Genomic DNA, 57671 nt, shown 5'->3' with positions numbered 1-57671 from the left:
GATACTTTCATGCAAGAGATCGCACAAATGACTCAGCGTATCGTCAAGCGCGCCAAAGAATACGATAGCGATACCATTCCAGGCGACTATGCCACCATGACTACGCCGTGCCCACACTGTAAGGGTCCGGTAAAAGAAAACTATCGTCGTTTTGCCTGTGAAAAGTGTGGCTTTACGATCAGCAAAACGCCTGGTGGACGCGCATTTGAATATCCAGAAGTTGAAGAGTTGTTGCGTGAAAAAACCATTGGACCGCTGCAAGGCTTCCGCAGCAAAATGGGGCGCCCATTTGCAGCCATTATTAAATTAAGCGAAATTCCGGAGGATGACAAAGATTATCCAAATGCGGGTTTCAAACTTGAGTTTGATTTTGGCAACACTCAAGATGATGAGACTGAAGCTGTCGATTTCACGGGCCGTCTGGCGCTAGGCGTTTGTCCAAAATGTTCAGGCGCAGTATATGAAGATGGCATGCGTTACGTTTGCGAAAACAATACTGGCCCCAATAAATCATGTGATTTCAAAACCGGAAAAGTAGTGCTGCAACAAGAGGTCTCACCAGAACAGGTTCAGAAATTGCTGAAAGAGGGCAAAACAGATCTTCTAACCAACTTTAAGTCGAACCGCACTGGGCGTGGCTTTAAGGCCTATTTAGCGCTAGATTCTGCTGGCAAAATTGGTTTTGAATTTGAGGCCAAAGCACCTAAGGCTGAAGGCGCCGCTCCTGCAAAGAAACGAGCGGGCGCAAGTGCAGCGACTAAGTCTGAAGCAAAACCTAAGCGCGCAAGCAAAGCAAAATCATCCTCTAGCAGTTGAGCTGTAATCAGCTTAGCCGCTAGAGCGGACCACAAAATTCCTCTCGACCCCAAGGCAGTAGCTAAAAATATTCCTGGGCGCTGAGGAAGTGCGCCAATGATAGGCAAACGATCGCCGGCAACACAACGAATGCCCACAAACTCTCCAGATTTCATTAACGAAGCAAGATTGCCTTCTTCATAATCTACTAAACGCTTGGCTTGCTCACGATTGAAGTCATCACTCGTTTCTGTTGGTGAGAGATCATCCTCACCCTCATCAAAACTAGACCCCACAATCCATTGATAGCTGCCATCTTCAAATTGCTTAGCGGGCAAGCAATAGCCATCTCCAGAAATGCCAACCCGAGGTAATTTTTTGACCCAAGGGTCGCCTTCCTGCACCTTGAAAATACTGAGTTGGCCGCGCACGGGCCTTAAAGGCAAACGAATACCGACACTATTCATGAGGGCCTTGGCCTCCATAGCGCAGGCTACTACAATCTGGTCTGCAGTCACAATCAATTTGTTTGAGGCATCAAATAAATGCCACTGATTGCCAAGCTTTTCTAAACGCGCGATGCGCGTATTCCAAATACAAGTTAATCGCTGATGTTCTTGTAATAACTCTTTGCTTGTTTCGTGTAAATTTAAGCCGGCGCCGCGCGGCAACCAAACACCGCTTTGCTCAATTCCACAAAGTTTTTTAGCTTCTTGGGCATCCATAGCAATCGCCATATCTTCATCAAGATCCAATGCGCGAAGATGTTCTATTGTTTCGGCGCGATCAAAAACCCTATCTTTTTTGGTCGGCTGAAATATCCCGTGCTGTCGCCAGACATGTTTCCAGCGAGCCTCTGCAAGCAAAAATGCAATACGCGTAAGTCGCAATAAACGAGGGGCGCCTTTGCCAATATGCGGATGTGCAATGGCATAAGCATGGCTTGAACAGGCGGCGGCCGGGGAGGGAGCGGTGTCAATAATACAAACAGCTTTGCCACGCTCAAGCAACTCATTTGCAATGGTTGCCCCACAAATGCCTGCCCCAATCACCACTATTTCATGGTGTTGGGGTTTGGTCATTGATTAAGTATTGATAAAACGATTGATGCTTCTATGAGCTTATGAAGCTTAAGCATTCAGGCGTTGTTCGATCTTGGAGCGAGTTTCTTTCATCTCTTTTGGCAAGCGATCGCCAAGATGCTCGAACAATTCTGTGTGCAGCTTAAGCTCATTCTTCCAATCATCAATTCCAACGGTGATCGCTTTAGTGAACTTTTCTGCGGAATAGTCGAGACCACCCCAATGCATATCGGCGTACTCTGGGGTAATACCAAACGGAGTTTCTTTACCGCTTGCCTTGCCTTCTGCGCGACCCAAAATCCAAGAAAGAACGCGCATGTTTTCACCGAAGCCTGGCCATACAAACTTGCCATTCTCATCTTTGCGGAACCAGTTCACGCAATAAATCTTCGGCAATACTGCGCCTTCAGCTTCGAGCTTCTTACCAATATTGAGCCAATGTTGGAAGTAGTCGCTCATGTTGTAACCAGCAAATGCAATCATTGCAAATGGGTCGCGACGTACAACGCCAATTTGACCTGTAATTGCTGCGGTGGTTTCAGAGCCCAATGTTGCAGCCATGTAAACGCCCTCAACCCAATCACGCGCCTCACTAACCAAAGGAACCGTATTTGAACGACGACCACCAAACAAGAAGGCATCAATAGGAACTCCAGCTGGATCATCCCAATTTGGATCAACCGCTGGGTTGTTCGTTGCAGCAACAGTAAAGCGTGAGTTTGGATGCGCAGCTTTGCGGCCAGCAGCGCCGTCAGCCGGGGTCCAATCCTTGCCTTGCCAGTCGATCAAATGTGCTGGTGGAGTTTCTGTCAAACCTTCCCACCAAACATCGCCGTCATCTGTCAAACCAACGTTTGTAAAGATCACATCCTGATTGAGAGAGTCGATACAATTTTGGTTTGTTTGACGGTTTGTTCCAGGAGCAACGCCGAAGTACCCAGACTCTGGGTTAATCGCAAACAAACGGGTTTTGCCAGTAACAGCATCTTTGCGTGGCTTAATCCAAGCAATGTCATCACCAATAGTGGTAACTTTCCAACCCTCGAATCCCTTTGGAGGAATCATCATGGAGAAGTTGGTTTTGCCACATGCAGAAGGGAATGCAGCCGCGATGTGATATTTCTTACCTTCGGGTGAGGTTACGCCCAAGATCAACATATGCTCAGCCAACCAACCTTGATCGCGACCCATATTGGAGGCAATGCGTAATGCAAAACATTTTTTACCTAACAATGCATTGCCGCCGTAGCCTGAACCGAAAGACCAAATCTCACGTGTTTCTGGGTAGTGAACAATGTATTTGTTTTTGTTGTTTGGCCATGCAACATCTTTTTCGCCAGCAGCCAAAGGCTTGCCAACCGTATGAACACAAGGAACAAACTCGCCGTCAGCACCAAGCTGATCGATTACCGCTTTACCCATGCGAGTCATCAACTTCATGTTGATCGCTACATAAGGGCTATCGGATAGCTCAACACCAATGTGTGCGATTGGTGAACCAATTGGGCCCATAGAGAAGGGCACCACATACATGGTTCTACCGCGCATACAACCATCAAATAATGGATTCAATGTTGCTCGCATTTCGCTTGGCTCTACCCAATTATTGGTTGGGCCGGCATCTTCTTTCTTTGCTGAGCAGATAAAGGTGCGGTCTTCGACACGCGCCACATCTTCAGGATCAGACAAAGCTAAAAATGAGTTTTTACGCTTAGCAGGGTTAAGGCGCTTAAATACACCAGCACTCACCAACAACTCGCACAATTCGTCGTATTCAGCTTGTGAGCCATCACACCAACGAATGGCGTCAGGCTTGGTAAGAGCTGCCACTTCGCCAACCCATTCAATTAAACGCTTGTTTTTTACGTAAGCCGGCGCATTCACATTAATCTGGCCGCTGGTAGTTGAAGTCATATGGTTTCCTGTGAAGATTAAATTTTTTAATCCGATGATTTTAACATTTTGGTTACATTTGCTGTGTGGGCCAGACACAGCACAAACCCTTTACTTGCCAATACAGAACTGGCTGAAGATTTTTCCCAAAAGGTCGTCTGGAAGCAGTTTTCCAGTAACTTCACCCAAATGTCTTTGGGCCAAAGAGAGCTCTTCTGCAAATAATTCGAGAGAATTGTTGCCATTTGCAGCGAATTCTTCTGATTTTTCAATATGTTCGGCTGCACGCTCTATGCAGTCCAAATGTCTTCTACGAGCCAAAATGGCACCCTCCTGGGGTCCAGCCCAGCCCACAAGCTCCAAAATCTTCTGTTTTAGCGCCTCTATTCCCTCTCCGGTTTTGGCGGAAATCAGCAAAGATTCTCTGGACGCAGTTTTTGATGATTCTTGGAGCAAATCAGCCTTATTCACAAGCTCAAGCACAGCGCATTTGGGTGGTAATTCCCTCAAAATCTGGGTTTTTAGGTCGTCCTGTTGGGGGGGCGACTGAGCATCAGTCAAAAAAATCACTACGTCTGCCAAACGAATGGCATCCCAGGATCTTTCAATACCTTTTGCCTCTACAACATCCGTTGTTTCGCGCAGACCGGCTGTATCAATAATATGCATGGGCACACCGTCAATGGTGATGCTTTCTTTAACCCGGTCTCGGGTTGTCCCAGCAATGGGGGTAACAATAGCCACCTCTTCACCGGCCAATCGATTCAGCAAAGAGCTTTTTCCCACATTCGGCGCACCAGCCAATACCAGCTGAATTCCGTCGCGCAAGATTTTTCCCTGCTTTGCGCCGGCACGTAAAGCCTGTAACTTTTCTTTAACGGCGGTTAAGCGCTGACGCGCCTGAGCGTTTTCTAGAAACTCAATTTCTTCTTCTGGGAAATCTAAGGTTGACTCAACCAAAATTCTGAGTTGGGTAATTTCTTCAATGAGATTGTTAATGTCGTCAGAAAAAGCACCCTGCAAAGAGCGAGCTGCGCCGCGAACAGCCGCCTCGCTTTGCGCATCAATTAAATCTGCAATAGCCTCAGCCTGGGTTAAATCAATCTTGTTGTTGAGATAGGCGCGCAGGGTAAATTCGCCTGGCTCTGCAATGACAAGCCCCTCGTTTTTGCCGAGCTCAAGACAGCGCTTCATCACCAGCTCAAGAAGTTGTGGTCCACCATGACACTGAAGCTCTAAAACATCTTCACCCGTAAAGGAGGCTGGCCCAACAAAATAAATTGCAATGAGCTGATCAATGGCTTGGCCATTCTCATCGCAGAGCGTTAATAAGTTTGCTTGTCTTGGGGAAAGATTTTTTTGAAAAAGGGTGCGCGTCAGGGTGCTTAAATGTTTTCCGCTAATGCGAATAACCCCAACGCCCGCCTTGCCTGGCGCGGTTGCAACAGCAATGATGGGCAATTTTCTTGTCATCATTGCTGTCTATTTATTACAGGCGAGTTGTGCCGCGCTTAAATTACTTAGCGGGCTTTTTTCCAAATATCCGATTAATCTGCCATTGTTGAGTAATGGACAGAATATTGTTGGTGACCCAATACAACACCAGGCCCGCAGGGAAGAAAAAGAACATGATTGAAAAGGCGATTGGCATGTACATCATCACCTTCGCCTGAATTGGATCTGGAGGCGTTGGGTTCAACTTCGTTTGCACAAACATCGAGACAGCCATGATGACTGGCAGAATGTAATACGGATCAGGCACTGAGAGGTCGTGAATCCACAACACCCATGGTGCGCCGCGCATCTCAACTGATGACAATAGAACCCAATACAAAGAAATAAACACGGGGATCTGAATCACAACTGGTAAACATCCACCCAGTGGGTTAATCTTTTCTTTGCGATACATCTCCATCATGGCTTGATTAAGCTTTTGAGGTTCGCCCTTGTACTGCTCCTTCATGGCCGCCAAGCGTGGCTGCACTTCCTTCATGCGAGCCATCGACTTATAACTTGCAGCAGATAGGGGGAAGAAGACCAACTTAATTAAGATGGTCAACAGGATGATGGACCAACCCCAGTTGCCAGCAATATTGTGAATATGCTCTAGCAACCAAAAAATAGGTTTGGCCAGAATAGTTAGATAACCATAGTCTTTAAGAAGCTCAAGTCCAGGGGCTATGGTTTCAAGCATGCGCTCTTCTTGGGGGCCAACAAATAACTGCGCATTGGCGATTAATGTGGTTCCAGTTGGAATTGCGCCTAATTGTGTCTGCATTCCAACTCGGTACAAATCGCTATCGATTCTTCCTGAATAAATGTCTCGCGGCAATTTGTCATCTGGAATCCATGCACTAGCAAAGTAATGTTGAACCATAGCAACCCAGCCGGGCTGTCCGGCCGATATCTGTGCGGGTGCAGTAAATTTATTTTTCTCTATATCTGTAAATGGGACTTTTTTAAACTTATTCCCATCGGTATAAATTGCTGGCCCAGTAAAAGTGCTTGCAGAAAAAGCGCCTCCAAAAGGTCCTATTTTTTGCTCCTGGGAGCCATCTCGCACAATCTCTGTATACAAACTCAGTGGGGCACCATTTGCTGCCACCTGTGTAACCCGATGTCCAACATAAACATCGTAACTCTGAGGATTAAGGAGAAATGTTTTTTCTAGTTTCACACCGTTACGCTCGGCGGAAAGAACCAAGAATGGTCTGCCAGACCCATCTTTGCCTGAGCGATCAAGCTTAAATGTGCTTGTATGGTTTGGCAAATCCACATTACCAACAGCCACCAAACCTGAGCGAGCTACATAGGTGTGGGTAGGCGTATGTTGGAAAATTTCTACTGGTTTTTGATCTGCGGTTAGTTCTTTTAATAATTTCGCACCAACGACGTTTGCGCCCGCAGAACTTATCTCCAATGAAAGAAGTTCGTTAGACAAAACAAATTTTTCAGCACTCTCGCCCGTTATTGCTTTGGAGTTGGGCGCCTGGGTAATGGGTGTGCCTGCTATTGCCGCCGGGGTATCAACCTTGGGCGGTGTCGACTTATCGTTTGACGAAGCAACAACGGCTGGGGATCCACCAAACAAGGATGGTTTGCCCTCATGAACCTGCCAATTGTTGTAGAGCATGAGACCCGACATCGAGAATACTGCCCAAAGAATTGTTTTTTTAAAGTCCATTTACATTCACTTAAGTTGGTGTTTTGTATCTTTTACAGCAGGATCATAACCGCCGTGTGACAAAGGGTTGCAGCGCAAAATACGCCACACCGTAAGACCAAAGCTTTTAATAAATCCGTAGTGACTAAAGCAGTCACATGCATATTGCGAACAGCTGGGCACATACTTGCAGTGCATTCCTAAATACGGGCTTAAAGCGAGTTGATATATTTTTACCAACTTAATTGCCGCACTATTTAAAGCTCGCACCTAAAGCAGCCCTGAAATTTGAGAGCGCAAAATTTCTTTTTCTTTGTTTCTGAGTCTGCCTCGAGTTTCGCGACCAATTGGTTTTTTGAGCTTAACCACAACATCTTTGCTTAATGTACTGTCTTGAGCCGTCCAAACCAATTCGCGAATCATCCGCTTTAGGCGGTTTCGATCAACCGCTCTTTTGGCTAGCTTCTTTGCTACCGCAACCCCCAAGTCGGGTTTAACGCCCTCTTGAGTGGATGCAACATACACGCCCCAATACAAACTTGTCTTGGGGCGTGTTTTTAGTAATTCAGAAATCTTTGCGCTATTCAATGGCTAAATTACACAGCCAAACGCTTGCGGCCTTTTGCACGACGAGCATTTAAAACTGCGCGTCCGCTTTTGGTTTTCATGCGAATACGGAAACCGTGTGTACGCTTGCGACGGGTTACTGAGGGTTGGTAAGTTCTTTTCATGTTCGATCCCTGGAAAACCAAGTATTTTCCTTGTTGCAGAGCAAAAGGTCAATCCATCTTGATGAATATGTAGGTGTTTTTCTCTATTTTTATTTAAATTTCTCTTAAATCTTTAATTTAAATAGAGATTTTTCTATTATTCACAAGTTATCCACAGCTTTTCCACGTTTTTGTTACTTGTGGATAACTTTGCAGCATCGCTACAATGGATCCTCCAAAAATATGAGCAACTTACACAATCCTCCCGCCTTGAATTCAATTAGCCCACTGGGGTTCTGGGATGATGCTATCGGCATTTTATCCCGCGAACTGTCGCCCCAACAGTTTAAAACATGGATTCAACCCCTTACTTTATTATCTTTTATTGAAAGTGATGACTCACTAACAATTGGAGCCCCCAATCGATTTAAGTTGGACTGGACCAAAAAGACATTTGCCGACCGATTCCAAGAGCTGGCCTCCCAGTATTTTGGGCGCCCCATTAATGTCGGTTTTACACTCTCTGTCGAGGGTGGCACAACCAATACCGCACCCCCTGTATCACTGGAAGAGCCCATAGAAAAAAATGTTTCTGTGGAGACACCGGAACCAAACATATTGGTAGAAGAGAGTGCTTTTGAGATTGAAGATCACTCAAAACTCAACCCGAACCTTACTTTTGAAACGTTTGTTACTGGCAAAGCCAATCAACTTGCTAGGGCAGCGTCGATTCAGGTGGCGCATAACCCTGGAACCTCTTACAACCCCATGTTCTTATATGGTGGGGTAGGTCTGGGTAAGACCCATTTAATTCATGCGATTGGCAACCACCTCTTAAAAGAGAAGCCAAACGCCCGTATTCGCTATATCCACGCCGAACAGTATGTTTCAGATGTGGTCCGCGCATACCAACAAAAGGCGTTTGACCGCTTTAAGCGCTACTACCACTCCTTAGACCTCTTACTTATTGATGATATTCAGTTTTTTAGCGGCAAATCCAGGACTCAGGAAGAGTTTTTCTACGCTTTTGAGGCTTTATTAAGCAACAAAGCCCAAGTCATTATTACTAGCGATACCTACCCCAAGGAAATGGCGGGTATTGATGATCGCCTTATTTCCCGCTTTGATTCTGGGCTAACGGTTGCCATTGAGCCGCCAGAACTAGAAATGCGTGTCGCTATTTTGATGAAAAAGGCAATTAGTGAAGGCATCCCCATGAGTGAGGACGTTGCATTTTTTGTGGCCAAACACTTACGCTCAAACGTTCGGGAGCTAGAGGGGGCTTTGAGAAAGATTTTGGCGTTTGTTCGATTCCATGGTCGCGAAGTCACGATTGAGGTGGCCAGAACAGCCCTAAAAGACCTGCTTTCTATTCAAAATCGTCAAATTTCTGTCGAAAACATTCAAAAAGCGGTTGCTGATTTCTATAGCATTAAGGTTGCAGACATGTACTCCAAAAGGCGCCCGGCTAATATTGCTCGGCCCCGTCAAATTGCAATGTTTATGGCTAAAGAATTGACACAAAAAAGCTTGCCGGAGATTGGTGAATTATTTGGCGGTAGGGACCACACAACCGTCCTGCACGCTGTTCGCAAGATTGCAGATGAGCGGGCACATGATGGGCAGCTAAACCATGAGATTCACGTTATTGAGCAAACCTTAAAGGCGTAGTTTTTTGCTTGTGGATAAGGTTGTGGACAACCCTAGGGATAAGTTTGGGGATTGGATGTGGATAAATTGTGGAAAGGTTCAGCTTCATGCAAAAATAGGGTGTTGATAAAAAGTTATCCCCTTTTTATGCAGTGCTTATACAAGAGTTTTCCACAGGTTTTTTAGTCTTCAATGTGTTGTTTTATAAGGGGTTTTTGACTTATCCACGGAATTTCGAACCCTTATTACTATTACTACTAAGATATATACAAGGATTTAAAAGCAATGCAACTCGTTAACACTTCTCGCGATAGCCTACTAAAACCACTTCAGGTTGTTAGTGGAATTGTTGAACGCAGACACACGCTGCCAATTTTGGCAAATCTCTTATTTAAAAAAGTTGGAGAAAAAGTTTCATTCATCTCCACTGATATTGAAATTCAAATTACAACAAACGCCAATTTTGGTGTTGGTACAGAAGATGTAACAACAACTGTTGCCGCTAGAAAACTTTTGGATATTTTGCGTGCATTGCCAGAGGGTCCGGTATCTTTAAATCTTAAAGATAACAAGATGGTTGTTCAAAGTGGCAAAAGCCGCTTCTCTTTGCAAACACTTTCTGCAACTGAGTTTCCAGTGATGCAAAGTGTGGGTGAGGTAACCGCTGCTTGGAAGATGTCACAAAAGAGTTTTCGTCAACTCATTAGCCAAGTACATTTTTCAATGGCACAACAAGATATTCGTTATTACTTAAATGGGATGTTGTTGGTAATTGAGGGTAAAGAGGTGGTTGCGGTGGCAACAGATGGCCACCGCCTTGCTTACTCTCAGGTTGAGCTTGCAGAAGCCCCATCAGGCTCTGGTCAAAAACAAGAAATCATTATTCCTCGTAAAACAATTTTGGAGTGTCAACATTTACTCGAGGACTCTGATGAATCCTTAGAAATTAGCTTGACAGCTAATCAAGTGAAGTTTGCGTTTGGTGATATTGAGTTAATTTCGAAATTAGTTGAGGGTAAGTTCCCAGATTTCCAAAGGGTGATTCCGAAGGGGCATAAAAACTCACTCGTAGTTGGTCGTGATGCCCTTCAATCAGCACTCCAGCGTGCTGCTATTTTGACAACAGACAAATTTAAGGGCGTCCGTTTCTCTCTTTCTCCAAACCGCATAACAATCCAATCAACCAATGCTGAGCAAGAAGAGGCTCAAGAGGAGATTGAGACTGAGTATGCTGGTGATGCGGTAGAAATTGGATTTAACGTTAGCTATTTGTTGGATGTTTTATCAAACCTAAAGAGCGAAAAGATTCAAATTAGCTTAGGTGATGCAAATAGCAGTGCTGTGATTACTCTGCCTGGCTCAGAGAGCTTTAAGTATGTTGTGATGCCAATGCGTATTTAACTTAGAAAAAAATGACTGAAGAAAAAAAAGTAGTAGAGCAGTACGGCGCTGCATCGATTCAAATCCTAGAGGGTCTTGAGGCTGTTCGTAAACGTCCTGGTATGTATATCGGAGACACATCCGATGGCACAGGGCTGCACCACCTTGTATTTGAAGTTTTAGATAACTCTATTGACGAAGCCTTGGCTGGCTATTGTTCTGAAATCACAGTCGTTATCCAAACTGATAACTCTATTTCTATTGTCGATAATGGTCGTGGTGTCCCAACAGGGATTAAATACGACGATAAGCATGAGCCGAAACGCAGTGCCGCTGAAATTGTTATGACCGAGCTACATGCAGGCGGTAAGTTCGATCAAAATAGTTACAAAGTTTCTGGCGGTCTACATGGTGTGGGTGTTAGCTGTGTAAATGCGCTATCTAAATGGTTAAAGCTAACCATTCGTCGTGATGGCAAAGCTCATTACATGGAGTTTGCACGCGGCGTTATTCAAAATCGCAATATTGTTAATGAGAATGGCGTTTTAGTTTCTCCAATCACTGTTACCGGCGACACTGAGCTATCGGGAACTGAAGTTCACTTTTTGGCCGACGAGACAATTTTTGGAAATGTTGAGTTTCATTATGAAATTTTAGTTAAGCGTATTCGCGAGCTCTCATTCTTAAACAACGGCGTTCACATTAAACTGATTGATCAACGTACCGGTCAAGAAGAGGATTTTGCTTTCTCTGGCGGTGTAAAGGGGTTTGTTGAATACATCAATCAAACTAAAAATGTACTGCACCCCAACATTTTTTATGCTGAAGGTAATCGCCCTTCAGACCTAGGCGGTCAAATCACTGCTGAAGTATCTATGCAATGGAATGACAGTTTTAGTGAGCAAGTACTTTGTTTTACTAACAATATTCCGCAGCGGGATGGTGGAACACACTTGACCGGCTTGCGTGCTGCAATGACGCGTGTCATTAATAAATACATTGATGAGCATGAAGTTGCCAAGAAAGCAAAAGTAGAAATTTCTGGTGATGATATGCGCGAGGGCTTGGCCTGCGTTTTGTCGGTGAAGGTCCCAGAACCAAAATTCTCTAGCCAAACAAAAGACAAGTTAGTTTCCAGCGAGGTACGTGGGCCAGTTGAAGAAATTGTTGCCGAAGCTTTGAGCGCATATCTTCAAGAGCGTCCTGCGGATGCCAAGATCCTGTGCGGCAAGATTGTTGACGCCGCCCGTGCTCGCGAAGCCGCACGCAAAGCGCGCGATATGACCAGACGTAAGGGTGTGTTGGATGGACTTGGACTGCCCGGCAAGTTAGCTGACTGCCAAGAAAAAGACCCAACAAAATCTGAACTCTTTATTGTCGAGGGAGACTCTGCAGGAGGCTCTGCGAAACAGGGGCGTGATCGTCGCTTCCAAGCAATTCTTCCTTTAAAAGGAAAAATCCTCAACGTTGAAAAGGCTCGCTTTGACAAAATGCTTGCTAGCCAAGAGGTGGTTACTTTAATTACCGTTCTGGGCACCGGTATCGGGATCGAAGAATATAAGGCAGATAAATTACGCTATCACCGCATCATTATCATGACCGACGCAGACGTTGACGGTAGTCACATCCGCACGCTGTTGTTAACTTTCTTCTATAGGCAGATGCCTGAGTTGATCGAGCGCGGTCATATCTATATTGCTCAACCACCGCTTTACAAAGTAAAGTTTGGTAAGAATGAGCGGTACATTAAAGACGACAACGAGCTAAATCAGTTGTTATTAAAAATCGCACTAGAAACCGCCTCTCTACAAACACCAGCAGGTGAAATTGTTGAGGGCGAAGCACTTAATGAGTTGGCTAAACACTACCAAGTGATTCAGTCGATTGTTGACCGCTTGTCTCGCACCATTGATGAAGATGCTCTGCGAGCAATTGCTTCAGGAACACCATTAAATCTGGATACAGAAAAATCAGCAAATGAGTCTGCTGATCGTTTAAGGCAAGCACTTGCGGACTCTTTGAATCCTTTAGCTTTGCCACCAGAAATTATTGTTCAAAAAGAAGACCGTACTGAGCGCTTCCGCTTGTTGTTATCGCGCCGTATTCATGGAAACTTGAAACTCTCCTCCATTAACTCTGACTTTGTTCATGGCGATGATTACCAAAGCCTCGCAAATGCTGCCGCTGTTTTGTCGGGTAAGGTTGTGGCGGGCTCCAAGGTTCGTCGTGGCGACCCTGATAAAAACCAAAAAGAGCAAACGATTGGCGACTTTAGGGCCGCCTTTGCTTGGTTGTTGTCTGAGGCAGAGCGCGTATTGAGTCGTCAGCGCTATAAGGGTCTTGGTGAGATGAACCCTTCACAGCTGTGGGAAACCACTATGGATGCTAGCTCTAGAACACTCTTGCAGGTAAAGATTGAAGATGCGATTGCCGCAGACCAGGTCTTTACTACACTTATGGGAGATGAGGTTGAACCTCGTCGCGCATTTATTGAAAAAAATGCCCTTATTGCCCGCAACCTAGACGTTTAATTTATGACATCCAAAAAATTAAAACCACCTAAGGTGGACCGATCTTCTATTGTTGTGAAGTCTTCGCCTATCCATGGAAAAGGGGTCTTTGTTGCTAAGCCCATTAAAAAGGGTCAAGCAATCATTGAATATAAGGGCGAGCGCATTAGTTGGAAGCTTGCTGAGAAGCGCCACCCACACGACCCTAAAGATCCTAATCACACCTTTTACTTTTCATTGGAAGATGGTCGTGTGATTGATGCGAAATACGGCGGCAATGCTGCACGTTGGATCAATCACTCGTGTAAACCCATTTGCGAAACCCGCGAAGATAGTTTTGGTGGTGAGCCGCGAGTATTTATTTATGCAAAGCGCGCCCTTAAAGTTGGTGAAGAGTTGTTTTACGACTACTCACTCGATATTGAGGGGAAAATTACGAAGCAAATGAAAAAAGATTACGAGTGCCGTTGTGGTGCAAAAAAATGCCGTGGCACTATGCTTGCAACTAAAGATAAGTAAAAATAATTTTCATGTTGTTTGTAACAATCCAAGAGCTAGAGGCTGCCATCAACTACTGGCGCAGTCAGTCCCCATCAGAGGGTGATGAGTTGCGGCTCTGCCCTGAAGCTTCGGCCCTCGCTAAACCATATGCGTTAATGATTGTGCAGGGCGCCCAAAGGGTTCCGGTTGACGTCTTAGACGAATTAGCTCGTTCAGCAATTCAGCAATTTCAAAAACTTTCCTAAAAAATTTTTAGCGCTACCGCTTTAATTGTTTAGGGTAATTGCTATATAAACCCATGCCATCTTCGGGTATCCTCGTATTCTTGCTCCCAAGTAGGGGGTAGAGGGTATGACATTGCAAGAAACAATATTAAAAACAATCGGACTGGGAAAATCCTTTAAGGGATTTTCTGCGGTCACTGATGTGAACCTAGATGTCGCTCGGGGAACCATCCACGCTTTGATTGGGCCTAATGGAGCCGGCAAGACGACTTGCTTCAATTTGCTGACTAAGTTTTTAGAGCCCAGCAGCGGTCAAATCTTATTTAACGGTTTTGATATCACCAAAGAGGCCCCCGCACAAATTGCAAGACGGGGCATTATTCGCTCCTTTCAGATTTCCGCTGTTTTTCCACATTTAACGGTTATTGAAAATGTTCGTGTTGCACTGCAGCGAGGATTGGGTACGGAGTTTCACTTCTGGAAGTCTGGAAACTCTTTAAATGTGCTTAATGAGCGCGCACTAGAGCTTCTACATGAGGTTGGTTTGGAAGGTTTTGCCGACGAGGAAACTCTCAATCTAGCTTATGGCCGTAAAAGGGCGCTTGAAATTGCAACAACTTTAGCTATGGAGCCAGAGTTAATGCTTTTGGATGAACCCACCCAGGGAATGGGCCACGAAGATGTTGAGCGCGTAACAGAGTTGATTGATCGTGTGGCCAAGGGCCGCACTATTCTGATGGTTGAGCACAATATGAAGGTGGTTTCTTCAATTGCAGATCGTATTACCGTTTTACAGCGTGGCTCCGTGCTGGCTGAGGGTTCTTATCATGAGGTTTCAAACAACCCACTGGTTGTTGAGGCTTATATGGGTAGCCATGGGGGAGACAACCTATGAGCACCATGGCGCTAGAGGTTAAAAATTTAGAGTCTTGGTATGGCGAATCTCACATTTTGCATGGCGTGAATTTTGCTGTGCGTGATGGCGAGGTTGTTACTTTACTTGGAAGAAATGGCGCCGGTAGAAGCACCATTCTGAAGACCATCTTAGGATTAACTAGTAAAAGAACTGGTTCTGTAGAGGTCTATGGGGCGGAAACTATCTCCATGCCCACTTATAAGATTGCTCGTTTGGGGGTTGGTTTTTGCCCAGAGGAAAGAGGAATTTTTGCTAGCTTGAGTACAGAGGAAAACCTTTTACTTTTGCCAGAGATTGCGCCCGGCGGCATGGGTTTGGATGAGATTTATGAAATGTTTCCAAACCTTTATGAAAGAAGAAACAGCCCTGGTACCCGCCTATCTGGTGGTGAGCAGCAAATGCTAGCGATGGCGCGAATTCTGAGAACCGGCGCAAAGCTATTGTTATTGGATGAGATTACTGAGGGGTTGGCGCCCGTGATTGTGCAAAAGCTTGGAGAGGTTGTTACCAGTTTGCGCAACAAAGGCTTCACGATTGTGTTGGTTGAGCAAAACTTCCACTTTGCTGCGCCCTTAGCTGATCGTCATTATGTAGTTGAGCATGGAAACGTGGTTGAGGTGGTGCAACAAAGCGAGCTTGCCGAAAAAGCAACTTTATTAAATGAGTATCTTGGTGTTTAGTGGATTTCTATAGGAGACGGTAATGAAGTTAAAGCAAATAACCGCGTGTCTGGTTGCGGCGACCATGTTTGGTTCAAACCCAGTGTTTGCACAAAGCGGATCAAAAGTAAGTGGCGATGTTGTAAAGATTGGCGTCTTAACTGACCTTTCCGGAGTCTATTCCGACTTGGCGGGCCCGGGCGCAGTGATTGCGGCAAAAATGGCGATTGCTGATTTCTCAAAAGACGGCACCGTTATTGGAAAGAAGATTGAGCTCGTAAGCGCTGACCACCAGAACAAAGCTGACATTGCCGCCAACAAAGCGCGTGAATGGTATGACAAAGACGGCGTTGATGTAATTGTTGAATTAGTTTCCACCAACGTTGCCTTGGCTGTAATGGAGGTTGCCGAGCAAAAGAACAAGATTACTTTGGTTTCCGGCGCTGGATCAGTTGCAATTACTAATGAAAAATGTACTGCCAACAACGTGCATTGGACTTATGACACTTACGCCCTTTCAAATGGCACGGGTAAGGCAGTAGTAAAGCAGGGCAAAAAGAACTGGTACTTCATTACCGCTGACTATGCTTTCGGTGCAGCCCTTGAAAAAGATGCCACTGCTGTTGTGACCGCTAACGGCGGTAAAGTTTTAGGCACCAGCAAACACCCATTCCCCAATAGCGATTTCTCTTCCTATCTTTTAAAAGCGCAGGCTAGTGGCGCAGATGTGGTTGCTTTGGCAAATGCAGGCCAAGATACCATTAACACCGTTAAGCAAGCCTCTGAGTTTGGTATCAACAAAAAACAAACCGTTGTTCCTTTATTGATGTTTATCTCCGACGTGCATTCTTTGGGTCTACCCACTGCACAAGGCATGTACCTCACAGAAGGTTTCTATTGGGATAAAGATGACAAGACCCGCGCATTTTCAAAGCGCTTCATCTTGCAGCATAAGCGTATGCCAACAATGGTTCAGGCTGGCGTTTACTCATCTGTTCTTGCTTATTTAAATGCAGTACAAAAAGCAGGTACCGATGACACTCAAGCTGTGATGAAGGCATTAAAGTCTACAAACATCGATGATGGTCTTTTCAAAGGCAAGATTCGTGCCGATGGTAAGTTTGAGCATGACATGTATTTGTTAGAAGTGAAGAAGCCGGCTGACTCTAAGAGCCCATGGGATTACTACTATGTTCGTGCAACCATTCCTGCTGCAGAAGCTACTTTGCCGCTTTCACAATCGAAGTGCAAGTTAGTTAACAAGTAATAAATAGAAATCAAGAATGTTTGAACTTCTCGGAATTACCCCTCAAGGGCTGGTAGCCCAGCTCTTGGTGGGGCTTATTAATGGCTCGTTCTACGCCATATTGAGTTTGGGATTGGCCATTATTTTTGGCCTTCTCAACATCATTAATTTTGCGCATGGTGCTCAGTACACTATGGGCGCTTTTATTGCCTGGATTGGTTTAACCCAGATTAGCCAATGGCTTGGGTTCCCTGACCTAACCATTAATTATTGGTTTGCTCTGATTGTTGTGCCATTGGTTTTGGCGGGATTTGGCTTAATTCTGGAGCGCACGATGTTGCGCCGCCTGTACCACCTTGATCACCTATATGGCTTGTTGCTGACTTTTGGTTTGGCTCTCATTATTGAGGGCATGTTCCGTCATTGGTATGGAATTTCTGGTGAGAGCTACCCGGCCCCGGAGTTATTGCAGGGAGCGATTCCATTAGAGTCGCTTGGCATCATCTTGCCAAAGTATCGCATATGGGTTGTGGTGATTTCTATGGCGGTATGTTTCTCAACCTGGTATGTGATTGAGAGAACAAAGTTGGGTGCCTATTTGCGCGCTGGAACCGAAAACCCCAAATTACTACAAGCTTTTGGTATCAATGTTCCGCTGATGATTTCTTTGGCCTACGCCTATGGCGTTGGCCTAGCAGGTTTTGCTGGAGTATTAGCAGCCCCCATTTTCCAGGTGAACCCGTTGATGGGTTCCAACCTCATCATTGTTGTGTTTGCGGTGGTGGTGATTGGTGGCATGGGCTCGATCATGGGTGCCATCCTTACTGGTTTGGGCTTGGGTCTGGTTGAGGGCCTGACTAAGGTCTTTTATCCAGAGGCCTCCGGCGTTGTGATTTTTGTGATCATGGCAATTGTTCTTTTGATTCGTCCTGCTGGACTGTTTGGGCGGGAGAAGTAAGCATGAATCCAAAAACAAAATTGCTTTACGGCATCTTGGTTTTAATTGCCCTGTTATTGCCGTTCCAAGATTTTATTTATCTCGTGTTTGCAATGAAGGTGTTGTGCTTCGCCCTTTTTGCGTGCGCATTCAATTTGCTTTTGGGTTTTACCGGGCTTCTATCTTTTGGTCATGCAGCATTTTTTGGAACTGCTGCCTACATCACCGCCTACTTCTGCAAAGAAGCGGGCCTCTCCCCTGAGTTAGGAATTGTGTTGGGCGTTGTTGGCTCTGGTGTTTTGGGATTCTTAATTGGATCGTTGGCCATTCGCAGACAAGGCATTTACTTTGCGATGGTGACTTTGGCTCTTTCGCAAATGGTTTACTTTTTAGCTGTTCAGCTTCCATTTACAGGTGGCGAAGATGGAATACAGGGCGTCCCCCGCGGCATGTTATTTGGCTTGATTGACCTAAAGGATGACGTCGCGATGTACTACTTTGTTTTGGCAGTTTTCTTATTTGGTTTTGCCGTCATTATGCGCGCTGTGCACTCTCCGTTTGGTCAGGTTCTTAAGGCAATTCGTGAGAATGAGCCTCGTGCAATTTCCCTGGGTTATGACGTTGATCGTTTTAAGTTGATGTCTTTTGTGCTTTCGGCCGCATTATCTGGCTTGGCTGGCTCCATGAAATCTTTGGTGTTCCAATTGGCAACGCTGACCGATGTTCACTGGCATATGTCCGGCGAGGTTGTGTTGATGACTTTGCTTGGAGGCATGGGAACCATTCTGGGCCCAGTGGTTGGCGCAGGAATTGTTGTTGGTTTGCAAAACTATCTTGCCAACATTGGATCATGGAGCACAATTGCAACCGGCTTCATTTTTGTCATTTGTGTTTTAGCATTCCGCCGTGGCGTTGTTGGTGAAATTGCTGCGTACTATAAAAACAAAAACTGAGCTTTTGTTTTTCCTTTTATTATTTGATTTTTAGTGCGGCGCTTTCGCCGCACTCATTTAATTAAAAGAGACTCTCATCGAATTTTCAATTTTCATATGGCCACTGCTTTTAGCAATGGCTTTCTTTGCTGGGCTGGTTGATGCTGTAGCCGGAGGCGGCGGCCTGATTCAGGTGCCGGCCCTGTTTGCTGCTTATCCCAATGTTCCACCTGCAACTTTGCTGGCGACGAATAAGGTTGCCGCGGTTGGTGGGACCTTTAATGCTGCGCGTAAATTTTTGGGTCATGTTTCTTTGCCTTGGGCAATTGTTTTGCCAGCAATCGTCGCAGGTTTTGTTGGCTCTCTTTTGGGCGCAAATGCAGTGAGCAATTTCCCGGCTGAGCCTTTGCGCAAAGCGTTGCCATTCGTTTTGTTGTTCCTGCTTCTGTACACCTGGTTTCAGCCTTCGCTTGGAGAGGCGCATGCGCCGAAAATTCTTGGGCGTTTTCAACAACTCAAGGGTGTAATTCTTGGCTTAACAATTGGTTTTTATGACGGCTTCTTTGGTCCCGGTACCGGTAGCTTTTTATTGTTTGGTTTTGTGCGCTTTTTTGGTTTTGATTTTCTCCATGCCTCTGCGGCAACAAAATTGGTAAACGTAGCAACCAACCTAGCAGCTATTTTGATGTTGGCTAGCCTGGGTCAAATTAATTGGACGCTTGGTTTTGTCATGATGATTGCCAACATTGCCGGCAGTCAGTTCGGCAGCCGGCTTGCAATTAAACACGGTAGTGCTTTCGTCAGAAAGGCCTTTTTGGTCATTGTTAGCGTGCTGATATTGAAGTCAGCCTGGAATGCTTATTTCATCAATTAAATCAATTACTTAGAAATCAAACCTTTGTTTTTCTAGGAATTGTTGATCTTTTGTTTCACGTGAAACAAACAAAATGCTATGATCATCGCCCTATCTGAGGCAAATCATGCGTTATTCCAAAAGTTTCGATGTCATTGTGGTTGGAGGCGGTCACGCTGGGACTGAGGCCGCGCTTGCGTCGGCGCGTATGGGATGCGATACCCTATTAATCACCCATAGTATTGAAAACTTGGGCGCCATGAGCTGCAATCCTTCCATTGGCGGGATTGGTAAGGGTCATTTGGTAAAAGAAATCGATGCCATGGGCGGCGCAATGGCTGCGGCTACGGATGAGGCTGGCATTCAGTTTCGCATCCTGAATTCTAGTAAGGGCCCCGCTGTTCGAGCCACTCGTGCTCAGGGTGACCGAGTTCTATATAAGGCCGCCATTCGCCGCCGTCTAGAAAATCAACCTAATTTAAGTATCTTCCAGGCTGCAGTGGATGACTTATTGGTCAAGGGTGATCAGGTCCAGGGCGTTGTTACCCAAATGGGGCTGGAGTTCGAGGCAAAAAAAGTGGTCCTCACGGCAGGTACCTTCTTGGATGGAAAAATCCACGTTGGCTTAAATAATTATGCTGGTGGGCGTGCAGGCGATCCTGCCGCAGTTTCTTTATCGGCTAGATTAAAAGAGTTGAAGCTTCCGCAGGGAAGACTGAAGACTGGTACCCCACCTCGCATTGATGGTCGAACAATCGACTTTTCAGTCATGCTTGAGCAGCCTGGGGACTTGGATCCAGTGCCGGTATTTTCTTATTTGGGGCGTCCAGAGCAGCACCCCAAGCAGGTTCCTTGCTGGATTTCTCATACAAACGAAAAGACTCACGATATTATTCGAGGCGGTTTAGATCGTTCACCTATGTATACCGGTGTGATTGAGGGAGTTGGCCCCCGTTACTGCCCTTCTATTGAGGACAAGATTCATCGTTTTGCCTCCAGAAACAGTCACCAGATCTTCTTGGAGCCAGAGGGCCTAACAACTAACGAGTTTTACCCCAATGGGATTTCTACCAGCTTACCTTTTGATGTTCAGTGGGACTTAGTCCGCAGCATTCGGGGTATGGAGTCTGCGGTGATTGTCCGCCCTGGGTACGCAATTGAGTACGACTTCTTTGATCCACGCCAATTACGTCATAGCCTTGAGACAAGGGCAATTGGCGGGCTTTACTTCGCTGGCCAGATCAATGGCACCACAGGCTATGAAGAGGCTGCAGCGCAAGGTATGCTGGCCGGAATCAATGCCGGCTTGGCAGCGAAGGGCAAAGAGCCTTGGCTGCCTAAGCGCAGCGAGTCCTATATTGGTGTTTTGGTTGATGATTTGATTACCCGTGGTGTCCAGGAGCCTTATCGCATGTTTACAAGCCGGGCAGAGTATCGCCTGAGTTTGCGGGAAGACAATGCAGATATGCGTCTAACCACGATTGGGCGCGAACTTGGCTTGGTGGATGACTATCGTTGGGAAGTATTTTGCAGAAAACAGGAGGCTGTTTCACGTGAAACATCTCGCTTGCAAGACATTTGGGTTGGGCCAAAACATGAGGCTGCCCCCCTAGTTTCTCAGTTGCTGGGTCAAGACCTGTCCCATGAATGCAACTTAACCGAGTTATTGAGGCGCCCAGGGGTTACTTATGAAGCAATTACCGCTTTGGGTAATGGAATGTGGGCCCCAGCAACTCTAGACGAAGATCTTGGCTTGGCTGCTCAAATTAGCGATCAGGTAGAAATCTCAGTTAAATACCAGGGCTATATTGATCGTCAGGCGACAGAAATCGCTCGTCAAGAACACAATGAATCATTTCCCTTATCGGAATCATTGGATTATTCCCAGGTTATTGGCTTATCTAAAGAGGTTCAGCAAAAGCTGAATTTGCATAAACCCGAAACATTAGGTCAGGCTGGCCGCATTTCAGGGGTCACGCCTGCAGCACTTTCGCTTCTATTGGTGCACCTTAAAAAAGGCTTGGGCCGCACTCAAGAGACCCATGAGTGAGGGTTTGCTTGCTTTAGGGATTGGTGATCTTGGGTTGGAATTAAGCCCAAGCAATATCGCCGATTTAGAGCTATTTTTGCAAGAAATGGGGCGCTGGAACCAGGTTCATAATCTCACGGCAATCGAGGGTGAGAAAGATTCTATTCGACTGCATCTTATTGATTCTATTGCAGTTTTGCCAGTATTGAAACGCTTCTTAAGGGGCCCGTCTCCTAAGATTGCTGACCTTGGTTCAGGAGGCGGGTTACCGGCCATCCCTATTGCCATTGTTCAGCCGGAGTGGCAGCTTTCGCTGATTGAGGCCATCCGCAAGAAGACGGCATTTCTGCAGCATGTGCGCGGAAAACTGAAATTGAAAAACATTGAGGTGCTGTGCGAGAGAGTGGAAGATGCTGCAATGCAACATCCAGCACAATTTGATGCAGTCATTTCTCGGGCATTTACAAATCTCGCACGTTTTTTGGATCTGTCATTGCCCTTCTTAAAGCCCGATGGCCTGGTATTTGCAATGAAGGCCAAGCGCGCTGACGACGAAATGAAAGATGTTTCCATGGACGATTGGCGCTTAGTTGCCGATGAGCCCCTTCACATCCCTAATTTAGCGGTGGAGCGACGCCTTTTGGTGTTGGCCCCCGTGAGAAAATCCACTCTCACCTCTTAAGTAAACCCAAAAGTAGCCATGGCAAAAATTTTCTGTATTGCAAATCAAAAGGGTGGTGTTGGTAAGACCACTACCGCCGTTAATTTGGCGGCAGGCTTAGCAGGACTACAGCAGCGCGTTTTGTTGGTGGACCTTGATCCTCAAGGTAATGCCACCATGGGCTCAGGGATAGAGAAAGCAGATTTAAACGCGAGCGTATATCAGGTGTTAATTGGCATGACATCAGTTAAAGAATGTGTGCAGCGTTGTGAAAGCTCTGGCTATGATGTGTTGCCAGCTAATCGTGATTTAGCGGGCGCTGAAATTGAATTGGTAGATTTGGATTTACGCGAAGCACGTTTGAAAGATGCGCTTGCTCAAGTGGCAAACGATTACGACTTTATTTTGATTGATTGTCCGCCCGCTTTGTCTTTACTTACGCTCAATGGATTGTGCGCAGCAAATGGCGTGATTGTGCCAATGCAATGTGAATACTTTGCATTAGAGGGTTTGTCCGATTTGGTAAACACCATCAAACAAGTGCATGCAAATTTGAATCCAGACTTAGTCATCATTGGTTTATTGCGCGTCATGTTTGATGCGCGCATGACTTTGCAACAGCAAGTTTCCGATCAGCTACTGGAGCACTTCGGCGACAAAGTATTTAAGACCATAATTCCGCGCAATGTTCGTCTTGCAGAGGCCCCGTCTTACGGGCTTCCTGGGGTGGCTTTCGATAAATCATCACGTGGTGCAAAAGCCTATTTAGAGTTTGGTGCCGAGATGGTTGAGCGTATCAAGCACATGTAATTTTTAGAAAGAACAATAAAGATCATGGTTGCCATTAAGAAAAAAGGTTTAGGTAGAGGTCTTGAGGCGTTGCTTGGAGAAAAGACGCAGCAAGAAAATTCTTCTACTGAAATCAATCGTTTGCCATTAACTGCTTTGCAGGCAGGCAAATATCAGCCGCGTCAAAAAATGGAAGCCGGTGCATTGCAAGAGTTGGCAGAAAGTATTCGCGAGCAAGGTGTTATGCAGCCCTTATTAGTTCGCCTGGTGGCTCCTGGTAAGTACGAAATTATTGCGGGTGAAAGACGCTTTCGTGCGGCAACTATTGCGGGCTTAAAAGAGGTTCCGGTTTTAGTTTCTGGCGCCGATGATCAGGCTGCGGCGGCAATGGCCCTGGTAGAAAATATGCAGCGAGAGGATTTAAATCCTCTCGAAGAATCACAGGGTTTAGCTAGGTTGATTGAGGAGTTTGGATTTACGCACGAGCAGGCAGCAAAGGCTGTAGGTAAGTCTCGCAGTGCAATTACCAACTTATTGCGTCTTGCCCAGCTCGCAAAGCCGGTCCAAGCCATGCTGTTGGCCGGCGATATCGATATGGGACATGCGCGTGCGCTATTGCCCCTTCCCGGGTCGAGCCAGGTGGCTTTGGCCCAGAGAATCTCGGCACAGGGTCTGTCTGTCCGTGAGGCGGAGAGAATGACTGCTGCTTTGGTGATTGCGGGCGGTCAAATTGGAGACAAAAAGGCTAAAAGTAAGCCAAGTACTTCTTCACCCAGCAGCGATCCAGATATGCAGCGTTTGACGCAAGAAATTGCAGATTTGATTGGTCTAAGCACGGAATTCAAGCTCAAAGGCAAAGGTGGAGAGCTCAGGCTTCGGTTCAGCCAATTCGATGAATTAGATTCCCTATTAAAAAAACTGGGTATTGAGTCTTAAATTAGGTCGAAAAATGTCCCCAAATCCTTTGACATATTGCACTGCACACACTAAAATTTCGGGGCTAAATTGATTCCTCAAAAAAATCAATTTTCCGAGGTGGATGAGTGGGATGAGCCCGAAGAAGTTATCCGGGTTTACAGCAAAGAGGAAATTGTTGCGCTGCGGCAAAGTGATGCGACAAAGTACCGAGCCCTTTCACCGTGGAAAATTATTTTGGCCCAAGTGTTGATTACAGCTATCAGCATGGTGTTTTGGTCAATTTTTGGGGAGCCGGTAGGGGTAAGTCTTTATACTCAGTCGGCCTTTTTAGGTGGTTTAATTAGCGTCTTGCCTACAGCCCTGTTTTTAGTCAGGTTGGAGTTGGCAACAAAATCGCAAAGATTGAATCCAGGAAGATTTTTGGCGGCATTGGTTTCGGGTGAATTTATCAAAATCGCCATGACGTTGATGCTGTTTATAGGGATTGCGTATTACGTCCCTGGCGTGCTTTGGGTCCCCTTGTTGGTGACTTACCTGCTTGCCTTGAAATGTGTATGGCTGGCGTGGTTGTGGCGCTAAGTAGTGACAATTGAGATTGAAACAAAGGACTAGTTAAGAGATGTCTAGCGAAGTACACCAAGCCCACGAGGCAGCCGAGCAAATGACGCCAACCGCGTACATTTCTGAGCATTTACAAAATCTCACCAGCACTGGTGAGCATCAATCCTCCATCGTTGATTTCAGCGTCATCAATTTAGATACCATTTTTTGGGCTTCATTGATGGGCTTTATAGCGGTATTTATTTTGTTGATTGCGGCGCGTCGTGCAACCCCTGGCGTTCCTGGTCGGTTTCAGTCTTTGATTGAAATGATTGTGGAGATGGTCGATACCCAAGCCAAGAGTATTGTTCATGGTGATCGCACTTTCATTGCGCCTCTCGCGCTCTTCGTATTTTTCTGGATCATCCTCTTAAACACCCTTGACTTAATTCCTGTGGATTGGGTGTTGGGCGTAAATCATTTCATCGGTAACTTTGGCGGACATGTACCGCACAACCGTATGGTTCCCACAACCGATTTAAATGCAACTATGGGCATGTCCCTATCAGTGTTGGTTTTAGTATTCTTTTACAGCTTCAAAGTAAAAGGATTTGGCGGCTTTTTGCATGAACTCATTTCTGCCCCTTTTGGTGCGAAATGGTATTTAGCCCCATTCAACCTTGCATTGAACATCATTGAGTATTTGGCGAAAGGCGTTTCTTTAGGAATGCGACTTTTCGGCAATATGTACGCTGGCGAATTGGTCTTTTTATTGATTGCCTTGCTTGGTAGCGTATGGACCTTTAATTTAGATTTATCCCTGTTCGGATTGGTGGGCCACGTTATTGCTGGATCAGCTTGGGCCATCTTCCACATTTTGGTTATTTTGTTGCAAGCCTTTATTTTCATGATGTTGACTTTGGTTTACATCGGGCAAGCGCATAGCCATCACTAAGATTTTATTTTTAACTTACCTCTTTTAACTTCAGGAGTCAGCAACATGCAAGCATTTTTAGCAACTATTCAAGGTTCAACAGCTATCTGTATCGGCATCATCATCGGCCTCGGCGCGATCGGTGCATGTTTGGGCATCGCATTGATGGGCGGTAAATATATCGAAGCTTGTGCACGTCAACCAGAATTGATGGAGCCACTCCAAACTAAGATGTTCCTTTTGGCTGGTTTGATCGATGCTGCGTTCTTGATCGGCGTTGGTGTTGCAATGTTGTTTGCTTTCGCAAACCCACTGCTCGCAGTTATTAAGTAATTGTTTTGGCGTGGATGACCAAAGGGTCATCCAACTGTTCTCAACAATACTGAAAGGAATATCGTGAATCTGAACGCGACCCTATTCGCGCAAATGATCGTTTTCTTCGTCTTATGGTGGGTTGTTGCACGCTTTGTGTGGCCGCCGCTAGTTAAGGCGTTAGATGAGCGTTCAAGCAAAATTGCTGATGGTTTAGCTGCTGCCGAGCGTGGTAAAGAAGCTCTCGCATTAGCCAGCAATGAAGCTGAGCAAGAATTAACTAAAGCACGTCAAGAAGGTGTTCAACGCGTTGCTGAAGCTGAAAAACGTGCACAAATGTCAGCCGAAGAAATTCGCGCTAACGCACAAGCTGAAGCCGCTCGAATCATTTCGCAGGCGCAACAAGACGCAGCCCAGCAAGTTACTCGTGCCCGCGAAGTTCTGCGCGCTGAAGTGGCTGTTCTCGCTGTTAAAGGCGCCGAGCAAATTTTGCGTCGCGAAGTTGATGCAAAAGCGCATGGCCAATTACTTGACCAACTAAAGGCAGAACTTTGATATGGCTGAATTAGCCACCATTGCACGTCCTTACGCGGAAGCACTTTTTCAAAGTGCTAAGCCGGCTGAGCTTGCAGGCTGTTTGGAGCAATTAAATGAATTGGCTCAGCTTGCTGCTTTGCCAGAAGTTGCTGCATTGTCAAATAACCCAAAAGTCTCGGCTGATGATTTAAGCAAGTTACTTTCTGGCATGGTGAAGACCAAGTTAGATGGCAAGGTTGCCAGCTTTTTGAATCTTGTGAATCAAAACCACCGCTTAGCAGCCGTTCCTGAAATTGCCCATCAATTTGAAGCAATGAAGAACAAAAGCGAGGGCGCTGCAGAAGTAAATATTACTAGCGCATTCCCTTTAGAGGGTTCTGCGTTAAATGATTTGTTGTCAAGTTTGAAGAAGCGCTTTGGGGGTAAAGAATTGCGCCCAACTATCCAAATTGATCCAACATTGATTGGCGGAGTTCGCATTCAGGTTGGCGATGAAGTAATGGATAGTTCAGTTAAGGCCCAGTTAGCTCAAATGCAAGCAAGTCTTGGCGCATAAGTGATCCCTATTAAGAACATACGAAATAAGACCCAGGAGTAAGTAATGCAACTCAACCCTTCCGAGATCAGCGAGCTGATCAAAAGCCGAATTAGCGAATTGGGCGTTGACTCCCAAGTTCGCAACGAAGGCACTGTAATTTCAGTGACCGACGGTATTTGCCGCGTACATGGCTTGTCAGGCGTTATGCAGGGCGAAATGTTGGAATTTCCTAACAACACTATCGGCCTTGCATTAAACCTTGAGCGTGATTCTGTTGGTGCCGTAGTGTTGGGTGAATACACTCACATTAAAGAAGGCGACCCAGTGAAATGTACGGGCCGTATTTTGGAAGTTCCAGTTGGCCCAGAGTTGCTCGGTCGCGTTGTAAACGCACTCGGTCAGCCTATTGATGGCAAAGGCCCAATCAATACGAAGTTAACTGACTTTATCGAAAAAGTTGCTCCAGGAGTTATCGCACGTCAATCCGTTAGCCAGCCAGTTCAAACTGGTTTGAAGGCGATTGATGCGATGGTTCCAATTGGCCGTGGTCAGCGTGAGTTGATCATTGGCGACCGTCAAACTGGTAAGACTGCAGTTGCGGTTGACGCGATCATTAACCAAAAAGGTAAAGGCGTTTATTGCGTTTACGTGGCGATCGGTCAAAAAGCTTCCACTATTGCTAACGTTGTTCGCAAGCTCACAGAATTGGGCGCGATGGAGTACACAGTTGTTGTTGCAGCGAGCGCTTCTGAGTCTGCAGCGATGCAGTACCTCTCTGCTTACGCAGGCTGCACCATGGGTGAATACTTCCGAGATCGCGGCGAAGACGCTTTGATTGTTTACGATGACTTAACTAAGCAAGCGGTTGCTTATCGTCAAATCTCCTTGTTGCTCCGTCGCCCACCAGGCCGCGAAGCTTATCCTGGCGATGTGTTCTACCTCCACTCACGCTTACTCGAGCGCGCTGCACGTGTAAATGCTGAGTATGTTGAGAAGTTCACCAATGGCGCCGTAAAAGGTAAGACTGGTTCATTGACTGCATTGCCAATCATTGAAACCCAAGCTGGTGACGTTTCTGCATTCGTTCCAACCAACGTAATTTCAATTACTGACGGTCAGATCTTCTTGGAAACTGACTTGTTCAACGCTGGTGTGCGTCCTGCGATTAACGCCGGTATTTCTGTTTCCCGCGTTGGTGGTGCTGCACAAACTAAAGTGATTAAGAAATTGTCTGGCGGTATTCGTACCGACTTAGCGCAATATCGTGAATTAGCAGCATTTGCTCAGTTCGCATCTGATCTTGACGAAGCAACCCGCAAGCAGCTCGAACGTGGACGTCGCGTTACTGAATTGTGTAAGCAAGCTCAATACAAGCCACTCCAAGTTTGGGAAATGGCCGCTTCACTTTATGCTGTTAATAACGGCTATTTCGATGATCTCGAAGTGAAGAATGTATTGCCATTCGAAAAAGGTTTGCAAGATCATTTGAAATCTAAATTCGCTGACTTAGTTGCGCGTATTGAAGAAACCAAAGATTTGAGCAAAGATGACGAAGCTGCATTGCGCGCTGCCATTGAGGATTACAAGCGTTCTGCCTCTTTCTAAGAGGGCTCGCATAAATCATGGCAAGCACAAAAGAGATACGATCTAAGATCAAGAGCGTGCAAAACACGCGCAAGATCACGAAGGCAATGGAAATGGTCGCCGCATCCAAGATGCGGCGCGCCCAGGAGCGTATGCGTAATGCGCGCCCCTATGCTGAAAAAATTCGTGAGATTGTTGCCAACCTTTCTAAAGCAAATCCAGAGTTTCGCCCTGCTTACATGGCGACTCGTGAGGTGAAGAAAGTTGGCACGATTTTGGTTACAACAGATAAAGGCTTATGCGGCGGTTTAAATACCAACGTCTTGCGTTTGATTGCTAACCAAGTGCGCGATTTGCAAGAACAAAATATTGAGATTGCGTACACCGCAATTGGTTCAAAAGGCTTGCAATTTTTGAATCGCTCAAAAGCAAAACTGATTTCTCAAACAATCCAAATTGGTGATACACCACATATGGATGTTTTGATTGGCGCAATTGTTGCCCAATTAGAAGCGTTTGAGCGTGGCGAGATTGATGCCGTTTATTTGGCATTTACCCGCTTTGTAAATGCAATGAAACAAGAGCCTGTTTTAGAAAAACTCTTGCCTTTGGAGCCAGAAGCTTTGACTCCACAAGAGAAAACAGGCAATTCTTGGGATTACATCTACGAACCTGATGCAGAGTCTATTTTGAATGGCCTGCTTAAGCGTTACGTTGAAGCAATGATTTATCAGGCAGTTGCTGAAAACATGGCTTCTGAGCAGTCTGCACGTATGGTCTCTATGAAGGCCGCTTCAGATAATGCGAAGAACGTAATCGGCGAATTGCAATTGGAATACAACAAAACACGACAGGCTGCTATTACTAAAGAGTTGTCAGAAATTGTTGGCGGAGCGGCTGCGGTTTAAGCGGTCAGCGTTTAGGAATACGAAAGAATTCAGGAATTAAAAGCGGAGAAATGCGATGAGTAACGGAAATATCGTGCAATGTATCGGTCCAGTGGTGGACATTCAGTTCCCACGCGACAAAATGCCAAACATTTATGATGCTTTGACATTAGTTGATAGCGGTGAAAAATCATTTGCTGAAAAAGGTTTGACCTTTGAAGTTCAGCAACAAATTGGTGACGGCGTAGTTCGCGCTATTGCCATGGGCGCAAGCGATGGTTTGCGTCGTGGCATGGAAGTGAAATCTACTGGCGGTCCAATTTCTGTGCCTGTTGGCCCAGCAACACTCGGGCGCATTATGGACGTTTTAGGTCGCCCAATTGATGACGCAGGTCCGATTGCAACTGAAGAGCGTCGCGCCATTCACCAGCCAGCACCGAAGTTTGATGAGCTTTCACCTTCTGTGGACTTGTTAGAAACTGGTATTAAGGTTATTGACTTAGTTTGCCCGTTTGCTAAAGGCGGTAAGGTTGGCTTGTTCGGTGGTGCGGGTGTTGGTAAGACCGTGAACATGATGGAGTTGATTAACAACATCGCTAAGCAACACTCAGGTTTATCAGTGTTCGCCGGTGTTGGTGAGCGTACTCGTGAAGGTAATGACTTCTACCACGAGATGAAAGAATCTAACGTTATCGACAAAGTAGCGATGGTGTTTGGTCAGATGAATGAACCTCCTGGCAACCGTTTGCGCGTTGCGTTAACTGGTTTGACAATGGCTGAAGCGTTCCGTGACGAAGGCCGTGACATTTTGTTCTTCGTTGACAATATTTATCGCTACACATTGGCCGGTACTGAAGTTTCTGCGTTACTCGGTCGTATGCCTTCTGCTGTGGGTTACCAGCCTACATTGGCTGAAGAGATGGGCAAATTGCAAGAGCGTATTACTTCTACCAAGACTGGTTCCGTTACCTCTATTCAGGCCGTTTACGTTCCTGCGGATGACTTGACCGATCCGTCACCAGCTACAACCTTCTTGCACCTTGACTCCACAGTTGTGTTGTCACGTGATATTGCTGCATTGGGTATTTATCCAGCGGTTGATCCATTGGATTCCACTAGCCGTCAGCTCGACCCACAAGTAGTCGGTCAAGAGCACTATGAAGTAGCTCGCGAAGTGCAGATGACATTGCAGCGTTATAAAGAGTTGCGCGACATTATTGCAATTTTGGGTATGGACGAGTTGTCACCAGAAGATAAGTTGTCTGTATCACGTGCTCGTAAGATTCAGCGTTTCTTGTCCCAGCCTTTCCACGTTGCTGAAGTGTTTACTGGTTCACCAGGCAAATACGTCCCATTGAAAGAAACTATCCGTGGTTTCAAAATGATCTGCAGCGGCGAATTGGATCATTTGCCTGAGCAAGCGTTCTATATGGTGGGTTCAATTGATGAAGCCATCGAGAAAGCCAAGAAGCTTTAATCTAGGGAAATTATGTCAACCATACGCGTCGATGTAGTAAGTGCTGAGCAGTCTATTTTCAGCGGGGAAGCTAAGTTTGTTGCGCTTCCTGGCGAAAGTGGTGAGCTCGGCATTTTGCGCGGCCACACTCCTTTGATTACACGCATTCGTCCAGGCTCAGTTCGTATTGAAAAAGCTGATGGTGATGAAGAGTTTGTTTTCGTAGCAGGTGGCTATTTAGAAGTTCAGCCAGATCGCGTTACTGTTTTAGCGGATACCGCTATTCGCGGACATGATCTTGATGAAGCTAAAGCGATTGAAGCTAAGAAACGTGCTGAAGAAGCGATGCAAAACCGTGGCACTGACTTTGATTTGGCTTTGGCCCAATCTGAGTTTGCAATGGCGGCTGCACAGCTGGCTGCAATTGCCCGTTTCCGTCGTAAAAAGTAATAGCCGGTCATCTCCTTGCTGTTAAATGATCGGTTTTTAAAGGCCTGCCTGGGCGAAGCGGTTGATCAAACACCGCTTTGGCTCATGCGTCAAGCCGGTCGATATCTCCCCGAGTACAACGCTACTCGCGCCAGAGCTGGAAGTTTTTTAGGGCTCGCAAAAAATCCTGCATACGCTACTGAAGTAACCCTTCAGCCTTTAGATCGCTATCCGTTGGATGCGGCGATTTTGTTCTCCGATATTTTGACAATCCCTGATGCCATGGGATTGGGCTTGAAATTTACTGCTGGCGAAGGCCCAAGCTTTGAACATCCTCTTCGTACTGAAGAGGCGGTTAAGAAGTTGCGCGTTGCTGACATGGATCAGTTGAAATATGTATTTGATGCGGTTTCAGAAATTCGGAAAGCATTGATGCAGGATGGCAAGCAGCGTGTTCCATTAATTGGTTTCTCGGGAAGCCCGTGGACATTGGCGTGCTATATGGTTGATGGTTCAAGTGCCGATGATTTTCGTCATGCCAAAACGATGATGTTTAGTCGTCCTGACTTGATGCAGCATATCCTTGATATCAATGCTCAGTCAGTGGCAGCCTATTTGATAGAGCAAGTTAAAGCAGGCGCTCAAGCTTTGATGATTTTTGATACTTGGGGTGGAATGCTGCCAGATGGCTGGTATCAAAAAATGTCTCTGGCCTCAATGCAAAAAGTGATTTCTTTATTGCCACGCGAACATGAAGGCAGAAAAATTCCAGTAATTATGTTTACCAAAGGCGGCGGGATTTGGTTGAACGATATGGCGCAAGTTGGTGCTGATGTTATTGCCATTGATTGGACAATGTCGCTGAGTCGCGCACGCAAACAATTGCTGGCATTGAACAAGCGATTAGCATTGCAAGGTAATCTAGACCCGCTTATTCTGTTCTCAGAGCCAAAACAAATTGCGCAGCAAGCAAACCTCCTGCTTGAGGATTTGGCGAGTGCTCCTGCCCTTAAATCCGGCTTACATCCTCTAGACGGTCATGTCTTTAATCTAGGGCATGGGATTTCTCAATTTACTCCTCCTGAAAGTGTTGCGGCTCTCGCCGAAGCGGTCATTGAGCGCTCAAGGGCTCTCAGGACAAAGTCGTAATACTGAGTGATTGCTAACTTGCCGCTAGGATTTTTGGCGAAAGTTATGCACAGATAGCGGGAAAATTCGAAATTCAGTGAGATTGCGAATAAAGATGAAAATTCACTTTCGAATATCTTTGTAAGTTACTGATTTATATAAATAATTACTAAAAAGCTTTAAAAGGGTGCAGAATCCGAAAGCTGATAAATTAGCTTATAAATCAGAATCCTCGGATGATATCCACAGACTTATCCACAAGCAAACTAGAGATTTGAAGTAAATCATGCCCCCTCCAATCGTTGTCCAAGTTGTTGTTGATAAGCCCCTTGCCCAGGGCTTTGACTACTTGTGGGACGAAGAGGCATTAGGGTGCGACCCACAAGTGGGGGCAATAGTTGAGGTTCCCTTTGGGCACAGCTCACTGGTGGGATTGGTAATTAAAGTAAGTGCTCACTCAGATTATGAACTAGATAAATTAAAAGGGGTAAGCAAGATTGCGCCCCTTCCCCCCTTGGACCCTGCAATATTGAAGTTAATGAACTTTGCCAGCCAGTATTACATTCATGCGCTAGGCGAGACCATTATTCCCACCATTCCACAGATGTGGAAAAAGCCTGATGATTGGGAAAAGATCCCCAAGAAATTAGCTGCAGATCAAGAAAAGCAAAAGAAAAAAAACAAGCTAGAGGCCGTTGAGGGATTTGTTGATGAGGCCCAGCTGAACGATGGTCAAAAACTCGCCTTAGAAAAATTACGCACTATTCCTTCGGGAGAATTCAAAGCAATATTGTTGCAAGGACAAACTGGTAGCGGAAAGACGGCTGTATTTTTAAATTGGTTAAGCGGCATTTTGGAAGATGCAAATGCACAGGTATTGCTCTTGGTGCCGGAAATTAATTTAACGCCACAATTGGAGCGCAGAGTGCGCGCTTATTTTCCAGATAAAAAAATGGTGGTGCTTCACAGTGGCGTGAGTGAAAAAGTTAGAGGCATTGCTTGGCATGATGCGATGACTGGTAAAGCCCAAATTATTTTGGGAACAAGATTGGCTGCATTAACCCCCCTGCCTAATCTGCGCGCCATTGTTGTTGATGAAGAACATGACCCGTCCTATAAGCAACAAGATGGTATTCGTTACTCTGCAAGGGATCTTGCGATATGGCGTGCCCACGACCTTAAGATACCGATCTTATTGGCCTCTGCTACACCATCGCTTGAGACTTGGATGGCTGCCAGGGCTAACCGTTATGAATATATTCGTCTGGATCAACGTGCACAAGGCGCAAGCTTGCCAAGAGTGCATCTGATTAACACGCGCGATCCACAAACGCAATTTAGTCCGGGCGATATAGAGAAGCCAAAATCCAAAAGTTTGATTACTAAAACTCTTGCTAATGCGGTCAGTCAGAATCTAGAAAATAAGCAGCAAAGCCTAATACTCATCAATCGGCGAGGCTATGCCCCCGTTCTTAGCTGCGGCGCTTGCTCATGGCTCTCAAGATGCGAGCAATGTAGCTCCTATATGGTGCTGCATAAAGCAGGAGCATTAGGCGGGAAGTCAGTTTTAAGTTGCCACCACTGCGGCTTGGTTAAATCAATTCCAAGTCATTGTCCGGATTGCGGTAATGCCGACTTGAAGACCTTGGGACAAGGAACTCAAAAGATTGAAGATGCTATTGAGGAGATGTGGCCGGCTGCAAGAGTGCTGCGAGTCGATACAGACTCCAGCAGAAAGAGTAAGGGTGCCGAAGAGCTCTTTCAGGAAATTCACGAAGGCAATGTCGATATTGTGGTTGGGACCCAGATGATTGCCAAGGGGCACGATTACCAAAATATTGGCTTAGTAGCTGTATTGGATGCTGACAGCAGATTGTTTTCTCAAGATTTTAGGGCTGCAGAGCGATTATTTGCACAGCTAGTTCAGGTTGCAGGACGGGCTGGGCGATCCAATAAGGATGGTGAAGCAGGCGGCGCTATTTATATTGAAACCCAGTTCCCAGAATCTGCGGTTTTTCAGTTTTTACTGCGCCATGACGTAGATGGGTTTTTAAGCTTTACGGCCAATGAAAGAAAAGAAGCGGGTTTGCCGCCATTTGCCTATCAGGCTCTCATCCATGCTGAGGCTAAAAGTTTAGATAAAGCAATTCAGTTTTTGAGTGGTTTGAAAGGATATTTAAAGTCTCGGGGCCACATCAATAAAGGCCTCAGAGTCTATGATCCAGTACCTAAGGCGATGATGCGAGTAGCTGGATCGGAGCGCGCTCAACTTCTGGTGGAGTCTGATGATCGAAAAACCCTGCAAGAAATCTTAGAGGCGATGGATCTTTATTTGCGAGAGAACTCTCAGGGGCGCATTAGTAAAGAAGGGCGCATTCGTTGGTTAATTGAGCGCGACCCTATTTCAATCTGATTGATTTCAGATATCAGGCGCCAGGGCCCGCGTTATATATTTCTGGGGTCAGGAGTTGATTGAGTTCTTCGTTAAGAATTTCATCGGAGGCGGGTTTGATTTTGAATAGCCAAACACCGTATGGATTTTCATTGACGATCTCGGGTGATGCATCCACTGCTTCATTGAGGGCAACAATCTCACCGCTTACTGGCGCATGAATATCACTGGCCGCCTTCACTGACTCAATAACGGCAATAGCCTCCCCCTGCTTTACTTGTTGCCCAAGCTTTGGGGCCTGAAAGAACATCACATCGCCTAGCGCCTCTTGCGCATGATTACTAATACCAACCCACACTAAGCCATCATTTTCCTGATCGGCCCATTCGTGAGTTTCTGCAAATTTAAATGTATCTTGGCTATTCATTGTTTTATCCTTTAGGTGCATTTTATGCCGACTCCCCTAAACTAGCTTTCCCCAATGATTCACTTAACTATTTGTACGTATGCCAATTAAATTAGGAATTGTTCCTGTTACTCCGTATGAGCAAAATTGCTCGATTTTGGTTTGCCAGGAGACTGGCGATGCTGCTGTCGTTGATCCTGGCGGGGATATTGAAAAGATCCTTGAGGGCGTTAAGCAGATGGGTGGCAAGGTTAAAAAGATATTACTGACGCATGGACATTTAGATCACTGCGCGGCCGCCAAAGACTTGGCTGATCAGCTTGGTGTGCCTATTGAGGGGCCACAAGAAGAGGAGCGTTTTTGGATTGATCAGCTGCCAGAACAAACAGTGCGTTTTGGTTTTGGGCATGCCAAAGTTTTCGAGCCTGATCGTTGGTTAAATAATGGCGATCATGTGCAGGTGGGAAATATTGATCTAGAGGTATTTCATTGCCCTGGTCACACACCTGGTCACGTTGTATTTTTTGACAAAGAAGATCGTCTTGCAATTGTGGGCGATGTTTTATTCGCGGGCTCAATTGGCAGAACTGATTTTCCGCGTGGTAATCATGCAGATTTAATTAATGCGATTAAAACCAAATTGTGGCCCTTGGGAGATGATGTACAGTTTGTTCCTGGTCACGGACCAATGTCGACGTTTGGTCAAGAGCGCAAAACGAACCCCTATGTGGGAGATGGCGCGTAGCTAATTAATGAATCTAGCTATTTGAACTACAAGTGAGTAATTAGGTTTTTGCTGAACCGGTACGATGCGTACGGTTGTAGAGGCAACTTGCGCAAATCCAACGTTGTTTGCGATTGCTTGTCGGAATCCATGTGCCACCCTCAAGTCGTTTTTCACGGCTGCAAGAAGAGCAAAATTTCAGGCTCTGGGAGGTTTCTTGGGTAGCTGCTGGAGTCGATGTAGTCATGGGTAATCCGGGTAAGGCAAATCTTATACAGAGATCTATTTTACCCGTTTTGTCCCGCTGGGGCTGGGGTTAGCACAACCCGAACCGAATCAGCCGTTTTGTTGCCGTCAAAATCTAACCAGGCCTTGTTTTCAAAGTCATAGAGCTTGCACTTACGCGCAGTATCAAAATACCAGCCCCAAGAGAACTTTTGCACAAAAATACGGTCTGGAAGGATCGTTTCTAGGGTCTGTTGGGCCTCTGGCAGGCGATAAAGCGGTACGCTCATATCCACATGGTGCGCAGTGTGCTCCATGATGTGGTGCATCAATTTGCCCCAAATCCAGTTAAAAGTCAGGTGAACGGTTGTGGATACAAACGGCTGGGCGCGTAACCACTCCGATTTCTTGTCATACCAAGAGACTTTTGGATGGGTGTGGTGCACGTAAACCACAAATCCAATCATGCCGTTCCAGAACAAGAATGGCACTGCAAAGCCAGTGATCAAGCCAATCCAAATAGATTGCCCGGTAGCAATGGCCCCAGCAATTAAGCAGCCAATCCAAACGATTGCAAATGCGGTAACAAGCAAATTGTCTTTTAAGAAAATGGGACGATCACCAGGTTTGTTTTTTGCATTTGGGAAGTACTCACGTCTCCACCAAATTTCAATGAGGTAATAAAAAACAGGGCCCCAGCCGCTACGGTAAAGGCGCTCTAGAGCCTTACGCAACGGGGGAAGTGCGTCGTATTCTGATTTTGATAGGGGTGCCCATACAAAATCAAAACCCTTTAGATTGGTTTGACCGTGATGTACAACGTTATGACCAACATCCCACAAGCTATATGGTGTGAGAGATGGCAAGAACGCAATACGACCTAACACTTTGTTCAGTTCGCGATTGGGCGTGTAACTTTGATGGCAAGCATCGTGACCCAATATAAAGATGCGGCCCGTTACAAAGCCAGCAATCAAACCAAAAACAATTTTGAGCAACACGCTCTCTACGAAGACTGTTCCTGCGATACAGCCTAGCCAGAGGAAGGCATCGATTGCTAGGAGCATGATTGCGCGCCCAGTTTCGCCTTGTGCCATCGGGATTAGCCAGCTTCGAATGATTTTTCGATGCGGTAATGGCGCCTCTGGGTGCAAGGGATTAGTTAAGGAAGGCTCTGAAAGGGCTGTATTTAGATGTGTAGACACGATAAGAATCAATAAGTTAGGTGCAAATGATAGCGGTTTTCGCAATTTCACGCATGATGTAGGTCAAAAACCCCTTGATTTTTGGCGCGCCCGGCAGGAATCGAACCTGCGAAGCCCTTTTGACTATTATTGACCTAAGATTTTCGGTGTGCGGAAGTTAAGGGCGACCGACTGAAAGAGTTTTTAATCCGGGCAAATTCAGTATTTGCTTGATTCATTCCGGACTATATGGAAACCAATCGCACCAAGTCTGGTAAGGTCCTTGCGCCGGCCTTCTGCAGCACCCTTGATTTATGAACCTTGACCGTTGCTGGCGATATGTTCAGCTCAGCGGCTATCTCAACATTTTTAAAACCCTTAACTAAAAGATCGCAAACCTGCGCTTCACGTTTGCTTAGACCTAGGTCAGAAGGGCAATATTTCCTTTTATGTACAAAATCTCGAATTCTTTTTGCTGCCCCGTAAATTTCAGCGTCGTCAGTGGGCTCTTGTAGGTAATCGCTTAGGCCAGAGCGAAATAGCGCAATTACTTGATGCGCATCAATAAGCCCCCCAATAAATACTATCCTTAAATTTGGTAGATGGCTTTTAATGGTGGAGAGTATGCGCAACTGCTCTTGTTTACTGTCGTTGACTCGAATGAAGGCAACTTCTTTTTGTAGTGCAATCAGAAATGGTGGCTCAGAACAATTTTGTGGCGAGAGGCTGGAGTTTCGCAATACATTCTGAAGTTTGTAAACAGTGTGTTTTGGGTTGGGAAAAAAGTTTGATTTGCTATCTTCCATTGCTTTATGTTCCCCAAACATTTTAGACGCCCAACGCGTTAGCCATTGATTTATGAAGTTGTTCATAGCGGTTATGTCCTAATTTGGCGAGAACAACTTTTTTGTGTCGCCCATCGGGCCTATGGGCAACTAAATTCAATAATTTTTTGCGCACCAATTGCTTGATTAATTTGTGCAGCGTCGCAGATGAGGCAATATTTTTTTGAGATAACAGTTGCTTTATAAAAATATTCTGCCTTGATGCGTTAGCAAGTGCTACTAGGTCAAGTAAATGTGACTCATTAGGGCTTAGATTAAAGCGCCTATCAATCTGGCGCATTTGATCAGCAAAAAAAATAAATTGTCGGAGGGATGATGCTTTTGATTGCTGGGACATGGGGTTAAATAATTTGTTTAATTGTTTTAAATTATCTAACTAATTTTTACTTGCAGAACATAACAATTGTTAACAATTGTTAATGCATGAGACGCCAAAAATTTCTCGCCTCATAATTTCGTTACAGCTACCAAATGGTTTTCCAGTAGCTGTGAATACTAGATGGGGGAGTTTTGACTAATCGAAGTTATACGGCTTAGCGCTATTTTTTGGCTTGTATTTTTACTTTATTCGGAGGCCAAACCCCACCATAGAAACCGAAGTAATTTCACCGCTCTTGCTATTGAGCCACCTATTCGTAATGGTATTTAGGAAAGAAAAAATGCATATTCTAGAAATGGCCCTTAGCTCGCTGATTTTTATCTTGCTGGTCGCTACAGGGATTGTCTTTTTTTATTGTGGGCTGCTTTGGCTATAGTAGGCTAGAGATTTTGAGTCCAGCTTAGCTGTATTGGGGTCTTAATTATTCTAGTGCGGATGAAATTTCAAGATATCAGGCGGCTAAGGGCCAGCTTCAATCTTGAATGAGCGGTTGAATTGAGGTTGATGCCCTCGATGAAATAATGCGCGAGGTTAAAAATACGCTACCTAACGATATTCCAGCCCTTTGGTAGTTAGCATATTGGGCATTATTGCTAACAACAAATGCTATTGAATAACTTTGAGATTAGATGCTTTCAACACTTGGGCAATTGCTTGTTCCCGCTCTTGATTTGCCATTTGTTGCGCTAATTGATTTTTTGCTTGTTCGTATGCTGGAAATTTAAAGGGTCGGACATCAACTAATTTGATGATGTAATAATTTGCTCCAAGGCGGATTGGCTTAGAGGTAGCTTTGCCTTTGCTCAAATTGGGGACAATGTCATTTAATGGGCTAGTTAGGTTTCCGCTTAAAGACCACCCCGCCAGGCCACCCTGTTGAGCGGTGCCCTTATCAACCGAATACTGTCTAGCGAGTGCCTCAAAAGAGTTGCCATTATTTAATTTGACGATCATTTCGGTGGCCTCAATTTCGGTGGCAACCGCAATTTGGGCTATCTCATATTCATTTGCATTCTTAGGATCTTTACTGGCCTCCAGCTGTTTGTCATATTCGGCTCTGATATCGGCTTCTGAAATGGGGTGATTTTTAAAATAATCGGCAAACCAGAGATCTACGATTGCATTTTGACCGGCTAATTTCAGTTTAAGGGCATTGTCGTTTTTTGTTGCTAAGCCTGTTTTTTTTGCCTCCTGAACAATGGCTTCTCGAATAATCAGTTCATTAGTGATTCGCTGCCTTATTTCTGGGGTCACTTGAGTACCATCATCAACTGCGAGCTTAAGCAATTCATCGACTTGCTGAGTTGTAATCTTATTCCCATTCAGAGTTGCAATGATCGTGCCATTAGATTGTGCATGCACTGACCCAGAGAGCATCAAAAGAGAGGCGCAGGAAATGGCCAAAAAAATAGATTTCATTAGAGGTAATTGGAGTGGCTATTAGTGGCAGTGTATCAGCGATATTGGGTTTCAATATGAGCAACACAAGACTAGTGAGCGACTATTTAATCCCATACGAGTACCAATACAGTTTCATATTAAGCCTAAATACTCGCTGCGTCTAATCCGAGTCTGCTACGCAGAATTATTTCACTTGAACGAAAGGAAAAGCATCCGCTTTCTTTAGCGCTTAATATGAAGTTCAATCCTAATTAGGTTCCAGTCAAAACAATGTTAAATATTGTTAATTATGGAGATCCATCGGGCCTGGCGAAGATTAGCAGTAATAAGATGGCTTTCAATGGCGCACAAAGCGTTTATTAATGCGATGAATGGATGAATTCTAGGGTTAAAATTCACCCATAGCCCTCAAGACAGAAGATGGCATTTAAAATTCAGGTAGGCTCGATTACATATGCGCGTTGCAATATTAGAGGACGAGGCCACTTTAGCGGAAGAGGTTAAAGATTGTCTTGAAAAAAATGGACACATAGCCAAGATTTTTACTGATGGCGAGTCTTTGCTAAGAGCTCTGCCTAGAGAAACATTTGATCTATTTATTTTGGATTGGAATGTTCCAAAAATAAATGGGTTTGACGTGCTGAGTCGTATGCGTAAAAACCTTGCTATGACTGAGCCTATTGTATTTCTTACTAGCACAGACGATGAGAGTGAAATTGTCGCTGCGCTTGAGGCTGGCGCTGATGATTATTGTATTAAGCCGATTCGACTTAGGGAGTTTTTGGCTCGTATTTGTTCTGTGCAAAGACGAACGCAGAAGACAAATGCTCCGGTGGTTGGTCGCGAAAAAGAGATCTTGGGTTACAGATTTCATCCAACCGCTAATCTTGTTAGATTCGATGATCAAGACGTTGCGCTAACGGAGAAGGAGTTTGCTCTAGCCTCCTTTTTATTCTCAGAATTAGATCGTCCGCTTTCACGCAACCGATTATTAATAGAGGTATGGGGATCTACTGGCTCTGAATTATCTAGGACGCTTGATGTCCATATTGCCTGGATTAGAAAAAAGCTGCATATTGGTGCAACCGGAAGCAGGGCTAGGTTGGTGGCGGTTTATGGTTACGGCTATAGGCTTATGCAAACCTTTCCTGAAGAGTAATTCTTTGGCTGTGCCGACAGAAAATTTCCTCGTATTACTGCGTATTTTCGTGTCGACCGGCATATTTGCTTGGTCGACTTTCATAGTTGCGCAGCCAACCGCCCATTCCGAGCCAAAGCCTCTGGTCTATAAAGTCCAGCAAGGAGATACGCTCCAGTTGATATTGGATAGGCACTTAATTCAGGATGCGCTACCAGAGCTAATAGCGGCCAATGTGGGGATTAATAAGAATGAAATTCTGGCGGGGCAAACCATCTTCATTCCTCGCTCATTGATCCGGTATCACCGCTCTAGAGCCGTGGTTGTGTATGCAAAATGCGCGGAGCCAATTTTGAGGGCTAATGAAGCCGTAGCTCTAAAGTTGGGCAGCACTATTGATCAGGGTGATGTCATCACAGTGCCCCCGCAATGCGCCCTTTCTTTGCAATTTGAAGATCGCTCTATCCTGCGTATGCCCTCAGGGGGTAGCATCAAGATTGGCATGTTACGAAAAAGTACGCTTGAAAAATCGCCTGAAGTTCAGCTTAATTTATTGGATGGGCGTGTCGAAGTGAAGGTTCCTAAGCGTCAGAGCGGGGATGCGCCTTTTGGTGTCAATACACCAACTTCTGTTGCCGGTGTCCGTGGCACCGAGTTCCGAGTTGGGTTTGATCGATCCAGCGGCGCTGGTAAGGTTGAGGTGAGCTCTGGTTTGGTTGGAACAAGAGGCGTTGCTGACATTGAAGAGGCGGGAGTATCGGCGCAAAAAGGGGTTGTCATACCAAAAGATGGTTTGGCCGATAAGGTCGAGGACTTGCCTACGCCGGTAAAATTTTTATCGGTACAGGCTCAGCAGGTTTTGGGATGGCATCTATTTGTATTTCAAGGAAGCTCAAATTCTCACAGATATTACTTAAGGGAAAGTCAGGCGGCCAATCTCGTAAGTGAGGAAGATTCAGTCCAGCGGAAGGAGCCATTATTTTTGGCCACCCAATTGGGGTCAACTGCAAAAATGCTTACTTGGTCTGCACAAACTGCCAGCGGTTTAATGGGGGATGAAAGTGTTTTTGGTATTTGTGTTGATCGGAGTGGTGGCGCAGATATAAAGCGATGCAGTGTATTGTTTGATTTGACTGGTTTACGAGAGCCAGTCATAACTCTGGTTGAGGCTGCCCCAAACGGTCAAGCGGTAGAAATATTGAAGGCCTATAAACCTTCGAGGGAGCTAAAGGTGCTGTTAGTTAAGGGATTGCCGGTTGGTAATTATCGCTGGGAGATTAAGTCAAGTGTGGGCAACAACTTATCTACGAGACAAGATGGTCGATTTGAATTAATAGCCGCTACTCAAAACTAAAGGCCAATGCGAATAAATATCTGGCCCATAAAACCTCACATCATTAAGCTCAATCGCGCAGATGATCGGCGCTTCTTTGGTGAGTGGTGCGGCTTAACATTTATCGCAATAGTTGCTTTGGCATTGGCTGTTGCGTTGAATATTTTTACCCCCTTGGGCAACATCTTTTTTGATGGGGTTCAGCGTATGAGGGTGCAGGCACCAAATAATAAAATTATTATTGTCGCTATTGATGACCGAAGCTTAAGTGAATTAGGTGGTTGGCCATTACCCCGCAATTTGTATGCTCGCTTTCTTCAAGAGTTAGCAGACACTGGGAATTATCCGAAAGCTATTGGGTTTGATATATTAATGATCGATCCCACTATTCATGACCTGGAGTTTGCGCGACAAATCTCGCGACATAAGTCCGTTTTGCCCGCCGAGCTTCATTTTGACGAAAAAAAAGGCGAGGTTGTAGTCAGCTCGCCGCCGCTAACAATTGCTAAATCAACGGCAACCATATCGCACGTCAATGTTAGTTTTGATGAAGATGGATTTATACGTGGAAGTAATCTAATGGAGTCGGGCATTCCGCATTTTTCGGTTGCCATGTCAGGACGTCAAGACCTCATTAATAATCATGGAGATCATTATTCGCGATTTAGTTTGATTCGCCCTGAAATTGGCTTCACAACGATCTCGCTTTCAGACGCCCTTCAAAAAAATTACCCACTATCGATTTTTAAAGATGCATACGTCTTAGTTGGCTCAACAGCCCCTAGCTTAGGCGATCATTACCCTTCAATCTATGCTGGCAGGCAAAAGTCAGGAACTCCAGGCGTTATATTTCAAGCAAGTCTTTTAAATGACCTTTTACAGAACAGTTTAATTACACAGGCCACCCCTTGGGTGCAGTTTTGTCTCTACGCGGCTGGGCTACTGACGATTTTAGTGGGCATCTTGCTGCTTGCCCCATCGACAGAAATTATTCTCACTTTAAGTGTAACGATATCTGCACTCGTTGCCAGCATCTTTCTTTTGTTGAAATTGAATTATTGGCTAGATCCAATGCCGCTGGTAGTGGCCGTTTTAGTGGTCAAGCCAATATGGGCGTGGCGACGTATGAATATGGTAATTCTCTTTATGCGAGAGCGAGCTAAAGAGATGCAGTTGATAGAAATGGTGCCCCAAAAAACGCGGCATGAGCATTATCTAGTACAGGATGCGGTACTGCAGTATTCGAGCATTTTAGATAAAGCGATCCTAATGGCAAAAAATCGTCTAGATAGTTTTGAAAAAATTATCAACGAATTGCCTGAGGCGATGTTTGTTCTTGATGCAGGCGGAAAACTATTATTGGTCAATATGAGATTTCGGTCTTTATTCCCAAAAGAATATTTTAGGAATGATGTAACGATTGATGCCTTGCTACATCATCTCGGGTGCTCGCTTAAATACCTGGAAGGCTTATTAAGCCTGCCACCAGGCGAAAAATATTTGAATATCAAGGGAGTTGATGGGCTTACTAAAGAGTACATGGTCCATCGCGTGGAAATTCATTTTGAGCCCAGTAATTCTCTAGCCATTATTATGTTTGTAGAAGTAACAGAGTTACTGCAATTTCAAGCGCAAAGAGATCGCACTTTGCAACTGCTTTCGCATGATATGCGTACACCAGTGGCATCTATTCTGACCTTGTGTCGCAAAATAGTCGCACACAATTCTTTGCAAGAGGAGGGAGATAAGTGCTTGTTAGATATCTCATCTCACTCAAGACGACTTCTTTCGATGATGGATGACTTTATCTTATCAATTTGGGCTGATGAGTCTGAGTATGTGCTCTCAACAGTCCTATTTGAGGCTTTATTGGATCAAGCAATTTATGGGGTGAGAGTTTTAGCGCAAGAACGCCAAATGACAATTCGCGTTGATGAGAGGGATGCGGGTATTTTTGTGCAGACCCAAACTCGTTTGATGGAAAGAGTACTCATCAATCTTTTGGTTAATGCAATTCGTCATGGGCGTCCTGCCACAGAAATTGTCGTACGAATATCCCTCGGTAGGACAGACCATAAATTACAAATGCTTAGATGTGAGTTTACAAATATTGTTGATCAGCCACACGACCTAACTCAAGTCGAAACTGAGCATAAAGGTTTTGGTCTTGGCACAAACTTTATCGATCGAGTCATTATTCAACATCATGGACAAATAGAGCGTCATTTTCCTGTTGATCCTGGGGGATTTGCCAAAATTACTTTACAGTTGCCCGTCTCTCATTAGTGAGGCGGTTCGCTGCAATTAATCGTTTTGTTTGGGGCGCTCTAAATCATCTGCCGCCTGTCTGGCTATTATTTGTGCGCCTACTTGCGCCGCTTTAGAAAAATGCTGAATTACAAGGTTGCGCAGTTCATCAATTTGTGTCAACGCATATTGAACATCAGGAAAAATCGCGGGCAATTGCAAAAGCTTGCCGTCTTCTGTCATAAAAGAAGTTTGTACTGCTATTCCAGAAGCGGTCGTTTCTACCAGGAAGATGCTACGCCCCCGGAGGGTCTCATTTGAGGGGTCGGAAGCCTCTTCTTTGATTGCCTGCATAGGTAAATCGTTGTTGTTTTCACTCACGGCACATCCTTTCAAATTCAATTTTGATATTAGCTCTTAGGTGTACACCCTCATAAGCCTGCAAGCTAAGCCATATCTATAAGAGTCTCTTTTTAGCAAATTTGCCCCTTAAGAGGTTGAATTTACTCAAATTTTTGCAATATTTAACAATTCAGAGCGTCGTTTTTTGGGATAATAAGGGGTAAGCCTATTATGAATAAAAATTGCTACAAACTCATATTTTCTAAGCACCGCAATAAGATTATTGCGGTGGGGGAGAACGCATCTAGCATATCCCATTCTGGAGCCAGAAATCATTCTAAACGAGGCATCGTTTCCCATATTTCTTATGTTGCTAGGTTATCTGTTTGTTCGTTTGCCGCATTAATTGCATTAGATGGGTATGGCCCTGCATTTGCTGCCCCCGCCGTCAACGCCCTTCCCGCTGGCGCCTCTGTAGCTGCAGGTAAGGTAGCCATTAGCCAATCAGGCAATACGCTCACCGTGAACCAGACCACCAATCAAGCGATTGTGAACTGGAACTCTTTTAACATTGGCACTAACGCCAAAGTAGTCATCAATCAACCTAGCTCAAGCAGTGTTCAGCTTGATCGGGTGACTGGCAACAATGCCTCCCAAATCTTTGGACAGTTAACTTCCAATGGCCAAGTCATCTTGGTTAACCCAAATGGTATTGTCTTTGGTAAAGATGGCTCTGTGAGCGCTTCATCCTTTACTGCTTCTACTCTAGGTATTAGTGATGCAGACTTTTTGGCCGGCAACTATCGCTACACTCGTGATGGTGCTACTGGCACCATTGAAAACAATGGCTCATTACAATCATCTAGCGGTGGTTATGTAGCTCTCCTTGGCGCGCAAGTCACCAACAACGGTAAAGTCATTGCTCCACAAGGCACGGCCTATTTAGGTGCGGCCGAAGCGATTACTGTGCCTTTGTCTAGCAGCGGCAAGATCAAGCTGGAGCTCTCACCTGCAGCGATCAATACAGCAGTGACCAACTCGAGTACCGGTACGATTGTTGCTGAGGGCGGTCAAGTGTTTATGCAAGCATCTGCGCTTAATGATGTGGCAGCAACGGCGGTGAGCTCAGTCACCAACTCGGGAGCAATCGATGTATCAGGAGCGCAGGCCGGTAATGTCGCCATACTGACAGATCACGGCAACATTAAAGTCGATGGTTCCATTATCGCCAATAGCACCAATCCCAATAACGCTGGCGGCAATATCATTATTGGCCGCGATACCCAAACGGGCGTTCTCTCAGCTACATCTGATGTGAGTGGCGCAACGCTACAAGCCAAGGGCGGTTTTATAGAAACCTCCGGTGAATATCTCAAGACTGATGGCGTTCAGATCGCCGCAAAAGATTGGCTCTTAGATCCTAATAATGTGGAGATTAATGCCACCTCTACTGCTAATACGGCGGGTGACTCAGTTGTTAAAGCGGGTGATATTAGTACGGCTTTGGGATTGGGTACAAGCGTGACCATTGCGACAGGTGGTAGCGGTCAAGTCTCAAGCGCAACCGGTAGTGGCGGTACTGGCACCATCAGTCAAGCCACCGCTGGAACTGGCAATACCTCGGATGGCAATATTTTGGTGAACTCAGCTATCACTAGCACTTATAACGGCTCATCTATTCCAACTTTAACTTTACTTGCCAATAACGGCATTACGGTTGGTGCTGGTATTGGCATTACCGGCGCTGGTACTGGGTTTAATGTTTCAATGACAGCCAATGGCCTAGGAACCACTAGCCAGGGCATTATCTTAAATAGCGTAATCAATGCGGGTACTGGCACCGTTAGCTTAACGGGTGCAACAACGAATGCCACCTCCAACGGTATTGCGTTTAATGATAGCTCTGGCATCACTGCAAGCGCCTATACCGCCACTGGCAATATGAACGCTACCAGCGGTGGTTCTGAGGGGGGCGCAAATGGTGCCGGCATTATTTTTAGGGGCACTACCTCATTTACTTCCACGGGTGCTAGCTCTATTACGGGTAGCACGCAGTCTGGCACGGCTGATGGCGTAGAGTTTTATAACTCTACTAACACCACATTTAATGCTGGAGCGGGCTCCTTAGTCGTGTCAAGCGGCTCGAATAATATAGGCATTCAGGGTGTTCGGTTTGGTTATGGCGGTGGCGCCACGATGAACACCTCGGGTAATGTCACCATCGGATCTACTGGTAATAACTATGCCAAATTTCAGGTTCAAGGCACTATCAATGCTAGCTCAGGTACTCTGAGTTTAATGGGCCAGTCTAATACTGGTGATGGTATTTATTTTCAAGATGGTGGCGGCGTAGCCCCTCAAGTGCTGGCGACCAATGCCGCAAACATTAGCGTGACCGGAGTTTCCACAAATGCAAACACTGGCAATGGTATTCAATTAAATCTGAACGGCGTATTAGCCAAAATCACTACCGATACCGGTAGCATTACAATGAATGGTACTGCATCGGGCACCGGTAATGGTAGTGGTATTACTTTCCAGAATGCGGGGGCGACATCGAATGTTACCAGCACTGGTGGTGGCGCCATTTCATTAACCGGAACAGTCGGCACCGGCGCAGGAAATGGCGTTTCTCTTTATTCTGGTATTTCTACAACTGGCAGCATCACTGTCAATGGCACCTCATCCGGAACTGGATACGCCATCACTGCCACCAATCCGCTCAAGGGTACTAATATCACCTTAAGCGCTACCCCAACAGTGAACACGGGCACAGCGATCTACATTAATGGCACTTCTACTACTGCTGCCCCTTTAATAACTGCAACTGCCATCACTGGTAATGTCTTAATCAATACGACCCAAGGCCAAATTAATATTTCTGATGGTTCGACAACTGCCAGTACGCCCACTATCAGAGGCGTTAATGTCACGATTGATAATACGGGCAGCACCAATATCGATCCCACAACAGGCGCTATTACAACGCCGGGCAGTGGCTACGCACAAAATAATAGGGGCCTTCTGTTTCAGGATGGCAACAGCAATAGCGGTGTTGGTGGCGGCATTAGCGCAACGGGCAATATTAATATTGCCGCGCAATCAAACTCCACTACAAGATCGTCATTAGAGCTGGCAGGGCCCATTGCGGCAACGGGGGCTGTGAACCTCTATGGAGCCCAAACCGGCTTAGCTACCAATAACAATGGTATTTATTTGTATGCAAACGCCAATATTTCTGGATCGACGGTTGCAATGACTGGCGTGGCCGGAACTGCGGGTGGCACTGGAATTTATGTTAATAGCAACGTAGGGATTACTGGCAATGCAACCACAGGTACTGCGGTTTCTTTAAGTGGTACATCCAAAGCTGCCGGTGCTTTAGGTATTCAAACCTTAAGCGGCTCAGTGATTAAGGGTTACTCGGATATCTCTTTGAAAGCCACTACTGCTGGATCAGGCATCACATTATGGGGCACCATTACTGGCATCAATAGTGGGACTGGCGTAGCCAATGTCGCAGTGGAATCAAATGGCGGCACTATTGCGGCTAATGGCGCAATCAGCGCTAACAATATTTCACTGGATAACACTAACGGTACGATTGATGCAACAAGCGGTGTAATCACGCGAGGTTCTGCTGGCCTAACATCGGGAGCACTTGGTGTTGGTGCATCTAATTTAAATGCAGCAAGCAATATTAATATTGCCGGCAATGGCGGGAATGTTGCATATCAAGGCGTAAGTCTTAGCCACTCTACCAATGGCATTACCGCAGGCAATGCCATTAATGTATATGGCTCAACTGGCTACTCACATGGAGTAGATATTAATAATGCGGCAATCACAGCAGGTGGCCCAATAACGATTACTGGCAATCAAACTAACAATGGTGATGTCGGGGTATTAGTTTGGTTCGGTAGTTCGATCACTGCCAATGGAGGTGGTTACGCTTCTGGATCTAATGCCATCAATATCACAGGGTCAGGCTCAAGAGCTGTAGTTATTAATAACGCCTCAATCATCAATAACTCCACGGGAGGCAATACTTCGATCAGCGGGACTGGTGGTGGTAGTGCCAATACACAACTGGATAATGGCGCGGTCATTACCAATGCCGGTAGTGCTGGAGCAGTGCTAGTTAGTGCAAGTGGTTACGATGCAAGTGGTGTTGGGGCTACGGTTGGTGCATCCAATACAACTACGTACGGCGCACTACCCACAATCACTCAAAATAGTAATGCGGGAGTGATCATCTCCTCCCAATATGGCAATGTTGCCCCACCAAAAATTATTAACAACGGCAATGGCGATGTTGTTATAGCTGCTGGCACGGGATTTACAGCAGGCAATGGGCTATCTGCCAACATTACTGCGCCAGCCGGCTCGACAAGCTCCGCTTTAAATCCGGTAATCAATAGCGGCACCGGTAAGGTATATCTATATTCTGGATCAACAACTGCGACTGGAAATTTAAGCGTTCTGAACGCAGGTTTTAATAACTTGTATTTTGCGGGCTCTGGTGTCGCCCCTAATGCCCAATTAAATACGGCTTACTCTGTTGGTCGAAGCGTGTCGGGATCAACCTCCAATATGCAGGTCATGTTTAGAGAGGCAGCAACTATGACAAACATACCGGTGACACCAGCGCCCCTGCCTCCCCTACCACCAAATGTCAATCCAGTAAGCCCTGCTGTTGTTCCGTCGAGCACTCAATCAGCTGGCCTTGGTGTTTCTTTTGGACCTGCCTCTATAGAGGAGTCTGATATTTGCAGCACTAAACGGTCTTGCAATTGTGATGCGACGGATACTGCCGGGGTAGAGATTTGCTATTCAATTGACGTCGATAGTGTTAAGCCAAAAATCCAGATATCTAAGTTAATTGGTGGTAAATGGTAGGCATCAATTTTCCTTATGTCCCAAGGATTGGGGCATAAGCAAGAAGCACCTCTTCTTATAGAAAATATCGCTATGCCCTATCGGCTAAGTCGCGATGTATATCAATATAAATATTTTTCATGGCCCCGTATGACAAAAAATCAATTCATTAAATTGCGCAAAAATTTCAAAATCAAACAAGCCTTAATATGTTTGTGCGTAATGCTTCTTTGTCCGCTATTGGCTTTTGGTCAAAGCGCTCCGGTTGTGGAGCCTAACCCAGCAGCTGCCTTGAAAAACATTCAAGAGAATTCAACTTTGCCGCCCTTGCAAGATCAAACTAGGGGTTCGTCTGAAGTCCAAAAAATCGATTCAAAGATTTATATCGATAAATTAATCGGAGTGAGTGTAAACAACGACCTAATTAAAGATGAGATTTTGCAGTATTGGGCCCCATCCATTGGAAAGTCTGTCACAAATCAAGACATTGCCAACTTCAAAGAGTGGGCTTGGCAAAAATTTGGTCAGGCTGGCTACTTTGCATTCCTGCACACAGAAATCTTTAAGGAGGATGGGGGGCAAAGACTAGTGATCAAGATCTCTTTACCAAAGGTTAAGGAAATTAAGATTTACTCAAAGGACAAGTCTTTGGCAGAAAAATATTCTGGGCAGATTATTAGGCGTATTGGGGATAGTGGCGTGCCAGGGCAAACAGTCGACACCCTATCTTTAGAGCAAAAATTGGACAACATCAGCTTTGATTTACCAATTTCATTGGACTTGAATATTCGCCCAGTAGATTCTGATCAGGTGATTTTGGTGATTAATGTGACTGAAAAAGAAAATAACCCAGGCACTTTGCGTTATGGCGCTGTTCAGGTAAATAATTATGGCCTTAGCCAGTATGGGAGAACCCAGGCTTTAGGCATTGCAGCTTTTAATGGATTTACGCCTGACTCAACAGCTACTGTGATTGCTCAGGGGGCGGAGGGATTGGCCTACGGTCGAATGGAGTATGAGGCTCCAGTAGAAGAGCTTGCAGGGCGTGCCCGCATATTTGGGGAGTCTGTGTATAGTAGAACGATCTATGGTGGTAGTACCGCGACTCAGGGCCTTACTAGTAATTATGGCGTAGGACTAACCAATGTTTTGGGCTCGCAGAGGGATATGGTCTACAAGTCGTATATTGACCTGTCTCAGAGAAACACCTCAAGTAAGCTTCAGGCGGGAGGGTTGCAGATAAGTAGCATAGTTGATGATCAGGCTCGATTAAAGTTTGCTGCAGATAATGATAAGCTTGCAAGAGATAACATTCAGCATTATGAAGCGACCATTATTGATGGTACAGATAACAATAACGGCCACTATTCATTCCTCTTGATTGGGGCAAATTATCAGGGCAAACTAAATAGTACCGGCCTCGGCCTATATGCAAAGATGCGGGCTCAGGGCGCTCCCTCACGAAATCTAGATACCTATAATCGATTATCTCTGGGTGGTGTAAATGGGTTGCGTGCCTATACCACGCTTGATGGTATTGGCGACATGGGTGCAATGGGGTCTCTCGAAATTCGTCAGCAATACTTAGTTGATCATTTTGTAGGCGCGTTCTACGATGGCGGGATAGTAAAACAAAACCGCACTCCAGTTCCTGGGCAATTCAATACCCCGTATACCCTACAGGATATGGGGCTCTCTTTCGGCGGCTATGTAAAGGGAGTCAATTACAACGCCTCAGTTGCAAAGGCGATTGGGAGTTATGCTGCTTTTGTGCCTGGCGTCTACGAAACAAACCCAAATTCATGGCGCTTTAATTTTGCGCTAACCTATCCAATCTAAAAAATGTAGAGACCCTTAGCTATCCTTATGCACTATGACAGGTAAAATTAAGGGTGTTAGCTTAATTTGGTTCAATTCCTTGTGCAAAGATTTTTATTGGTTATATTATTTTTTGCCGCGCCTTTCGTATATGCGCAAGTAAGCCTTCCTTGGTATTTTAATGACCCGAAAACAAATGCTCAGGAGGCAGCAGCAATAAATGCCGAACAATTGGTCCGCTTTAGGGGTGTAGGCGAGGTGGTTGTTGCGTTAGTTGATAGCGGACTACGCAGCGATCATCCTAGTTTGCGTGGAAAGGTATTGCCCGGTGTCGATATGGTGTCGTCTGAGCGCAATCCCCGTGGGGATAGGGGTGATAATTTTGCCCCTGACAATGAAAAAGACTTATGCCCCATAACTAGGCGGGTTAATAACCCTGATGTTTTTAGCCATGGAACAGGCGTTGCCAGTGTCATTGCAGGCAATGGAGAGTTGGGGGTTTTCGGAGTAAATTCCCGAGTAAAAATTCTTCCGATCAAGATTATGGGGGCCTGTCCAGCCAGTAGGCGTGATTTAATGGATGGCTTACGATGGGCTGCTGGCCTACATATTGATGGGGTAAAAGACAACCTACACCCAGCAAATATAATAAATATCAGTATGGCAGGCGGGGAGTCACGTTGTGATCCATCGCTGCAGGAATTGATTGATCGGCTGATTAAAAAGAACATTATTGTAATTAGCGCAGCAGGCAACACCTTTGGAAAATCTGCTCTCGAGCCCGCTATTTGCGATGGAGTTATTGGTGTGGGGGCAGTAAATCCTGATAATTCAAATACATTCTATACGGCTGTAGATGGTCGTATATTGCTTTATGCTCCCGGAGGCGGTAGTCAGTCATCAAGATATTCCACGGCCCTTAAAAACAAGATCAGAATTGCGGGCTATGATCCAAACACAAAGCAGCCAATTGCTAGAGATAGCGGGATGGGAACTAGCTACTCCTCTGCTCTAGTTGCTGGTGTAATGGCAGAACTTGTTTTGCAAAACCCAAATTTGAGCGCAAAAAGTGCTGTATCAATAATTAAGCGACTCAATACCATGGAAGATGGTAGCGATCGCCGCAACTTAAATTACGAGCGTCTTCTGACTTTGATAAGGTGTGAAGCCGTGCTTTAGGATCAATATTAAAGAATGTTAAATATTGATCTTTGGGATTGTGGTTTGCATTACTTAAGTAAATAATCTGCCCATGCCCCAAACAAGAATCCATTTGCCAAAATTTGTAAATCGCAATAAGACCGGTCATTTATCCTGCATTAATTTTCGATTGATACGATGCGCTATCGCGATAACTTTTGTCCTGATGGGTGGCATTCATCATGCCAATGCAATTGAGTTACTTTGCTCAAGCTCTGAAAATTTATCCACACTAAGTAAAGATGAATTTTCTGTTGCTTTGGTAAAAGATGCACATATTTCTTTAGGAGATTTGCCGCAGCTGTTTTCGGCGTCTTACGAAAATGATGGGAGTGAAACAATTCGCGTATGCCTATTACCGCCAGAAAGCCCATCAACTGAATCATTATTATCAAGTCTGGGCGTTAGTCGAACTAGTTTTAAGGCTCTCCTTGCCAACCGCGATTCGATTAAAGATTCCCGGGAAATAAAGCTTGTAAGTTCAGAGTCTGAAATGTTTCAGTGTGTTGAGGGGTTCTATCCTTCTATTGGATACACTGCCCGGGCTATAAATTCGCGGAACGATTTAGGCTGCTACTAATTTAGTAGACGCGCCTGATATTTCAACCAGTTTCGTAAAGCAAGTTTTCAACTAATATAGGCTGAACCTGCGCCATCACTTTTCTCTATGAGACTGGCAAAACTTCGGTAGATCTTAAGAATCTGGCATGCATTAGTCGGCGGCAACCAATTCAATTTCTTTATTATTGACCTTCACAAGTAGATTTTTTTGAAATGTAGCACCCCCAATTACCATTGACTTAATAGCGTTTATTAGGCTATTGGGAACCGCGGCAAATTGTGTTCCTATGGGGATAACTTTTTTACTTTCCACTAATGAATCATATAGCTTGGAATCAATTTGGTATCCAATTCGTTCCCCAGGGAAGCGAAAGGTTACACGATCAATATTTGTTTGATGGTTAATTGATGCAACTACACTACCCTCATTTTGCTGAGTAAGATTGAACGCATTCTCAGTAAATCTTTCATCCCTTGCTGCTGAGTTTGTGTTGGTTGTGGAATAAAGCGGCATAGCTCGTAGAGCTTGTTGTTGTAATGCTGCAACTACTTGGGCTTGGCTGTTGTTGGTTGTGTTTGCGGTCGGAATATTAATACAAGGGGCTTGTGTCACAGATGTTCCGCAGGCAAATGCCAATTCATAGTTTTGCAATAACAAGCAAGTAGTAACAATAATTTTTAAGGGTTTAAAGTGCATATTGGTGAACTTATATTTGACTGTACAAAGATAATTCACCCAAGGTAATTTGAAAGTTAAATATTGTTAAGTTCAAATCCGTAGAGCGGTAATTTTTTTACCACCGCGCACTCTACCCCCTATTTTTAACTCTAACCCGCATCAAATTAAAGTAAATTACGCGACGTTTAAATGAGTTGCATACAGAGCTAAAAGGGCTGGAGGAAAATGTTGCACTTCGATTTGACACAATGAAACATGATCGATATCTTGAAAAAATAAATCTCTTGTAGATGCGATTTATAAAATTAAAAGTACCAGATAGTCTTTTGCCAGACTACTTCTCATTACGATTTGATATTGGCTATATGAGATCCCTGCAAAGGGACGCGCTCAATCGCCTTGGTAAAACATTTATTAATTAAACACCCCTGAAATTAAAAACGATGGTGGCCAAAATGCATGCGATTGACACCTTTCCCGCAAAAGCCAGCCTGCTAATCTAGCCTTAGCGCCAATTAATCCACAAAAGAAAGGTATGGAACGATTTTGCGCCCGATTCTCTGCGAAGTGGATAACAGCCGATGCTGATAGCTGTGGGTAGCCCTGTGGTTTCCTTGGTTAGGGGGTGGCTTTTGTATCGCTCCATAGGATTTAGCGATAGCTTTAACAATGTTTAACAAATAAAAATATGTAGCGGGCTTAAAGTCTAAGCCTATGAATACTCTTTGGCTCTGCTTCATATCACTGTTTCTTTTGCTTATTCTGTCACTATCGGGGGCTTATTCTTGGCTTGAGTGCTCAGTCATCACTACTGCAACACTTACCTCTATTGGGTTTGCCATAAAAGATGCCCGAAAGAAAAAAATACGTAGCTAATTGAATAAGGTGTTACACAGTCTGACAAAGTAAAAGCATCGCCACACAAAAAATAATAAGGGAAAAGCTTGCTAAATCTGATGAGGGTCGAGTCTAGATTGAGGCGCTTGTGGAGCTTACTCTCTCTTAATGTCGGAAGTGTTCCCGCCAATCCGTCATTAATCCAAACGTTTAAATTTCTTCCTGGCTCAATCTGCAAGTTCAGCACAAGAAATGTATCAATTTGAGGCTAATACGCAAAACCAGCATAGACCAAAAAGGGTGCGTCCGGCAGGAATCTAGCCCTCGACCCGCTTAACTAATTGGGATTGTGACAAATACGTCAAATGGATTTAGGAATTGGCCAGATTGGAAAAAATTACAAATGGTATTAGATAAATTCTTTTATTCGAGTGATTTAATTATTTGCAGTTTTATCATTGCCCTGTTTACTGCAAATGCGCTAATACTGTTGTGGCTGACAAATAGGCCTTGGGCAAAAATTTATTTAGAAAGTTTTATTGGCGTAAGCAACGGCCTTTACCGGTCGGTAATGACAGTCTTTGCTTTTACTGCGGCATTTTTAGGGGCATCGGTATGGGGCGCGTTTAATATAAATTCCAATTCCGTAAATGTTGAGCGCCAAGCAATTGCTATCTTGGCTGACACCGTGAGTAGTACCCCCGCCCTAAATAATGAAGGGCTTCAACCCTTGCTCAGGAATTATGTACATTCAGCAATTGAAGATGAGTGGCCAATTCTGGTTAATGAACAGATTTCACAAAAAACACAAGTCGCGTTTAATCAGCTCCGCGTGAGAATCATTGAAGTGGCCACGAATACCAAATCAAGTTTAGTTGCCAATATGCTTATAAGAGCATTTGAGGCTTTAGATAATGCTCGTCAAGTCAGAATTAACCATCGTTGGCACAGTATCGAACCAGTGCGTTGGTATATCTTATTTGGGGTTGCCCTGCTTGCCCAGTTCGCTGTAGTTGCAAACCATTTGGATGTCGCAAGACGACCAATGGCGCTTTCACTTTTTATCATAACAACCTTAATTATCATAGTTGTAGGTCTCATTGCTATGTCTGTAAATCACTATGAAGGTGTAGTGGTGATTTCGCCAGAGCCCTTTCGAAAAGTGCTTGAATCACTTTAGGCGTTCTCTGGCAATATTGATCAGATTTATTTTGCATTGGTCAAGGAAATATCTCTTCGCATGTCAATTTAAGGCGTAGTCACTCCAAGAGCGAGTCATTCTCCCACTCGCAATGCCGGTATCTTTTATGATGTTGGCATTAGCAGTGCTCATAGCTCCAATGAATTGCCACCAGCCACCAACAATAGATAGGATAAGTGGCGCACCTGCTCAGGTTTCATGCAAAAGTGCAATTGCATCCCAGCATCATTCCTTCGGCCATAAACCCTAGTAATGCAATGATTGCTAATCAAAGATCTGCATTTAATAGCAAGCCCTTTAACAGGAATTAAATTTTAGATAGGCCGGCTCAAGCAGTTTTTCTTCGCGCCGCAGACGCTACAGGTCAAGGCGTCTCCAAATATATGTGACTTGCATGAAGCACATTCATATCTTTTTAGCTTGCGGCGCTTCCGGCGAAACTTGAGTACAAAAAATGCAAGTAACGTCAAAATAGACAGGATTAAAAATAATCCCCAAAGAGCAAAAATTACATTAATTGACCAGGGCGGATTAATTAACGCGCCTAAAAATGATTGAGCCAATTCGCAGTCCTAAAATAAAAAATTGGCCTCATCAGCCATATTGGGGGGTGATTCTAATCGGCCGAGCAAGCAGTAGTCTAGTACTGCTGTCCGCATATTCAAATATTAAATATCAACAAACCGGCTGGAATTATTTGAAGATGCACAGTATTTTTTTTACCCATGATCAGCTTTTGTTAATGATTCAAATCAAATGAAATATAAGGCAATTCATTATTTAAAATTGTTAACAATAGTTAACTATTGTTTTGAATGGTTTCACATAAATTAATTTAACTTTGGGCGGTGTTTACCTTTATGTCGCCGTAGATCTTGCGCCAGCGATAGCAGCTTTGCTCTACGTTGCCCCCTTCTTTAATGGCCTTGACTAGGGTTTTGCCATTCGTAGTAAGGACATCAATTTGATGCAATGAGGCGACGATTTTCTCGCATTTGAGGCGTCGGCCTTTTGCCATATTAAGCGCTACTGTAAGGGGGGTATTATCAAAAACCCTCTCTTCTGGAGCTGCAATAAAAACAGGTCAGGTCAGCCTGCACCTTGGTCTAGTGAAAGAGCATTAGAAAAATTAACACAGTAACAATTGTTTTTTTGAGAGACATTTCTATTGACGACCCCCATCCTTGCCAGTTAACTAGGCTTTGAACTATCGCACCTGGCATATCCCATTATTTATCAAACGCTCTACTGGTAATCCCCCCATTTTTAACTTAAGCTAAAAGTAGAAGCTGGTACTGCAAGTGCTAGTTTTTGCTTAGGTGTTATTCCACCCAAGCCCATGTTTGGTCTTTCATGATTGTATGTCCACATCCAATCGGTAGCCAAGTCTTGAACTTCATCAATTGACTCAAAGAGGTATTGATTAAGCCAATCGTAACGCACGGTGCGGTTGTATCTTTCAATGTATGCATTTTGTTGTGGCTTACCTGGTTGGATATAAGTTATCTCTATTTGATGTTTCGCAGCCCATTGCACAAGCACGCTACTGATGAGTTCCGGCCCATAGTACATGCAGAATGGTAGTCAGCCGCAGCAATTTAAGCCATGCTGGTGATTGCGAGATCATCAATAAGGAGTATTGCTATGGCTGACCACTTAAACAATAAACCCTTTGGGGCATGGATTGC

Annotated in this window: 51 protein-coding genes and 2 pseudogenes (1 of these 53 running past the window's edge); 36 read left to right on the top strand and 17 right to left on the bottom strand. The window is 45.1% G+C overall.

The annotated features are described in order from the left end of the window. Nucleotides 1-816: the 3' end of a DNA topoisomerase III gene (locus ICN40_RS06950; RefSeq protein WP_216243055.1), read on the top strand. Its footprint begins 1857 nt before the window's first position; 816 of the gene's 2673 nt are visible here — the last part of the coding sequence; its start codon lies off the left edge, out of view; it ends in the stop codon at nucleotides 814-816. A 59-nt stretch (nucleotides 817-875) separates the two neighbouring features. Here ICN40_RS06950 and mnmC read toward each other — a convergent pair. The 7 genes and pseudogenes from mnmC to rpmH form a co-directional block, all read right to left on the bottom strand. Next, nucleotides 876-1877 (bottom strand): annotated as a pseudogene (gene mnmC, locus ICN40_RS11725) (FAD-dependent 5-carboxymethylaminomethyl-2-thiouridine(34) oxidoreductase MnmC); the annotation flags it as partial. A gap of 48 nt (nucleotides 1878-1925) precedes the next feature. Next, entirely contained in the window at nucleotides 1926-3791 is a 1866-nt protein-coding gene (locus tag ICN40_RS06945; RefSeq protein WP_216243053.1) for a phosphoenolpyruvate carboxykinase (GTP), read from the bottom strand. 90 nt (nucleotides 3792-3881) lie between these two features. After that, nucleotides 3882-5243: a tRNA uridine-5-carboxymethylaminomethyl(34) synthesis GTPase MnmE gene (mnmE, locus tag ICN40_RS06940; RefSeq protein ID WP_216243079.1), complete on the bottom strand. Its 1362-nt coding sequence runs from the start codon at nucleotides 5241-5243 to the stop codon at nucleotides 3882-3884. 43 nt (nucleotides 5244-5286) lie between these two features. Further along, nucleotides 5287-6954, bottom strand: coding sequence for a membrane protein insertase YidC (gene yidC / locus ICN40_RS06935; RefSeq protein ID WP_216243052.1), 1668 nt, complete (start codon nucleotides 6952-6954; stop codon nucleotides 5287-5289). Nucleotides 6955-6960: 6 nt separating this feature from the next. Further along, nucleotides 6961-7203 carry a membrane protein insertion efficiency factor YidD gene (gene yidD, locus ICN40_RS06930; protein ID WP_216243051.1) on the bottom strand — a complete coding sequence of 81 codons (243 nt, stop codon included), beginning with the start codon at nucleotides 7201-7203 and terminating at the stop codon, nucleotides 6961-6963. Then, on the bottom strand, nucleotides 7204-7521 hold the full coding sequence (rnpA, locus tag ICN40_RS06925) for a ribonuclease P protein component (protein ID WP_255561278.1): 318 nt from the start codon (nucleotides 7519-7521) through the stop codon (nucleotides 7204-7206). An 8-nt stretch (nucleotides 7522-7529) separates the two neighbouring features. Beyond that, nucleotides 7530-7664, bottom strand: a complete 135-nt coding sequence (gene rpmH, locus ICN40_RS06920; protein WP_011903922.1) for a 50S ribosomal protein L34 — start codon at nucleotides 7662-7664, stop codon at nucleotides 7530-7532. 222 nt (nucleotides 7665-7886) lie between these two features. Here rpmH and dnaA point away from each other — a divergent pair, with 222 nt between their 5' ends. From dnaA to priA, 26 genes are all read left to right on the top strand, one after another. Beyond that, on the top strand, nucleotides 7887-9314 hold the full coding sequence (gene dnaA, locus ICN40_RS06915) for a chromosomal replication initiator protein DnaA (RefSeq protein ID WP_255538558.1): 1428 nt from the start codon (nucleotides 7887-7889) through the stop codon (nucleotides 9312-9314). 264 nt (nucleotides 9315-9578) lie between these two features. Then, complete coding sequence (gene dnaN, locus ICN40_RS06910) at nucleotides 9579-10694, top strand: DNA polymerase III subunit beta (protein ID WP_072582033.1); 1116 nt, start codon at nucleotides 9579-9581, stop codon at nucleotides 10692-10694. A gap of 11 nt (nucleotides 10695-10705) precedes the next feature. Further along, complete coding sequence (gyrB, locus tag ICN40_RS06905; protein ID WP_216243050.1) at nucleotides 10706-13204, top strand: DNA topoisomerase (ATP-hydrolyzing) subunit B; 2499 nt, start codon at nucleotides 10706-10708, stop codon at nucleotides 13202-13204. Nucleotides 13205-13207: 3 nt separating this feature from the next. Continuing rightward, complete coding sequence (locus ICN40_RS06900; RefSeq protein ID WP_216243049.1) at nucleotides 13208-13702, top strand: SET domain-containing protein; 495 nt, start codon at nucleotides 13208-13210, stop codon at nucleotides 13700-13702. A gap of 11 nt (nucleotides 13703-13713) precedes the next feature. After that, on the top strand, nucleotides 13714-13929 hold the full coding sequence (locus ICN40_RS06895; RefSeq protein WP_216243048.1) for a DUF3717 domain-containing protein: 216 nt from the start codon (nucleotides 13714-13716) through the stop codon (nucleotides 13927-13929). 106 nt (nucleotides 13930-14035) lie between these two features. Next, nucleotides 14036-14803 (top strand): ABC transporter ATP-binding protein, encoded by a 768-nt coding sequence (locus ICN40_RS06890; protein ID WP_072582037.1) that lies wholly within the window; start codon nucleotides 14036-14038, stop codon nucleotides 14801-14803. After that, entirely contained in the window at nucleotides 14800-15504 is a 705-nt protein-coding gene (locus ICN40_RS06885) for an ABC transporter ATP-binding protein (RefSeq protein WP_072582038.1), read from the top strand. The genes ICN40_RS06890 and ICN40_RS06885 overlap by 4 nt, the downstream gene beginning before the upstream one ends. A 22-nt stretch (nucleotides 15505-15526) precedes the next feature. Continuing rightward, nucleotides 15527-16750 carry an ABC transporter substrate-binding protein gene (locus ICN40_RS06880; RefSeq protein ID WP_072582039.1) on the top strand — a complete coding sequence of 408 codons (1224 nt, stop codon included), beginning with the start codon at nucleotides 15527-15529 and terminating at the stop codon, nucleotides 16748-16750. A 16-nt stretch (nucleotides 16751-16766) separates the two neighbouring features. Further along, nucleotides 16767-17687, top strand: a complete 921-nt coding sequence (locus tag ICN40_RS06875) for a branched-chain amino acid ABC transporter permease (RefSeq protein ID WP_216120745.1) — start codon at nucleotides 16767-16769, stop codon at nucleotides 17685-17687. 2 nt (nucleotides 17688-17689) lie between these two features. Beyond that, entirely contained in the window at nucleotides 17690-18619 is a 930-nt protein-coding gene (locus ICN40_RS06870) for a branched-chain amino acid ABC transporter permease (RefSeq protein WP_072582041.1), read from the top strand. Between the two features lie 115 nt (nucleotides 18620-18734). Further along, nucleotides 18735-19472: a TSUP family transporter gene (locus ICN40_RS06865; protein WP_072582042.1), complete on the top strand. Its 738-nt coding sequence runs from the start codon at nucleotides 18735-18737 to the stop codon at nucleotides 19470-19472. A 106-nt stretch (nucleotides 19473-19578) separates the two neighbouring features. Beyond that, complete coding sequence (mnmG, locus tag ICN40_RS06860; RefSeq protein WP_216243046.1) at nucleotides 19579-21501, top strand: tRNA uridine-5-carboxymethylaminomethyl(34) synthesis enzyme MnmG; 1923 nt, start codon at nucleotides 19579-19581, stop codon at nucleotides 21499-21501. Further along, nucleotides 21494-22162 carry a 16S rRNA (guanine(527)-N(7))-methyltransferase RsmG gene (gene rsmG / locus ICN40_RS06855; RefSeq protein ID WP_216243044.1) on the top strand — a complete coding sequence of 223 codons (669 nt, stop codon included), beginning with the start codon at nucleotides 21494-21496 and terminating at the stop codon, nucleotides 22160-22162. The genes mnmG and rsmG overlap by 8 nt, the downstream gene beginning before the upstream one ends. Before the next feature lie 18 nt (nucleotides 22163-22180). Next, nucleotides 22181-22951 carry a ParA family protein gene (locus ICN40_RS06850; protein WP_216243042.1) on the top strand — a complete coding sequence of 257 codons (771 nt, stop codon included), beginning with the start codon at nucleotides 22181-22183 and terminating at the stop codon, nucleotides 22949-22951. A gap of 24 nt (nucleotides 22952-22975) precedes the next feature. Further along, complete coding sequence (locus tag ICN40_RS06845) at nucleotides 22976-23866, top strand: ParB/RepB/Spo0J family partition protein (protein WP_216243040.1); 891 nt, start codon at nucleotides 22976-22978, stop codon at nucleotides 23864-23866. Nucleotides 23867-23935: 69 nt separating this feature from the next. Next, complete coding sequence (locus ICN40_RS06840) at nucleotides 23936-24427, top strand: ATP synthase subunit I (protein WP_216243038.1); 492 nt, start codon at nucleotides 23936-23938, stop codon at nucleotides 24425-24427. 40 nt (nucleotides 24428-24467) lie between these two features. Next, on the top strand, nucleotides 24468-25343 hold the full coding sequence (gene atpB / locus ICN40_RS06835; RefSeq protein ID WP_215321256.1) for a F0F1 ATP synthase subunit A: 876 nt from the start codon (nucleotides 24468-24470) through the stop codon (nucleotides 25341-25343). 45 nt (nucleotides 25344-25388) lie between these two features. Next, nucleotides 25389-25655 carry a F0F1 ATP synthase subunit C gene (atpE, locus tag ICN40_RS06830; RefSeq protein WP_011901869.1) on the top strand — a complete coding sequence of 89 codons (267 nt, stop codon included), beginning with the start codon at nucleotides 25389-25391 and terminating at the stop codon, nucleotides 25653-25655. A 63-nt stretch (nucleotides 25656-25718) separates the two neighbouring features. Next, complete coding sequence (locus tag ICN40_RS06825; RefSeq protein WP_072582048.1) at nucleotides 25719-26189, top strand: F0F1 ATP synthase subunit B; 471 nt, start codon at nucleotides 25719-25721, stop codon at nucleotides 26187-26189. A 1-nt stretch (nucleotide 26190) separates the two neighbouring features. Next, nucleotides 26191-26727: a F0F1 ATP synthase subunit delta gene (locus ICN40_RS06820; protein WP_215358818.1), complete on the top strand. Its 537-nt coding sequence runs from the start codon at nucleotides 26191-26193 to the stop codon at nucleotides 26725-26727. Nucleotides 26728-26772: 45 nt separating this feature from the next. Next, nucleotides 26773-28314 carry a F0F1 ATP synthase subunit alpha gene (gene atpA / locus ICN40_RS06815; protein ID WP_072582050.1) on the top strand — a complete coding sequence of 514 codons (1542 nt, stop codon included), beginning with the start codon at nucleotides 26773-26775 and terminating at the stop codon, nucleotides 28312-28314. Nucleotides 28315-28331: 17 nt separating this feature from the next. Further along, complete coding sequence (gene atpG / locus ICN40_RS06810) at nucleotides 28332-29201, top strand: F0F1 ATP synthase subunit gamma (RefSeq protein ID WP_072582051.1); 870 nt, start codon at nucleotides 28332-28334, stop codon at nucleotides 29199-29201. Nucleotides 29202-29256: 55 nt separating this feature from the next. Continuing rightward, the gene (gene atpD / locus ICN40_RS06805; protein ID WP_072582052.1) at nucleotides 29257-30657 is read left to right on the top strand and encodes a F0F1 ATP synthase subunit beta; all 1401 of its coding nucleotides are present in this window, start codon (nucleotides 29257-29259) and stop codon (nucleotides 30655-30657) included. 12 nt (nucleotides 30658-30669) lie between these two features. Next, nucleotides 30670-31086: a F0F1 ATP synthase subunit epsilon gene (locus ICN40_RS06800; protein ID WP_215321259.1), complete on the top strand. Its 417-nt coding sequence runs from the start codon at nucleotides 30670-30672 to the stop codon at nucleotides 31084-31086. A gap of 9 nt (nucleotides 31087-31095) precedes the next feature. Next, nucleotides 31096-32214, top strand: coding sequence for a uroporphyrinogen decarboxylase (gene hemE / locus ICN40_RS06795; protein WP_216243075.1), 1119 nt, complete (start codon nucleotides 31096-31098; stop codon nucleotides 32212-32214). Nucleotides 32215-32479: 265 nt separating this feature from the next. Next, nucleotides 32480-34606: a primosomal protein N' gene (gene priA / locus ICN40_RS06790; RefSeq protein WP_216243036.1), complete on the top strand. Its 2127-nt coding sequence runs from the start codon at nucleotides 32480-32482 to the stop codon at nucleotides 34604-34606. A 13-nt stretch (nucleotides 34607-34619) separates the two neighbouring features. Here priA and gcvH read toward each other — a convergent pair whose 3' ends face one another. Continuing rightward, nucleotides 34620-35012 (bottom strand): glycine cleavage system protein GcvH, encoded by a 393-nt coding sequence (gene gcvH, locus ICN40_RS06785; RefSeq protein WP_072582056.1) that lies wholly within the window; start codon nucleotides 35010-35012, stop codon nucleotides 34620-34622. Between the two features lie 79 nt (nucleotides 35013-35091). Here gcvH and ICN40_RS06780 point away from each other — a divergent pair, with 79 nt between their 5' ends. Further along, nucleotides 35092-35736: an MBL fold metallo-hydrolase gene (locus ICN40_RS06780; RefSeq protein WP_216860748.1), complete on the top strand. Its 645-nt coding sequence runs from the start codon at nucleotides 35092-35094 to the stop codon at nucleotides 35734-35736. Nucleotides 35737-35776: 40 nt separating this feature from the next. Here the strand turns inward: ICN40_RS06780 and ICN40_RS06775 are convergent, their stop codons facing one another. The 5 genes from ICN40_RS06775 to ICN40_RS06755 all read right to left on the bottom strand — a co-directional run bounded on the left by ICN40_RS06775 (nucleotide 35777) and on the right by ICN40_RS06755 (nucleotide 39767). Then, complete coding sequence (locus ICN40_RS06775) at nucleotides 35777-35962, bottom strand: hypothetical protein (RefSeq protein WP_041396810.1); 186 nt, start codon at nucleotides 35960-35962, stop codon at nucleotides 35777-35779. Between the two features lie 40 nt (nucleotides 35963-36002). After that, nucleotides 36003-37145: a fatty acid desaturase gene (locus tag ICN40_RS06770; RefSeq protein WP_308281773.1), complete on the bottom strand. Its 1143-nt coding sequence runs from the start codon at nucleotides 37143-37145 to the stop codon at nucleotides 36003-36005. A 224-nt stretch (nucleotides 37146-37369) separates the two neighbouring features. Further along, a complete protein-coding gene (locus ICN40_RS06765) occupies nucleotides 37370-37951 on the bottom strand; it encodes a response regulator transcription factor (RefSeq protein WP_216243035.1) in 582 nt (193 codons plus the stop codon). 1 nt (nucleotide 37952) lies between these two features. Further along, nucleotides 37953-38306, bottom strand: coding sequence for a hypothetical protein (locus ICN40_RS06760; RefSeq protein WP_071464392.1), 354 nt, complete (start codon nucleotides 38304-38306; stop codon nucleotides 37953-37955). Between the two features lie 648 nt (nucleotides 38307-38954). Beyond that, nucleotides 38955-39767 carry a peptidylprolyl isomerase gene (locus ICN40_RS06755; protein WP_071464393.1) on the bottom strand — a complete coding sequence of 271 codons (813 nt, stop codon included), beginning with the start codon at nucleotides 39765-39767 and terminating at the stop codon, nucleotides 38955-38957. Between the two features lie 436 nt (nucleotides 39768-40203). Here ICN40_RS06755 and ICN40_RS06750 point away from each other — a divergent pair, with 436 nt between their 5' ends. From ICN40_RS06750 to ICN40_RS06740, 3 genes are read left to right on the top strand one after another with little or no spacing between them, the layout of a single operon-like run. Beyond that, complete coding sequence (locus tag ICN40_RS06750) at nucleotides 40204-40908, top strand: response regulator transcription factor (protein ID WP_071464394.1); 705 nt, start codon at nucleotides 40204-40206, stop codon at nucleotides 40906-40908. Nucleotides 40909-40918: 10 nt separating this feature from the next. Continuing rightward, entirely contained in the window at nucleotides 40919-42241 is a 1323-nt protein-coding gene (locus ICN40_RS06745; RefSeq protein ID WP_216243033.1) for a FecR domain-containing protein, read from the top strand. 6 nt (nucleotides 42242-42247) lie between these two features. Next, nucleotides 42248-44506: a CHASE2 domain-containing protein gene (locus tag ICN40_RS06740; RefSeq protein WP_216243031.1), complete on the top strand. Its 2259-nt coding sequence runs from the start codon at nucleotides 42248-42250 to the stop codon at nucleotides 44504-44506. Between the two features lie 18 nt (nucleotides 44507-44524). Here ICN40_RS06740 and ICN40_RS06735 read toward each other — a convergent pair whose 3' ends face one another. Next, nucleotides 44525-44848 (bottom strand): hypothetical protein, encoded by a 324-nt coding sequence (locus ICN40_RS06735; protein WP_216243030.1) that lies wholly within the window; start codon nucleotides 44846-44848, stop codon nucleotides 44525-44527. A gap of 192 nt (nucleotides 44849-45040) precedes the next feature. Between ICN40_RS06735 and ICN40_RS06730 the strand changes: the two genes are divergently transcribed. The 4 genes from ICN40_RS06730 (at nucleotide 45041) to ICN40_RS06715 (ending at nucleotide 53285) form a co-directional block, all read left to right on the top strand. Further along, complete coding sequence (locus ICN40_RS06730) at nucleotides 45041-49708, top strand: filamentous hemagglutinin N-terminal domain-containing protein (RefSeq protein WP_216243072.1); 4668 nt, start codon at nucleotides 45041-45043, stop codon at nucleotides 49706-49708. A gap of 201 nt (nucleotides 49709-49909) precedes the next feature. Beyond that, the gene (locus tag ICN40_RS06725) at nucleotides 49910-51526 is read left to right on the top strand and encodes a hypothetical protein (protein ID WP_216243028.1); all 1617 of its coding nucleotides are present in this window, start codon (nucleotides 49910-49912) and stop codon (nucleotides 51524-51526) included. Nucleotides 51527-51622: 96 nt separating this feature from the next. Then, nucleotides 51623-52684, top strand: coding sequence for a S8 family serine peptidase (locus ICN40_RS06720; RefSeq protein ID WP_216243026.1), 1062 nt, complete (start codon nucleotides 51623-51625; stop codon nucleotides 52682-52684). Between the two features lie 73 nt (nucleotides 52685-52757). Next, nucleotides 52758-53285 carry a hypothetical protein gene (locus ICN40_RS06715; RefSeq protein WP_216243024.1) on the top strand — a complete coding sequence of 176 codons (528 nt, stop codon included), beginning with the start codon at nucleotides 52758-52760 and terminating at the stop codon, nucleotides 53283-53285. A gap of 132 nt (nucleotides 53286-53417) precedes the next feature. Here ICN40_RS06715 and ICN40_RS06710 read toward each other — a convergent pair whose 3' ends face one another. After that, a complete protein-coding gene (locus tag ICN40_RS06710) occupies nucleotides 53418-53963 on the bottom strand; it encodes a hypothetical protein (RefSeq protein WP_216243012.1) in 546 nt (181 codons plus the stop codon). Between the two features lie 1222 nt (nucleotides 53964-55185). Here ICN40_RS06710 and ICN40_RS06705 point away from each other — a divergent pair. After that, nucleotides 55186-55962: a hypothetical protein gene (locus ICN40_RS06705; protein WP_216243011.1), complete on the top strand. Its 777-nt coding sequence runs from the start codon at nucleotides 55186-55188 to the stop codon at nucleotides 55960-55962. An 856-nt stretch (nucleotides 55963-56818) separates the two neighbouring features. On the opposite strand, the gene ICN40_RS06700 is transcribed toward ICN40_RS06705, so the two are convergent. Then, entirely contained in the window at nucleotides 56819-57001 is a 183-nt protein-coding gene (locus tag ICN40_RS06700) for a hypothetical protein (protein ID WP_216243009.1), read from the bottom strand. A gap of 248 nt (nucleotides 57002-57249) precedes the next feature. Further along, nucleotides 57250-57546, bottom strand: a pseudogene (locus ICN40_RS06695) (transposase); the annotation flags it as partial. Nucleotides 57547-57671 lie beyond the last annotated feature (125 nt).

It is taken from the genome of Polynucleobacter sp. Fuers-14, assembly GCF_018882045.1.
Lineage (GTDB): Bacteria > Pseudomonadota > Gammaproteobacteria > Burkholderiales > Burkholderiaceae > Polynucleobacter.
Note: the sequence above shows the minus strand (reverse complement) of the source record. Positions and strands in the feature narration are given on the sequence as shown.

Excerpts from the sequence above, each read along its gene's own strand:
- ICN40_RS06945 (WP_216243053.1), bottom strand. The coding sequence starts at position 3,791 with ATGACTTCAACTACCAGCGGCCAGATTAATGTGAATGCGCCGGCTTAC.
- mnmE (WP_216243079.1), bottom strand. The coding sequence starts at position 5,243 with ATGACAAGAAAATTGCCCATCATTGCTGTTGCAACCGCGCCAGGCAAG.
- yidC (WP_216243052.1), bottom strand. The coding sequence starts at position 6,954 with ATGGACTTTAAAAAAACAATTCTTTGGGCAGTATTCTCGATGTCGGGT.
- rpmH (WP_011903922.1), bottom strand. The coding sequence starts at position 7,664 with ATGAAAAGAACTTACCAACCCTCAGTAACCCGTCGCAAGCGTACACAC.
- dnaA (WP_255538558.1), top strand. The coding sequence starts at position 7,887 with ATGAGCAACTTACACAATCCTCCCGCCTTGAATTCAATTAGCCCACTG.
- dnaN (WP_072582033.1), top strand. The coding sequence starts at position 9,579 with ATGCAACTCGTTAACACTTCTCGCGATAGCCTACTAAAACCACTTCAG.
- gyrB (WP_216243050.1), top strand. The coding sequence starts at position 10,706 with ATGACTGAAGAAAAAAAAGTAGTAGAGCAGTACGGCGCTGCATCGATT.
- ICN40_RS06900 (WP_216243049.1), top strand. The coding sequence starts at position 13,208 with ATGACATCCAAAAAATTAAAACCACCTAAGGTGGACCGATCTTCTATT.
- ICN40_RS06895 (WP_216243048.1), top strand. The coding sequence starts at position 13,714 with ATGTTGTTTGTAACAATCCAAGAGCTAGAGGCTGCCATCAACTACTGG.
- ICN40_RS06890 (WP_072582037.1), top strand. The coding sequence starts at position 14,036 with ATGACATTGCAAGAAACAATATTAAAAACAATCGGACTGGGAAAATCC.
- ICN40_RS06885 (WP_072582038.1), top strand. The coding sequence starts at position 14,800 with ATGAGCACCATGGCGCTAGAGGTTAAAAATTTAGAGTCTTGGTATGGC.
- ICN40_RS06880 (WP_072582039.1), top strand. The coding sequence starts at position 15,527 with ATGAAGTTAAAGCAAATAACCGCGTGTCTGGTTGCGGCGACCATGTTT.
- ICN40_RS06875 (WP_216120745.1), top strand. The coding sequence starts at position 16,767 with ATGTTTGAACTTCTCGGAATTACCCCTCAAGGGCTGGTAGCCCAGCTC.
- ICN40_RS06870 (WP_072582041.1), top strand. The coding sequence starts at position 17,690 with ATGAATCCAAAAACAAAATTGCTTTACGGCATCTTGGTTTTAATTGCC.
- ICN40_RS06865 (WP_072582042.1), top strand. The coding sequence starts at position 18,735 with ATGGCTTTCTTTGCTGGGCTGGTTGATGCTGTAGCCGGAGGCGGCGGC.
- mnmG (WP_216243046.1), top strand. The coding sequence starts at position 19,579 with ATGCGTTATTCCAAAAGTTTCGATGTCATTGTGGTTGGAGGCGGTCAC.
- rsmG (WP_216243044.1), top strand. The coding sequence starts at position 21,494 with ATGAGTGAGGGTTTGCTTGCTTTAGGGATTGGTGATCTTGGGTTGGAA.
- ICN40_RS06850 (WP_216243042.1), top strand. The coding sequence starts at position 22,181 with ATGGCAAAAATTTTCTGTATTGCAAATCAAAAGGGTGGTGTTGGTAAG.
- ICN40_RS06845 (WP_216243040.1), top strand. The coding sequence starts at position 22,976 with ATGGTTGCCATTAAGAAAAAAGGTTTAGGTAGAGGTCTTGAGGCGTTG.
- atpB (WP_215321256.1), top strand. The coding sequence starts at position 24,468 with ATGTCTAGCGAAGTACACCAAGCCCACGAGGCAGCCGAGCAAATGACG.
- atpE (WP_011901869.1), top strand. The coding sequence starts at position 25,389 with ATGCAAGCATTTTTAGCAACTATTCAAGGTTCAACAGCTATCTGTATC.
- ICN40_RS06820 (WP_215358818.1), top strand. The coding sequence starts at position 26,191 with ATGGCTGAATTAGCCACCATTGCACGTCCTTACGCGGAAGCACTTTTT.
- atpA (WP_072582050.1), top strand. The coding sequence starts at position 26,773 with ATGCAACTCAACCCTTCCGAGATCAGCGAGCTGATCAAAAGCCGAATT.
- atpG (WP_072582051.1), top strand. The coding sequence starts at position 28,332 with ATGGCAAGCACAAAAGAGATACGATCTAAGATCAAGAGCGTGCAAAAC.
- atpD (WP_072582052.1), top strand. The coding sequence starts at position 29,257 with ATGAGTAACGGAAATATCGTGCAATGTATCGGTCCAGTGGTGGACATT.
- ICN40_RS06800 (WP_215321259.1), top strand. The coding sequence starts at position 30,670 with ATGTCAACCATACGCGTCGATGTAGTAAGTGCTGAGCAGTCTATTTTC.
- priA (WP_216243036.1), top strand. The coding sequence starts at position 32,480 with ATGCCCCCTCCAATCGTTGTCCAAGTTGTTGTTGATAAGCCCCTTGCC.
- gcvH (WP_072582056.1), bottom strand. The coding sequence starts at position 35,012 with ATGAATAGCCAAGATACATTTAAATTTGCAGAAACTCACGAATGGGCC.
- ICN40_RS06780 (WP_216860748.1), top strand. The coding sequence starts at position 35,092 with ATGCCAATTAAATTAGGAATTGTTCCTGTTACTCCGTATGAGCAAAAT.
- ICN40_RS06775 (WP_041396810.1), bottom strand. The coding sequence starts at position 35,962 with ATGACTACATCGACTCCAGCAGCTACCCAAGAAACCTCCCAGAGCCTG.
- ICN40_RS06765 (WP_216243035.1), bottom strand. The coding sequence starts at position 37,951 with ATGTTTGGGGAACATAAAGCAATGGAAGATAGCAAATCAAACTTTTTT.
- ICN40_RS06760 (WP_071464392.1), bottom strand. The coding sequence starts at position 38,306 with ATGTCCCAGCAATCAAAAGCATCATCCCTCCGACAATTTATTTTTTTT.
- ICN40_RS06755 (WP_071464393.1), bottom strand. The coding sequence starts at position 39,767 with ATGAAATCTATTTTTTTGGCCATTTCCTGCGCCTCTCTTTTGATGCTC.
- ICN40_RS06750 (WP_071464394.1), top strand. The coding sequence starts at position 40,204 with ATGCGCGTTGCAATATTAGAGGACGAGGCCACTTTAGCGGAAGAGGTT.
- ICN40_RS06740 (WP_216243031.1), top strand. The coding sequence starts at position 42,248 with ATGCGAATAAATATCTGGCCCATAAAACCTCACATCATTAAGCTCAAT.
- ICN40_RS06730 (WP_216243072.1), top strand. The coding sequence starts at position 45,041 with ATGAATAAAAATTGCTACAAACTCATATTTTCTAAGCACCGCAATAAG.
- ICN40_RS06725 (WP_216243028.1), top strand. The coding sequence starts at position 49,910 with ATGCTTCTTTGTCCGCTATTGGCTTTTGGTCAAAGCGCTCCGGTTGTG.
- ICN40_RS06715 (WP_216243024.1), top strand. The coding sequence starts at position 52,758 with ATGCCCCAAACAAGAATCCATTTGCCAAAATTTGTAAATCGCAATAAG.
- ICN40_RS06710 (WP_216243012.1), bottom strand. The coding sequence starts at position 53,963 with ATGCACTTTAAACCCTTAAAAATTATTGTTACTACTTGCTTGTTATTG.
- ICN40_RS06705 (WP_216243011.1), top strand. The coding sequence starts at position 55,186 with ATGGTATTAGATAAATTCTTTTATTCGAGTGATTTAATTATTTGCAGT.
- ICN40_RS06700 (WP_216243009.1), bottom strand. The coding sequence starts at position 57,001 with ATGGCAAAAGGCCGACGCCTCAAATGCGAGAAAATCGTCGCCTCATTG.